Origin of the sequence: Cryobacterium sp. N19 (assembly GCF_002929595.1) — a bacterium.
Taxonomy (GTDB): domain Bacteria; phylum Actinomycetota; class Actinomycetes; order Actinomycetales; family Microbacteriaceae; genus Cryobacterium; species Cryobacterium flavum.
Genome location: NZ_PJJR01000047.1, coordinates 1 through 56,929, shown reverse-complemented (window position 1 = coordinate 56,929; position 56,929 = coordinate 1). Strand labels below are relative to the sequence as shown.

Genomic DNA, 56,929 nt, shown 5'->3' with positions numbered 1-56,929 from the left:
TGCTTGTCAATCCGCTAATGAAGGTTCATCGCCCGAGGCTCGTTGTTATGGATGTCCTTATGGACAAGTACATTGACAGGCGATACAAGAATTCCATATCGGGCAAAGCCTATATTCCCGTGGGGATCGATCCAGCGGTCTTACGAGGCGGAGAAGCAGCGGTAGCTAGGGATAGGCACGACCTAGGAACACGACATATTCTACTTTCCTTGGGTCATGTTATCCCTCAGCGAAGCCGGCTGGCGCTCGTCGAGGCTCTACCCGCGGTCCTGCGACAGTATCCCGATCTGGCCGTGGTGGTAATCGGAGGCGTCTATCATGACGCGTTCATTCATCGAGCGGAAGCGCTGGGCGTCGACCATGCACTAATAATTTTGGGGGCGCGACCCCAGTCAGAGATACCGGATTACCTGGCTGCTGCGGATCTCGAGGTTCATGAATTAGAAGGACAGGGATTCGGCACGGCGAGTTTGGAAGCACTGGCCGTTGGTATCCCTGTTGTAGCTGCGATTCGCACGGACAACTTCGTTGAGTTCAGTGTTACGGATCGACAGGAGCTCTTCATTGCCCCGTTCATCAGCGAGAAGGATGAGCGTGCGGATCCTGTTGCACTCGCAAAGATAATTCTCGAGGTGCTTGCCGACCCAGGTGCCGCGCGGAGTCAAGTATCGCTCCATGCACAATTGCTCATTGAAGATCATTTCACCATCGAAAAAGTGGCCGAAAAGCACCTCAGCGTGTTGGCTGAACTTACAGCGCGATCGACTTAGATTACGGGCCGGTGTCACGGCTGTGACACCGGCCCAATCTGAATCCGCCCTAGCGCAGCGCCTTCAACTGCGCTACGACCTGGTGGCTCGGAACAATGGATCGTCGTTCTGCATCAGCATCTGTCGACCCGTCAATCAGACCCAAGAAATGCTGCAATTGTGCGGCGAGAGGCTCTTGCGACGTGATGAGTTCAGGGATCTCAATGATCGTCTGTTGCTTGTAGCCGCGCCCTTCTTCATCTGCTGCCTGCCCAGACACGTGGTGATACACGGTCACGTCACGACGTAGCAGATCAACTTCAACGAGCCGGTCTAGTTCGTGGATGTTGAGACTTCGAACTTTCCTCTGCCCAATCCGGCTCGCTGAAATCTGCGCCATTCCGCCAGCCTCAAAACCGAGTACAACCTCCGCCACGTCTTCGGCGCCGGGTACCGAATCCGGATGGAACTGCGCCAGCGAGCCGGTCACGAGCGTTGGCGTCGTGCCGAGAATACCGATGGCCAGGTCAACGTCGTGAACCAGAAGATCCCAACTGACACCGGTTCGGATGCGGGGAACGTAAGGTGAATGACGGGTGGCGGTAACATACACGGGGGAGTCGATCAGAGCCTTGGCAGTCAGAACGGCTGGATTGAAGCGCTCGAGGAGGCCACACATTATTGGAATGCCCAGAGACTTCGATTTTTCCAATATTTCGATGGTCTTCTCAAGCCCGTCAGCTACCGGCTTCTCAACTAGGAGTGGGATGCCGGCGTCAAGCACCGTCATTGCGAGCTCGTGATGAGCTTCTGTGGCTGCGGCGATAATAACCCCATCTATCCCAGCGAGGCTGTTTAGTTGAGGCGCCCAGTTTGCTCCGAAGCGGCTGGCGATGACGCCTCCTACACTCTCACGCGGATCCACAATCGTTGTAAGTTGGGCCGTCGAGGACTGCGATATAACACGCGCATGAAGAGCGCCCATTGAACCAGCACCGATGAGGAGAATACGGGGTTGAACCATGTGGTTTCCTTTAGTTCTTCGTTGCCGCATTAGCGACACTTTCAATGATCTTGTCTAGCTGTGACTTTGAAAGACTCTGGTGTACAGGGATCGAGACCACCTCCCGGACGACTCGTTCCGCGACGGGGTATCGTCCGATTTGTACGTCAGTACGGTGTTTGTACGTCTCGTAGTCAAATACGAGTTTGGGATAATACATGCCAGCGCCGACGCCCTGTTCGAGCAACTTGGCCACGAACTCCTCGCGTTCAACACCGGAGTCCGGAGTGACTCTTAGCGTGTACTGGTGCCAGACATGCCGTCGACCGGGAAGCTGTCGGGGAGTGATGATGCCGTCTACCAGCGCCAGACCGCGACTAAGATAGTCCGCATTTCGCTGACGAGCCTCAACGACCTCGTTGTAGCGAGCGATCTGCGGAATTCCCACAGCAGCCTGTAGGTCTGTCAACCGATAGTTGTGGCCCGCAACTTCATACTCGTAGCGCGCACGCATTCCTTGATTACGGAGGACTCGGAGACGGTCAGCGACGGCATCGTCATTAGTAGTGATCATGCCGCCCTCGCCCGTCGTTAAGTTCTTCGTGGCGTAGAACGAGAAGGCCCCAATTCCGTATGTTCCGGAGCTTCGGCCGTGCTGTGCCGAGCCATGGGACTGCGCAGAATCCTCAACGATCGTCAGCCCTCGATGGGCGGCAATCTGCGAAATGGCATCCATGTCCGCAATCTGGCCATAGAGGTGAACCGGCATGATTACTCTCGTCCGGTCGGTAATCGCAGCTTCAACGGCTGCGGGGGTGACATTGAAATCGTCTTCAGAAATATCGGCGAAAGTTGCTGTGGCACCGGCCTCAAGGATCGCGTTAAGAGTCGCCACGAACGTGAAGGGACTCGTCAGGACTTCATCGCCTGGCTCCAAGCCGAGGGTTTGTAGCGATGCAACGAGCGCGGTTGTGCCATTGTTCACGGCGACAGCGTGCTTCACGCCAATGAGGGCGGCGAACGAATCCTCGAGCATCTTTACTTTGGGGCCTTGAGCGATGTTGCCTGAACGAAGCACCTCGAGGACCAGGTTCTCCGCGTCCTCCCCAAACTCGACGACCGTAATCGGTATCATTGGAATCCAATCTTCCTTGTGGCTGTCGCGTGATTGCACATTGCACTTACTATCAGCGCGCACACACACGTTCTCCCATACTAGGGCGTGCGAAAATCAATGATTGAGTCCTTGGGAGCCACCTGACGTTCCGCCTCCCATTCGTCGTCAAGAATCAGGAAAGTGTTTCGCTTTATGAATCAAGTGCATGCGACCGCGATCGTCGGGCCGTACGTGTCGATGGGAACGGGCAACATCATCGGTCCATATGCCGTTCTCGGTGGGTCAGTCAGTCTCGGGAACGACAACTGGATCGGGGGTGGATCCAAGATCGGCTGTCCGCCCGAAGTTCGGTCCTTCCGGCACGAACCGGATTGGATCACCTCTGAAGAGGGGGAGGGCGTTGCCATCGGAAATGAGAACGTGATCCGTGAGGACGTGCAAATCCACGGCGGTTGGAAGTCTCGCACTCACATCGGCGACAGGGGGTTCGTAATGAACCAGACTTACGTTGCCCACGACTGCAAGATTTCCGATGATGTCACTTTGGCCTCCGGGGTGGCTTTGGGGGGTCACTCGAGAATTGGCAATGGGGCCAATTTGGGGCTCGGATCAACTGTCCACCAGGGTCGAGTCATCGGCGCGTTCGCCATGATCGGCATGGCTTCTGTCGTGACGCGACACATCCGCCCGTTTGTAAAGGCGTTTGGAAGCCCCTGCACCGTGCGAGGGCTGAACCTTGTTGGACTGGAGCGTGCTGGAATAAGCTCGCAAACAATCCGGCGCCTTGTGGAAATAGAGGGCGGGGATTCTCCGCTTGAAGCGCAACGGGGCCTAGAAGAAGTCGAGGGCTACTTAAACTGGTTTTCCGGGTCAATAGCATGATCGGGCGGATGAAGGTGTTCGCTCCACTCGTCCTTACAGTCCTGAGGTACGTCCTTCTCGTCGCGATCTTGGGTTTCGCTGGCTACTATCTGGTCAGCCAATGGACCGGCGTTGCTGCCGCCCTCGCGGAGATCTCTTGGCCGTCCATAGTGCTGTCATTTCTGCTAGTTCTCGCTGGATTGGGCGCAGGGACGATGAGCTGGGTCTCCGTGCTCAACGGGCTAGGTCCGAGAATACCGATCGCGCGTGCCGCTCAGGTGATGCTGGTTGGGCAGTTGGGGAAATACGTACCCGGATCCGTTTGGTCTTATGTGATGCAGATGGAATTGGGGCGCCAGTACGGCATCCTGCGACCACGCGTTCTAGTGGCGGGCCTCTACGCAGCGGGCATCGGAGTCGTGGCGTCGCTCATCCTTGGATCGATGGCCCTACCGGTCGTACTGCGAGGGCACACGCAACTTCTTTGGCTTTTTCTCCTTCTGCCGGTTGGGTTGTTTTGCCTTCATCCGCGCATTATGACGGCCCTCGCTTCTCTCGTCTTGAGGGCTTTTCGCCGTCCACCCCTCGAGCACAAAGTAACGATAAGGGTCGTTGGCAAAGCGGTCGGCTGGGCGCTCCTGTCCTACGCAATGTATGGATTGCACCTATGGATTCTCGTCAACTCGCTCGTTGATCCCGACTTTGGAACCCTTGTCCTACTGACCGGTGCGATGTCATTAGGGTTCACCGTCGGTCTCTTTGCCTTTGTATTCCCCTCGGGCGTTGGCGTGAGAGAAGCAATTTTGGTTGGCGCAATGACTCTTCTCCTGACTGTTCCTCAAGCTTCCGCGATGAGTCTCGTATCGAGGCTCATGTTCACGGCCGCCGACCTGGTCGCTGCTGGCCTGGCCGTGCTCTTCGTGATCGTGCTGCGAAAACGCATTCTCGCCGAATCGGACCGCAATAATGCGTCCCATGCGTACGAGCCGGATACCGATGTTTCTCTGGTAGCTCGCGACTAGATCTCCACCATCACATTCGTGGCGGTCGATAGACTTTGTGCGCAAGCCGTCCCATACGAAAGGCCCGAATGACCAAGCTCCGACCGGGTGTCGTTTCCGTTGTGCTCGTGAACTACCGAGGCACCGACGACACGATCGAGGCGCTTGAGCACCTCAAGAACCTCAACTGGCCCCATGACAAACTCGAAATCATCATCGTCGAGAATGCGTCGGGCGACGACAGCGAAGCCCGATTACGTGCTGCTGCCCCGCACGTGAATCTTGTCATCTCGAGGGAGAACCTCGGCTTCGCGGGCGGGTGCAATCTGGGCGTCGCCGCAAGCTCTGGTGAGTACCTCGCCTTTCTTAACAACGACGCCAAGCCCGACTCGGAGTGGATTGCTGCAGCCGTCACGGCCTTCGAGAAATCCCCCCGAATTGGGGCCGTCGCCAGCAAGGTTGTCGACTGGGACGGCGTGCTGGTCGACTACATCGGCTCGGCAATGACCTGGTTCGGCATGGGCTATAAGCCGCTGACCGGGCAAGAACTGCCGACGACTCCAGATGTTGAACACGATGTTTTGTTCGGTACGGGGTCGGCCATGTTCGTGCGCCGAGACGTCTACGACGAGCTGGGCGGGTTTGACGAGCGATACTTCATGTTCTTCGAAGACGTCGACTTGGGCTGGCGGCTCAATCTTAAGGGCTACCGCTTCGCGTACGCGCCGGAGTCGATAGCGTTCCACAAACACCATGCCTCGATGGGATCCTACGGTTCGTTCAAGGAGACGTACCTGCTCGAGCGCAACGCTCTTTACACCCAGTACAAGAACCTCGGCGATGAGGCCCTTGCCAAGACCTTCGCGGCCACGCTGGCGTTGGCAGCCCGCCGTGCGGTAGCCCGAGGCGGTCTGGACTCCACCGAATTCGATCTGCGTAGGGGGGCGGATAATGGGCCCGACACCACGGTGGCCAAGGAGACCGTCGTCGGCCTGTATGCGATCGACCAGTTCGTTGAGAACCTTCCCTCACTGCAGAAATCTCGCGACGATATCCAGTCGAGTCGTGTTGTGGCCGACAACCGCATCTGGCCGCTCTTCGGCGAAACGGATGCGCCCTCCTATGACACCGACCATTACCTCGAGGGCTACGACAAGATTGTCACCGCCTTCGGCGTGACCGAAGTGCCTATGCTGACCCAGGTGCTCATTATCACGGGGGACCCCATCGGCGCGAAGATGGCCGGCCCTGCGATCCGGGCGTGGCACATGGCTGAGGCGCTCTCGAAGGACAATGCCGTCACCCTGGTCACCCTTGCCGGAGCCAAACCCATCTCCGCACCGTTCGACATCGTGCACGTGCACCCCGGCGATGATCGCGCCATGCGCAAACTGGAATCGGCCAGCGATGTCATCGTCTTTCAAGGCCTCGCCATGGCGCTCTTCGAGTCCCTACGCACGAGCGACAAGATCATCGTGGCCGACATTTACGACCCCATGCACTTGGAACAGCTCGAGCAGGGGCGCGAGCAAGGCACGGAGCAGTGGAAGAAGCAGGTCTCTGACGCCACCGACGTGCTCAATGAGCAGCTCGCTCGCGGTGATTTCTTCCTGTGCGCGTCCGAGCGCCAACGTCACTTCTACCTCGGTCAACTGGCTGCACTCGGGCGTGTCAACCCGGCCAACTATGCTGACGACCCCGACCTGACCAGCTTGATCAACGTGGTGCCATTCGGGCTCAACCCGGTGTTTCCTCCCGCCACGCGACCCGTACTCAAGAACGTGCTTCCCGGCATTGCTGCCGACGACAAGCTCCTGCTGTGGAGTGGCGGACTCTACAACTGGTTCGACCCGAAGACCCTTATCTCGGCAATTGCCGACGTATCAACTCGCCACGACAACGTGCGACTGTTCTTCCAGGGAACCAAACACCCGCACCCGGGCGTACCCGAGATGGGGATCGTAGCCGAATCGCGCGCTTTGGCTCGGGATCTCGGTGTGCTCGATCGGGCAGTCTTCTTCAATGGGTCTTGGGTTGATTACGCCGAACGCCATAACTACCTCGGCGAAGCGGATGCCGGCGTGAGTACGCATTTCGCCCACGTTGAGACGACTTTCTCGTTCCGTACCCGCATTCTTGACTACCTGTGGGCGGGCCTGCCCATGGTGGTGACCGAGGGGGACCACTTCGCAGAGCTCGTGGCCGCCGAGAAACTGGGCATCGTTGTACCGTCAGGAGACGTGAAGGCTCTGGCTGACGCGCTCGAGAAGGTTCTGTTTGACGAGGCCTTTATTCGTGCCGCACGACGCAATATCAAGCGAGTTCGCGCCGCCTACGAATGGGAGACCGTGCTCGAGCCCCTGGTGAGCTTTGTTGCTGCCCCACAGCACGCCCCCGACCTTATTGAAAGCGGCGTTGTCAGCGCGGGAAGCGGCATCAAGCGTCGACCTCTCGTGCGACGCCGGAAGCACGGATTGCGCCACGATGCGGGACTCCTTGTGCACTACCTAAAGACCGGCGGCCCTCGGGTTGTGGTGAAGAAGGTACAGAGTCGGTTGCGCCGCCGGAAGTGAGCAGCACCGGAGTTTCGGTCGCCCTGTGCACGTATAACGGCGGCCGATTCATCGAGGAGCAACTGTTGAGTATCCTGCGTCAGGATCCGTGCGCGTCAGAAATAGTTGTTTCCGATGACGGTTCCACGGACCAGACACTTGAAATTGTTCGACGCGTCGCAGCAGCGAATGCCGGCAGCGACACAGAGATTCGCATTCTAGAGTCTCACGGTGGACACGGCGTCACGAAGAACTTCGAGCGGGCGATAGCCGCTTGCCGGTACGACCTCATTGCCCTTGCCGACCAGGACGATATCTGGCGCGCAGACAAATTGGAGGTCATGCTCGAGCAGTTCGACGCTCGACCGGATCTTCTCTTTCTGCACTCAGATGCGCGTCTCGTCGACGGACGTGGGAAGCCACTCGGTCGAGAACTGTTCGAAGCTCTGGAGGTTTCGTCGGAGGATCGCACCGCTATTCACTCCGGACAGGCGTTCACCGTGTTTCTCCGGAGAAACCTCGCAACGGGCGCAACCAGCATGATTCGACGAGCCTTGCTCGAATTCGCGGTACCCTTTCCCGACGACTGGGTGCACGATGAATGGCTGGCGATCGTCGCATCGGCCGTCTCGACATTGGACTTCGTTCCCGAAACGCTCATCGACTATCGGCAGCACGGGCAGAACCAAATCGGTGTGCAGGTGCCGTCGGTCGCCATCAAGGTGCGTCGCGTGCTCGAACCGCGTGGCAGCCGAAACGAGCTCTTGCAAGCCAAATTTCGAACCCTGTTCGCGAGGCTGAGTGCTATTGCGTCGACCGCCGTCATTCCGCCGAATAAGATCGCCGCAGCCGATGAAAAGGCAACCTTTGAAGGTTTTCGTGCCCAGTTGCCCGCCCAACGCGTCAGACGCATTCTTTCGGTGTTTCGGGAGGGCCGCCGTGGAAGTTATGCGCGGTACGCGAGTCAAGGCCGCATGGACATGATTCGGGACATCTTTCAAGCGTCCTGAGCGGATGCGCGCGCATCGGCCGACAGACGCGCCCGCGTATCATTGGGGGCGTGTCTGCTGCTGGAAACGTTGAATCGTCGGGTACTCCGGTTGCTCCGATCAGCGACCCCGCACAGGACGATGTCACGGTGCGCTCCACGGCGAAACGCGGGCTGGGATTCATCCTTCTCGCCACTGTCATCGGTGGACTAGCCGGATATGCCGTACAGGGCGTTGTGCTGTCCCAGCTCGACCCTTCCTCATACCTGAAGTTCAGCGTGTTCTGGTCCGCCCTGTATCTGGTGATCAGCGGGCTGGCCGGAATTCAGCAAGAGGTGACGCGCGCCACACGGTTCAGTGCCCGCCGCCAGGAGAACAGCGCGAACACGGCCCGAAATTTCGGTGCCCTCACGTCGTTGGCCGTCTTCGGAACAACAGTAGGCCTCGGTGCAGTGTGGGGCCCGCTGGTATTCGGCGCTGCATGGTCGTGGTCACTGGTCATAGCGCTCGCCTTGGGCGCTGCCTCCTATGTTGTCGTTGCGGTCTTCTGCGGAACAATGTACGGCCTGCAGCAGTGGCGAACGCTCGCCGTGATGATCTCCTGCGACGCATTGCTGCGGTTGGCCTGCGTCGGGCTCCTCCTGTCCTTCTCTGGAGACAGAGAGCTTCTGCCGTGGGCAGTGGTGCTGCCTTTCCCGATCACGGTGCTGGTCGTCTGGGCCATCGTGCGCAAGCACACCCGTGGCCGCTCCCTGCTCGACGTCACTCTCCGGGGGCTCACCTGGAACTCGGCCCGCACCGTGAGCGGGTCGGTGGCTACGGGAATTCTTATTAGCGGGTTCCCGCTCTTCTTGAGTCTGGCCTCGCGGAATGATTCTGCAGCTGCGGTAGGCACGTTGATCGCCGTAGTGACGCTGACCCGGGCGCCCTTGGTCATTCCCTTTCTCGCATTGCAGAGCTATCTGCTCGTGTTCTTTCGAGACCACACCGCCAACTTCTGGCGCGCATTCGGCTCGATACTCGGAGCAATCGCTGCGGCCACTGCACTAGCGTCAGTCTTGGCTTGGTGGCTGGGGCCGGCAATCCTGCGCCTGTTCGGGCCGGAGTACGTTGTGGACGCAGCGACTGCCGGTCTGCTGGTAGCCTCCGCGGGTTTCACGGCCGCACTGTGTGCGAGCGGTCCGGCGGTTCTAGCCCGCGACGGCCACACGGCCTATTCCGCCGGCTGGATAGCCGCTGCTATTGGTGTGATCGCGTTGCTGTTTCTACCGCTCGATTTGAACACTCGAAGCATCCTGGCCCTGGCTGTCGGCCCGGCGATCGGACTGGCCGTGCACGTGATTTATCTGCTCCGAAGTGCTCGCGTCTGATTCTCGCGACGCCCACCAGAGCGCCACTATGGCTCCGGACGCAAGGGTGATTGCGTAGAACGCCAGCAAGGTAAGCACGCCTCCCGGCGGCTGCCACGCCGGGGCGAGGTAGAAATCGCGCAGACTGCCAGCAGTTCCCACCGCATAGCGCTGCAGCACAACAGCAAACGCTATGAACTGCGCGAAGACGGCCGCGACCAGAACAGCACCCGTCAGGCGCAGTCGGATGGACCTGTCGCCCAGGGTGACATTCTGGCCGATCAACGCCGCAGCGCCCACGACCAGGCAGACGAACAGCGGCAGGGCATACCGCCCCTGCCAGATGATTCCGCCAGCCGTGATGTAGAGACCCTGGATCACCGCAGGAATGATCACCAGGGCTGCGGCGAGCAGGACGAAAGTCACGAGGCGTCGACCGCGCAGCACGACGACTGCGGCAATCATGAGCGCCCCGGTCAGGGCGGCCCACATGAAGAGCGTTGCGGCTGGCGCCGTTGTATCCAACCACCCGAACTGCCCGATCAGACCATTGGCAAAACCAAAGGTTTCGGTGAAGACGAAAATGAACCCCACCAGAAAACTCGAGCCCACACCGGGATAGTCGGTGACGACCTCGTCGGTCGAAATGCCTGCCGCCAAGGAATTGCTCGAGAGCATCCACATAATCGCGATGACAGCGGATGCGATGACGCCCGAGATAGCCCAGATCACCGGTTTTCGGCTGATCAGGCTCCACAAAGATTTACCCGAGAGGAGTACGAGCGGGATGACCAGGACCACGGCGAGCCACAGTGGCGAGAGGCCGCGGGTATTGACCGCGAACGCTGATGAGACTGTCAGGATGATCAACCGTTGAGGGAGGAGGCGTTCGTTGGGCTGGAGGACGATAGAAAGCAGCGCGACAAAAGCGGCCAGAGTGGCGGCCGTTTCGAGGGAATTCGGATTGACCACGCCGTTCAGGAACAAAACCATGGGAGTGCACGCGATAACCAGACCGAGCATCGGCAGCACCCGACGGGACCAGGATGCGATCAGAACGAAGCTGAGGGCAAGAAATGCAGAAGCTACAATGCCGCTGACGATGCGCATGAGATAGATGCCGCTGACATCGCTGGCCAACAAGCTCGGCCAGCCCACGAGCTCGTAGTAGAGCGGGTTGTACAGGCCGGCAGACGTTTCTGCCGGGATGATGGTGTCGTCGCCGAGCGGAATGGCGTCGGCGCAGCTCGCGGACGCCGCCGGTTGGAAGGCAAAGCAGGTCACGGCCTGTGTGGAGGCGATGTACCGTGGCACGTTAACTGTGTGGCCGTTCTCGGAAGGTGTGCCCACGAGCTGGCCGCGCACTACGGATGCGGCCTTGATGATGTGTGCGGGTTCGTCGGGAGCACCCGAAACCGGCGTTGCCATTGCCCAAGCACCCGCGAGGAGCGAGAGGATCAGCCACGCACCGGCGAAGACCGCCAAGCTGCGCTTCACTGGTCGTCCACCTCGATCGACGACTTGCTGTTCTGTTCCAGCGCACGGATTCGCAACTCCAGCAGAGCTGACTGCTCTGCCAGAGTTCGGGTTTGATCGTCGAGCTTGGTCAGCTCCGAACTGTGCTGGATGCACACCAGAAAAAGGATGACGACGCTGACAAAGAAGACGAGGTTGATCGGTATCGCGACGCCCGCAATGTTGGATGCCCACTCGAGCGTCTTGGGAAAGACGCCCACGATGAGGGCGAGGGTTCCCGCGATGATCCACCAGGTGGCATGGCGCTCGCGCAGCCGACGACGTCGGAGCATTTCAACGACGACAGCGAGGGTCAGGAGCGCCGCGGCGATGCCGAGAATATAACTGGTGACGGTCATGAGGTGCTTTCCTGGGTGCGAAGGGTTTCCCTCGGGCGGGCCAACGCAAAAGTGAGTGCCATGCAGGCTCGACCCAGATAGGCCGCGGCCTTCAACGGATGGTGAGACGGAACGCCGCCGGCCCGAGGTCGCATGGCGACGGGAATCTGAGTGACCGCGCAGCCCGCTCTCGCCGCTATGACCAGAGATTCAATGGTGTCGCCGAGGTACTCGGCCGGGTACGTTTCTGCGAAAAGTCGCACAGCGCGTGGGCCGCTCGCGCGAAAGCCAGATGTCGTGTCTGTGAGCTTGGTTTTCGCCAAACGGCTGATGATCACAGCGAGGACGGTCATCGCCCACCGGCGCGGCCCTCGCGCGTCGTAGTCGCCCTCTCCCGCAAAACGAGCGCCCAGGACGACGTCCGCACGATCGAGGGCGATGACCAGTGCGCGCACCTCCGCGGGATCGTGCTGGCCGTCGGCGTCGACCTGAACCACATTGGAGTAGCCGTGCTCAAGCGCGTATTTGAAGCCGAGCCGCATCGCTCCGCCGACGCCCAGGTTGAAAGGCAGGCGGGCGACAAGCGCACCAGCCTCACGAGCCAGCTGGGCAGTTCGGTCGGATGACCCGTCGTCAACGACGAGCACGTGCATGTCGGGAAGGGCCGCAAACACCTCGGCGATAACTGCCGCGACAGACTCCTCTTCGTTGAAAGCTGGCAGAACGATGAGAGTCTGTGCCTGACGGGGGTGCATGATACGTAATCCTACTAAGACGGTGCTTTCGATTCGGGCTGCTACCGTGCGAGCCCGCACCTCGCGCTACGTCGGAACGTCGTTTTTTGAATCCATGGGATCATGAGGGAGATCTTCAGACTCCACATCGAAAGGTGCGCGGTTCCCGCCACACTATGACTAGCTCCGAAATTCTCGTCGTTCTGCCCACCCTTGGTGACCGACTGGTGTCGCTTCGCGAGACCCTCGATGCGGTTGAGTCCCAACGAGCAGACGTCGCTCTGACGCTCGTGGTTGTTGCGCCCGTCGGTGCCGTCGAGGCGCGAGAAATGGCGGCCGGATACGGCGCTGTGATCGTCGATGATCCCAAGACGGGGATCTCCGCGGCGATCAACTGCGGCCTGGCGGCGCGAACGGTGGAACGCTACTACGCCTGGATCGGTGACGACGATCTTTTTCGGCCGGGGGGCTTACTGCGATTGCAGCGCATGCTCGATCACGACGCGTCCGCAGTGCTCGCCTTCGGGGGATGCGAGTACATCGACCCCACCGGAAAGAAATTGGCGACCAGCAACGCCGGCGGATTGGCCAACTTTCTGCTCGCCTGGGGCCCCGACCTGATTCCGCACCCGGGCACCATGATTCGCCTCGACGCTCTCGAAGCCATTGGCGGTTTCGATGTCACGCTCAAGTACGCCATGGACCTGGATGCGTTTCTCAAACTGCGCTCGCACGGCAAGTTCATCTCGACCCGAGTGCCCGTGTCTGCCTTTCGCTGGCACCCGGACTCGCTGACCGTCGCTAACCGGTTGAACTCCAGCTTGGAATCCGAAGCCGTCAAGCGCCGGCACCTTCCAGCGGGGCTTCGCCCACTGAGCCCGCTGTGGAACTACCCGATCCGGTGGGCATCCGCATTCGCCGCACGCCGGGTGAGCGCCCAGGCCTGATTATCAGGGCTGCACTAAGCGCGCAATTGCTCGTGCAAACAGGCCTTCCGCAGGCCAGACGAAACGTGGAGTGAAGTAGATGAACGGGTCTTTGCGCGTAGCGCTCTCAATGCTCACCCTCGTGCGCGGTGGCATGGGCGGCAGTGAAACCTACGCGAGGGCACTCACCGAGCAACTGGCGCGGCCGAGCTCCGTGCACGCTACCGCCTTTCTGCCGGCATCCGCTCGAGGCTTCAGTGCCGGAATATCGGAGCAGGTCATCGAGCGGCTCACCGTCGGATCCTCGACCCGAGAGCGGCTTACGGCTCTCGCACGGATCACCGCGCTGACGGGACCGATCCGGCGCAGCATGGCCGACGCCGACGTCGTGCACTTTCCTTTCACTGTTGCTGTTCCCACCCCTAGTCGCCGGCAGGCAACCGTTCAGACACTTCATGACGTGCAGCACCTTGAACTGCCGCATTTGTTCAGCCGATCAGAGATGCTCTACCGTCGCCGGTTCTACGAAGGCTTTGCCGCGAAAGCGGATGCCGTCATCACGATCAGCCATTTCGCCAAGGCCCGCATGGTGGAGAGTCTCGGGCTGGATCCGGCGCGCATCCATGTCGCGCACCTTGGTGTCGACACGGCGAAGTTCACTCCGAATCTCGGCCCACGGGAGAATTTTGTTCTCTACCCGGCACGTGGCTGGCCACACAAGAATCACACTCGGCTGATCACCGCAATGGAACTTGCTCGGGAGCAGCTGCCGGACCTGTGTTTGGTGCTGACCGGCGGTGGACTCGACGAACTCGGGGATCTCCCCGAGTGGGTGGATCGCAGGGGGCTGGTTTCCGAGGAAGAACTCTTGCGGTTGTACCAGTCTGCCGCAGCACTCGTGTTCCCGAGCCTTTACGAGGGCTTTGGACTGCCCCCTCTCGAAGCGATGGCCTCCGGATGCCCCGTTGCGGCCTCGAACGCGGCCTCATTGCCCGAGGTCGTTGGAGATGCTGCCGTGATATTCGATCCCCACGAGCCCGAGTCGATCGCGGCCGGAATTGTCGAGGCCGTGAACCGGGGGAGCGAGCTCACTGAGCTTGGGCTGTCGCAGGTGTCGAAGTTCACTTGGGAGAATTGTGGTGATCGGCACGTGCAGGCCTATCGAGATGCTTACCAAGCGAAAATTTCGTAGGGCTGACTCAGTCGGAGTCCGGCGGGTGGATCGTGCGATGCAGTTGCGCGGCGGCCTAGCTGGGCTGCCGAGCCGTGATTGCTCGGTAAGCTCGATAGCTTAGGGGCTCAGCAGCAACGGATCACCGCGTGCGCTGTTGTGCCCTTCGAGTCAGACAAGTAGGGATCTCTCATGGCCAAGCGTGCCTTCATCACCGGTATCACGGGCCAGGACGGCTCGTATCTTGCTGAGCTGTTGCTCAGCAAGGGGTATGAGGTGCACGGGCTGATTCGGCGGGCATCCACTTTCAACACGTCGCGGATCGACCACTTGTATGTGGACCCGCACGACGAGGGTGCGAAGCTGTTCCTGCACTACGGCGACCTCAGTGACGGCTCCCGCTTGGTGACATTGCTGGCGGAGATCAAGCCGGATGAGGTCTACAACCTGGCCGCGCAGTCGCACGTGCGGGTGTCGTTCGACGAGCCCGAGCACACCGCAGACACCACCGGCATGGGCACCATTCGTCTGCTCGAGGCCGTGCGCATGGCCGGTATTCAGTGCCGGTTCTACCAGGCGTCGTCGTCGGAGATGTTCGGCGCCACCCCGCCGCCGCAGAACGAGAGCACCCCGTTCTACCCGCGCTCGCCCTACGGCGCGGCAAAGGTATACAGCTATTGGATCACTAAGAACTACCGCGAGGCCTACGGCATGTTCGCAGTGAACGGCATTTTGTTCAACCACGAATCGCCCCGCCGTGGTGAGACCTTTGTGACTCGCAAAATCACCCGCGCGGTCGCCGCGATCAAGGCCGGCACGCAGGACCACGTGTACCTGGGCAACCTGGACTCGATTCGGGACTGGGGCTACGCGGCCGAGTATGTGGAGGGTATGTGGCGCATGCTGCAGGCCGATGAGCCCGACGACTTTGTGCTGGCCACGGGCGGCAACTTCTCGGTGCGCGACTTCGTGGCCACCGCCTTCGAGCACGCGGGGCTGGAGTGGGAGAAGTACGTGCGGTTCGACGAACGCTACCTGCGCCCCACCGAGGTGGATGCCCTGGTGGGCGATGCCTCGCACGCTGAAGACAAGCTGGGCTGGAAGGCGACCGTCGACACCGCTGAGCTGGCCCGCATCATGGTCGATGCCGACATCGCCTCTTTGGAGTACGCCGGCGGCAAGTGGATCGACCAGGTCAAACTCGCCAGCTGGGGCACGAAGTAGCAATGAATGACACTTCGGCCCGCGACACGGTCAACTTCACCCCGGGCGCGCTTGAGCGTTCGAGCACGTTCTACGTGGCCGGACACCGCGGGCTCGTGGGGTCGGCTATTTGGCGGCGCCTGCAGGTCGAGGGATTCACCGATCTGGTGGGGCGGGCATCCGCTGAACTGGATCTAAAGGATCGCGACGCTGTGTTCGCATTCTTCGCCGAAACGAAGCCACGCTACGTCGTTCTCGCGGCGGCCAAGGTCGGCGGCATCCTCGCTAACAACACCTACCCGGTGGATTTTTTAAGCGACAACCTGCGCATTCAGGTGAACGTGCTCGATGCGGCTGTCAAGCATGGTGTGGAGCGGTTGCTGTTTCTCGGTTCCAGTTGCATTTACCCGCGACTCGCACCACAGCCGATCAGGGAAGATTCACTTCTGACGGGGCACCTGGAGCCCACCAACGACGCCTATGCAATCGCGAAGATTGCAGGCATTCTGCAGATTCAAGCGGTGCGGCGCCAATACGGTCTGCCCTGGATCTCGGCGATGCCGACCAACTTGTACGGCCGGGGCGACAACTTTTCACTGGTCGGATCGCACGTGCTCCCAGCGCTGATTCGTCGCTACGACGATGCTGCCACGTCGGGAGCGACGTCGGTGACGAACTGGGGCACAGGAACTCCGCGGCGTGAGTTCTTGCACGTGGACGACATGGCCGAAGCCTGCTTACACTTGATGGAACACTACGACGGAGCCGAGCAGGTGAACGTCGGCACGGGCCGCGACGTGACGATTCGCGAGATTGCCGAGACCATCGCCCGCGTCGTCGGGTTTGACGGCGTGACCGAGTGGGACAGGACAAAGCCCGATGGCACACCGCAGAAGCTGCTCGATGTGTCCAAACTCGCCGAAGCCGGCTGGAGAGCGTCGATAGAACTTGAAGCGGGGTTGCGTTCCACAGTGCAGTGGTATCGGGACAACCTGGACACTCTGCGCCAGTAGATCGCACCAGCCGCACCTGCGCTCGAGTCGGCCGTGGCTACCATGGAGGTATGGGGACACCGGGGAAAGCGTCTAAATCAGTTCGAATCGCAACAATTGTGGTGGCAGTGATGTTGCTGACAAGTTGTTCACCGACGGCGGCCGAGGTGGTCGCGAGCAACCCGCCGGTAGCTTCGACAGCGACGTCTTCGACACCCAGTGCCACCGTCGAGCCGACCGAGCCCGTGGCCGAGGCACCGACCTGCGTGACTGCGTTGACGGAAGATGCCTACACGGACTTCGAGACCTCCGGGCTGGCCTTGCGGGATTACCAAGGTTGGCGCACGGATATCCAATTCATGGCCGATGACGGTGGTATCGCCTGCGCATGGCAGGGCCAAGGCGATGTTGTCGTCATCTTTGGGCAGCTCCCACTGACCAGCACCGAGTGGGAGACGAAAAGAACCGAACTGGTCGCTACGGGATATGTCGAGGAGACCGATCCCGTTGCGGGCTACTTCAACGAACCGGACACCGACCCCAACTACATCGATGGCGGTTTTGTCTATCGCGATGGCAATCTGTTCTATGTGAGCTACCCGGCAGTGACACAGTGGATACCAGCGCTCGTCAGCGCATAGAGCGCTAGTCACGCAGTGGTGCAGCCTCTCTGACCTGGCTGTCGTCAGCACGCACCTCGCTCGCTGAGGAGAAGCTACGCCCGTCCGGGGGTGGATACGAGGAGGCCGACGGCTTCGGCTGCAGCCTGCTGGCGAGCATCGTACGTGATGAACTCGTTCGCTCCCGCGTGGAGGGCAGCGGCGATGTGGAGGGCGTCCAGACTTCGCAGGTTGGTGCCGATAAGCAGTCCGGCATCGCGGAAAACGCTCCGGTCCATGTCCAACAGACCCAACCGTGACAGCACGTCAGTGACCGCGGTCTGCGGTATTCCTGTTCGCGTGGCCATGCGTCGCAATTCGGTTTCCAGGAGAAACGCCGACACCAGATCGGCGTTCCCGCTCGCGACCCTGTCGTCGAGGTGCGCCCGGAGCGCGCCGGTCTCGGCTTCGTCGGCGATGAGCTTGGCGACGGCAGAGGTATCCAGGTAGGTGATCAACGTTCGGCGCGCAACTCGTCCAGGGCGGAGTCGGTACTCACGGCGACAGTGAAGAGCGGCATGTTGGAAAAGCCGCCGCGGATCAGGGGCGCCCGGTGTCGTATGCCGCCGAGTGCTGCGACGGGCGGTGGGGACAGCACGGCGACGACCTCGCCGTGATTGGTGATCTGGAGAGTTTCACCATCCCGCACGGCGCGGAGCACCTCGGCACTGTTGTTGCGTAGGTCACGATGAGCGATTGTTCTCATGCCGCGAGTGTAGCAAACGTAGCAGTCCGGAACTAGGGGGCGAGGCTGCCTGCGCTCACGAGGCTTCGGGGTCGGGCGAGTGGGGCAGGCTACTGCGCCCGGTGAGGCCCTGCGCGGCCTTGACCGAGCGGTCGGGAGCTCGTCGCGGGCCGCTTTCGCGAGGCGCGCGAGTTGCGCCAGTGCGCGGGAGGCGGAACTCGGGCGCACTGGCGCAAGTCCAGCGTGGCGGGTTGCGCTGGAGTTGTGGCCAGGCCGGAACTCCCGCGAATTGGCGCAGCCCCCGCGCTGGGCGATTGGCTGGCAGAGCTTTGGGAGCGCAGCTCCCGCGTTCTGGCGCAGTTCCCGCGCAGCGTGGCCCGGCTTCGGGACACCGGGCCACGGCAATCCCCGCGAAGTCGCGCAAGTCCCGCGCAGCGGCGCAGTCCCCGCGTAGGTGGGCCCGATGACAGACGGCCTGCGCGCCACGCGGCCAACCCAGGGTCCGGAAACCGTCAGGTCAACCGCTACGGGGCGTCGGGGTGGGGCTTGTGAGGCAGTGCGCTGCGCCAGCTGAGCCCCTGCGCGGCCTTGACCGCACAGATTACGAGCAGCAGCCAGCCGAACTCGAACAGAATGGTGCTCTCCGCGGCGCTGGTCACGAGCAGGGTCACCAGAATGAGCGGCGCCCAGACGTAGACCAGGGAGCGCTTGTTCGAGGCGAGTAGCCACGAGCGCACGAAGGCCAGCAGCACGAGGGCGAGAAAGGCGAGAAAGCCGATCAGCCCCACCTGAAAATACACGTCGAGGTAGGCGTTGAGGCCGGTCTGGTGCACGCGGCCCGTAGTGAATTCGAGCCAGCCGTAGGGAGTGACCTCTTGCGGCCAGAAGCCCGCCCAGCCCCACCCCTCGAGCGGATGCAGCTCCACCAGTCGCCACATCTCGCTCCAGAGCGAGTAGCGCACTTCGAATTCGCTGCCGGCGTTGAGCGTGCCGATGATGCTCGTGCGGCCGAGCCAGGCCGCGCCGGCGGCCACGAGAGCCGCGCTCAGGAGGCCGAGCTGCAGCATCCGTCTGCTGGTGATGGGGGTGCGGCGCAACCGGTAGAGGGCGAGCGCGGCGACGGTCACGCAGACGGCGACGACCACGATGACGGGAGAACGGGTGAGCACGACGCAGACACCGGCGAGCCACATGGAGCCGATGCCGAGGCCGCGCGGAACGGAGCGGGCGCGCAGTTCCACGTAGAAGGTGACCGCGGCGATGAGGGCGATGAGGCCGAAGACGTTGCGGCTTCCGAAGATGCCCTGGATGGGGCCGAGCCGATCGATGTCGCCGACGACGCCGAGAAAGGCGATCGGCAGGTCGAGCAGCAGTCCCGAGAGCACCTCGAGCACAATGGAGAGCCCGAGCAGCACCCGAAGCACATCGCCGGTGGCGCGCACGACTTGGAAGGTGTCGCGCACGAGGGCCACGTAGATCGCGAGGAACCCCACGGTGACCTGGTAGCTGACGCCGATGATGGTGTCGGAGACGTAGCCGCTCCACAGACCGGAGAGCGCGCACCAAGCCACGAACACGATGATCGAGATGGGGAGCAGGCCGTGCCACTCCACGATGGGGCGGCGGGCAACGAGCGAGAAGATGGCCAGCACGACGAGGCCGCCGAGAATGCCGATGAGGCCGGCCCAGCCCATGACGCTGCGCAGCAGGTGGGTGCTGAAGGCGATGGCCAGAATGATGAGCGTGAGCGAAGCCGCGAATTTCGGCGACGCGAGTACGCGACGCAGGGCTTCGGGCAGGGTGGGCATCCTCTAATTTACCGCGCCGAAGTCAGGGCATTGGTCGTGGCGCGTGCTGCTGTCGTTTGGTGACGACGGCGAGCACGATGAGTATCACCCAGCCGCTCTCGATCAGCATCCGGCTTTCGGCGATGCTCTGCGCGATCAGCGCGGCGAGCAGCAGCAGCGGAAGCAGGGCGCTGGCGGCGAACGGTTCGGTGTCTTTCACGCCGAGCCGCGGCCGGTCGACGGCCAGAAACCAGGCCCGCCACAGGGTGGAGAAGACCAGGGCGGCGAACAGAATCACGCCGATGATGCCGAGCTGCAGCCATACGTCGAGCCAGGCGTTGTGCGCCTGCAGGTAGGTGACGCCCTTGCGCACGGCGAGGTCGTTGAACGGTTCCACCCACGGCACCCAGTAGCTCACCCAGCCCCAGCCGAACACCGGACGTTCCAGGGCGAGGTGAGTGACGCTGGCCCAGATGTCGAAGCGGCCGGTGAGGTCGTCGCTGCGGCCGAGCAGCCCGAACAGCTGCCCGGAGAACAGCGCGAGTGCCGCTGTCACCGCCAGAACGGATGCCGCCGCCACGGCATACAGCGGCCGGCGGTGCTGGTCGTGCACTCTGCGCGCCCAGAGGGCGAAGAGCAGGGCGGCGACGACCGCGACGAGCGACACGGTGACCGTGGCGGAGCGGGTGAGCAGGAGCATCCCGATGGCCAGCGCCAGCCAGACCAGGCCGGCGTTGCGCTTGACGGTGTGGGCTCGTAGCTGAACAGCGAAGACGATGATGGCGGTGAGTGCGATGAATCCGAGCAGGTTGCGGTTGGCGACGATGCCCTCGATGGGGCCGCCGGCTAGCAGCAGGCCCCGGCTCCAGTAGAAGGCGTTCGGTACGTCATTCGTGCCGTAGTCGACGAAGAACGGCAGCACTCCATGTTGTACGACGACGGCCACGAACAGCTCGAACACGAGGCTGAGTGCGAGCACCCAGCGCAGGGCGCTCCCCAGGGTGCGCAGCAGCTCCGGCCAGGTGAGGGTGACGGCCAGGAACAGCGCGGCGAGGGTGGTGATGAGCTGCAGGGCCACACCCAGAGCGGATGCCCCCGGGTAATACGACCACGCGATGGACAGGGTCGCCAGTAGCAGGAACGCGGTGATGGTCTTGGGAAANGTAGCAGGAACGCGGTGATGGTCTTGGGAAACTTGCGCCAGTTCAGGGCGGGGGCGAGGGCGGCCGAGTAGGTGTTTCCGCGGGCGATGTCGCGGTCGGTGGGGGTGTCGTTTGCGGCGTTGCCTGCGTTGACGAGTTTTCGGGCGGCGGCGCGGTTGCGGGCGTTGGTGCGCTGGGTGCTGATGCCGATCACGCTGCCGACCACCACGATGAGGGCGATGGCGCCGAAGCCCCACCAGCCGCCGAGGTTGCGCCAGAACTGGCCGGCCAGAACGGTGAACCAGACGAAGGTCGCGAAGAGTCGAATGACGAGGCGACTCTGCACGGCGGACATGGCTTCAGATTACCGGTGTTGTTGTATCGGCAGGCGCGACACCGATGCGCCAGGTCACGCGAGAGCGCAAAAAGTGCCCGATTGGAGGGGTCAATCGGGCACTTTTTGCGCTCTCGTGGAACGGAGTTGCGGGGTTTTGCGGCTACTCGGCGTGGCCCTCGGACAGGTAAGCGAGGCGGCGCAGGGTCTCGGTGTTGCGGTAAGCGATGGCCAGATCGCTCAGCGGGGTGGGAACCAGGCGGGCCGGGCCAGCGACGACGTCTTTGGTGATGCGCACGCGGCATCCGCTGTCGTGATTTTGGATGTCGATCGACACGTGCGCCTCACCCATCGGCCAGCCGCGGGCCTTGAGCATGACATGGCGGGGCGCGTTCCACTCGAGCACGGAGGTGGTGTCGTCGATGAGGGCGGGCCAGACTCCGACCGAGTGGTGGATGCGGCTGCCGACCGCGGGCCAGCTGGCGTCGACGTCGCGCATGCGGCTCGCGCCGACGACCCAGGTGGGGTAGAGCCATCCGTTTTCGAGCACCGCGAAGACCTGCTCGGGGGTGCAGCTGAATTTTCGGTAGTTCACGGACATCGGGGCTCCTTCGGGTGGTTGCGGCGAGCGGATGCTGCCAAGCGATTCGCGAGAGCGGGTGAAGTGTTGCTTCGGAGCGGCCGAAACAACACTTCACCCGCTCTCGCGGACCTATTGGGCGGTGGGAGAGAGGTCGGGCGGTTTCACGATGTTGTATTCGTGGGCCAGGGCGCTCAGAGCAGCTCGGTAGCCGCACATTCCGTGCACGCCGGGGCCGGGCGCGGTCGACGATGAGCACAGGTAGACGCCGTCGAGCGGGGTGCGCCACGGGTCGGGCGAGAGCACGGGACGGCGCACGAGTTGGGCCAGGCTGATGGCTCCGGCCGCGATGTCGCCGCCGATGTGATTGGGATTGTGGTTCTGCATCTGCGCGGCGGTTTGGCTGGCCGTCGCGAGAATGGTGTCGCGAAAGCCCGGGGCGAAGCGTTCGATCTGGCGGGTGATCTGCTTGGTCTGGTCGCGGGTGGAGCCCGCCGGCACGTGCGTGTAGGCCCAGAGCACGTGCTTGCCCTCCGGGGCGCGGCTGGGGTCGATGATGCTCGGCTGGCTCGCGAGCACGTAGGGGGAGTCGGAGTGCTGCCCGCGGGCGACCAAGTTCTCGGCGCGGGCCTGGTCGGCGCGGGTTCCGCCCACATGCAGTGTCGGCGCTCGCCGCAGGTCGTCGGCGCTCCACGGCACCGGTTCATTCAGGGCGAAATCCACCTTGGCAACGGCGTTGCCATAACGAAACCGGCTGAGGGTCGTGGTGTACCGGTCGGGCAGGGCCCCGGCGGCGAGCTCGACGAGCGCCCGAGGCGTCACGTCGAGCAGCACGATTCGGGCCGGTGGCAGGTCTGTGAGCTTGTCGATGTCAGCATCCGTTATTATTTCGCCGCCGTGCGCGAGCAGGTCGTCGGCCAGGGCCGCCGCGATGGCGCCGCTTCCGCCGCTGGGGATGGGCCAGCCCCCGGCGTGCGCGTGTGCGGCGAGAACGAGGCCGGCGCCGGCGGTTGACGGGCTCGGCAGCCGCCCGATCGAGTGGGCGAACGTTCCGGTGAGCAGCGCCGGGGCGGTGTCGCCGGTGAAGCGCCAGTTCCAGGCAGGGCCGCCCTGCTCAAGGGTGCGCAGCCCGAACCGGGCCAGCGTGAGCGGATGCCGCGGCACCCGCAGCAGCGAGTCCCCGGTGAGTTCGGCGACTTCTGAGATGTTGTCGACGAGGGGATTCAGCAGCTGAAGCCAGGCCGGGCCGTCGCGGCCGAGGCCGGCCGCGGTGCGCTCGATGTCATGCCAGGCCACGCCGGCGCGGCCGCCGGGCAGCGGATGCCCGTAGGAGATCTCGGGCACAGTGAGTTCGATGCGGTCTTTGAGACCGAACTTCTGAAAGAACTCGGAGGCCAGCGCGAGTGGGTGCACGGCGCTGCCCACGTCGTGGTGGAACCCGGGCAGGGTGAGCTCGGCGGTTGCCGCCCCGCCGCCGATCTGCGCGTTGCGCTCGTAGACGCGCACCCTGAGGCCGGCGCGGGCGAGGGTGACGGCGGCGGCGAGTCCGTTCGGGCCGGATCCGACGACTATCGCGTCAAGCCCCTGGTCGGTCGTCACGCGCGGCCGTGCTCGTCAAGTCTCATTCCGACACCGTAGCCCGGGGGTGTGGTTGTCGCACAGTACACGGCCGGTTTTGGGGGCGGGTGCCTAAGAATCTGCAGCCCTACTCGAGGCGGTGTTCACAACTGCGGAGATGTTCCCGCGAATGCGTGAAATCCGGCTATGACGACCCGGTTCGTGCGAAATCTCCGCAGTTATGAACGGCACTCCGGGTAGAGATCGCGGGAGCGGGGTCGCAGGCCATCCGTTTGGGTACGTAACGCCGGGAATCTGCGACACGCCGCGCCAAACGGATCGCGGCAGAGCGTGCGGCCGGGGTCGTTCTTTCTGGGGGCACCCCGTCTGGGGCTGCCATTACAGCACATGCCGCCGGTACGTTTACACATCGACGTGTGGCCCGCCCCCGGGCCACACGTCACCCGCGCCGAAAGCTCAGACGAAGGCGCCCTGGCCGGTGATGGTGCGGCCCACGATGAGGGTGTTCATCTCTTGGGTGCCCTCGTAGGAGTAGATGGCCTCGGCGTCGGCGAAGTGCCGGGCCACGTTGTACTCGAGGGTGACGCCGTTGCCGCCGAACAGCTCGCGGCACCAGGCCACACTTTCGCGCATGCGGCTGGTCGTGTAGGCCTTGGTGAGTGCGGAGTGCTCGTCGCGCTGCACGCCCTCGTCTTGCAGCTGCGACACCCGCACGACCATGCCGAGGCTCGCGGTGATGTTGCCGAGGCTTTTGACCAGCAGGTCCTGCACGAGCTGGTGCCCGCCGATCGGCTTGCCGAACTGTTCGCGCTCGTGCGCGTAGGCGACGGCGGCGTCGTAAGCCCCGATGGCGTTGCCGACGGCCGCCCAGGAGACCTCGGCGCGCGTGGCCCGCAACACCTTGGCGGTGTCCTTGAACGAGTTGGCATTCTGCAGGCGCAGGCGCTCGGGAACCACCACGTCGGTCAGGGTGATGTCCGCGTTCTGCACCGCGCGCAGGCTGATCTTGCCCTCGATCTTGGTGGCCGCATAGCCGGCGGTATCGGTGGGAACGATGAACCCCAACACCTGGTTGTCGGCGGTGTTCTTGGCCCAGATGATTGTTATGTCGCTGAACGTGGCGTTGCCGATCCAGCGCTTGGCGCCGTTCAGGGTCCAGTTGTCGCCGCTGCGAGTGGCCGTGGTGCGCAGGCCCCGTGCGCTGTCCGAACCGCTGAGCGGCTCGGTCAGCCCGAACGCTCCAATGATGTCGCCCGAGGCCAGCTGCGGAATCCACTCGGCCCGCTGCTCGTCCGACCCGCAGGCTTCGAGCGACCCGGCCGCCAGGCCGTTCTGCACGCCGACAAAGGTGGCAACGGATGCATCCACTCGCGCCAGTTCCAGCGCCACGAAGCCCCGAAACACCGCCGAATTCGCAAACGGCTTCGTTGACTCCCAGCCGAAGGAGTACATGCCGAGCTCAGCGAGCGGCTTGATGATCTGGGTGGGGAATTCGGCGCGGTCCCAGCATCCGTTTGCGATCGGCCGTACCTCTTTTTCGAGGTAGGCGCGCAGTTTGACGATGGCCGTCTGTTCGGGCTCGGTGAGAAGGTTTTCGTAGCCGAAGAAGTCGCTGCCGAGTAGCTCAAAGGTCATGGATGCTCCGTTGCAAGATGGGCGGTCGACGCGCGACCGGTGCGGTTTGGTCAGCCTAGGGTCGTTGGCTGAATGCTCGAAGTCGGTTGGTAGTTTGGTCTAAACACTTTGAGAAGGAGCCGAACATGTTTGTGGGCATCACCAACGCGCCGCGCAATTACGCCTGGGGGTCCACGCACGCGATCGCCGACCTGCTGGGTCGCACGCCGTCGGGGGGTCCGGAGGCGGAGTTGTGGCTGGGGGCCCATGCCGGTTCGCCGTCGGTAATCGAGGATCCGTCGCAAATCGGTGGGTCTTCGAACCTCGCCGAATGGATCGCTGCGGCGCCCGAGGTGGCGCTCGGCGCTGGCTGGGCGACGCGGCAAGCGGATGCCCCGCGCCTCCCCTTTCTGCTGAAAATTCTGGCCGCCGGACGCCCTCTATCGCTGCAGGCGCACCCCACGACAGAGCAGGCCCGCGCCGGATTCGAGCTCGAAAACGAGGCCGGAATCGCCGTCGACGCCGGCAACCGCAACTACCGTGACCCGTTCCACAAGCCCGAACTCATTTTTGCCCTGAGCGACACGTTCGAAGCGCTCTGCGGATTCCGCCCGCTGCCCGAGGTGCGCGGCATCATCGCCGAGCTGCGCCTGCTCGACCTCGCGACCGAGAACCCGCAAGCCGCGGCCATCGACTCGCTCGAGAATCACCTGGCCGGGGGGCTGCGCGACACCGTCGACTGGCTGCTGCGCGACGGTCGCGGCGGCGACTCCGGCGAGGTGGAATGGCTGGTCGAGCGGGTGGTCGCGCTCGCCGCGCACGCCGAGTTCCTGGCCGCGGGCGGAGCGGCCATCGGCTATGCCCGCGAGCTCGCGACGGTGCGCGCGCTCGCCGCCGAGTACCCGGGCGACCCCGGAATCGTGCTGGCCCTGCTCCTCAACCGGGTGTCTTTGAAACGCGGCGAGGTGTTGTATCTGCCGGCCGGCAACATCCACGCGTATCTGTCGGGACTCGGAGTGGAGCTGATGGCCGCCTCCGACAACGTGCTGCGCGGCGGGCTCACCCCGAAGCACATCGATATCGAGGAGCTGCTCGCGGTGCTCGACTTCGAGGCGGTGACGGCGCCGTACCTCGCGCCGGTCGCGCTCGCGGAGGGCGTCTCGGTGTATCGCCCCGGGGTGCCTGATTTTGAGCTCGTGCACATTGAAGCGGATGCTGCCGCCGCATCGGCGACACCCGTCACCATGCGACAGATCACCCTCACCGGCCCGGCCATTGCGATCTGCACGGCCGGCGGGTTTCTGGTCGCGGGTTCCGGGTCGTCGCGGGCTCTGAAGCGCGGCCAGGCCGTGTACGTCACACCCGACGAGGGCACGCTGACCTTCGCGGGCACCGGCGAGGTCTTTCTGGCGATGTCCGGCGCCTAGCCCGGGGACTGCCGCCCCCCGCAGTTCGCCGCCGCGGCCGCAGGTTTTCGCCGCGCTCGAGTTGCGCCACTGCGTGGGAGGCACAACGCGAGCGCACTGGCGCAAGTCCCACGCGGCGCGTTGCGCTGGAGTTCTGGCCAGACTGGCACTCCCGCGCACTGGCGCAAGTCCCACGCAGGGCGCAGCGCGGCTAGCCGACCTTGCGGGGGCCGAAGGCCCGGCGGTAGGCGGTCGGGGTGGTCTGCAGAACCTGCAAAAAATGGTGGCGCATCACGGCGGCCGCGCCGAAGCCGGTGTCGGCGGCGATCTCTTCGAGGCTGCGGGAGCTGTCTTCGAGCAGTTCCTGTGCGCGCAACAGTCGCTGCCGGTTGAGCCAGCGAGTCGGCGTGGTGCCGAGCTCAGCGCGAAACCGGCGGGCGAAGGTGCGCGGTGACATGAGCGACTTGCGGGCGAGCAGGTCGACCGGTAGTTCCTGGTCGAGGTGGCGCAGCATCCACTCGGTGACGGCGGCGAAGGATTCGTCCTGGCAGTCCACGACCGGGGCTTCGATGTACTGCGACTGGCCGCCGTCGCGTTGCGGCGGCACGACCATGCGGCGGGCGATGATATTGGCGGCCGTGGCGCCGAGCTCGGTGCGCACGATGTGCAGTGCGGCGTCGATGCCGGCGGCGGTGCCGGCGCCGGTGACGACGTGGTTGTCGTCAACGAAGAGCACGTCGGGGTCGACGGTGGTCTGGGGGAACGATCGGGCGAGGGCGTCGGTGTACATCCAGTGGGTGGTGCTGCGGCGTCCGTCGAGGATGCCGGCGTGGGCGAGCACGAAGGCGCCGCTGCAGACGCTGAGTACCCAGGCGCCGCGGGCTTCGGCGTCGCGCACGACCTGGAGCACGCGGGGGTCGATGGGTGCGCCGGACTCGTAGCCGGGAATGGCGATCAGGTCGGCATCGGCGGCGGCTGACAGGTCGTCATGCACGACGATGTCGAAGCCGATCTTGGTGCGGATCGGCCCGGGTTCGGCGGCCACAACGTGGAAGTCGAAGGCTGGCCCGCCCTGGGCGCTGCGGTCGATGCCGAACACCTCGCAGATCACGCCGAATTCGAACGGCGCCAGACCCGGGAGGGTGACGCAGACGATTTTCTGGAGCATGGGCATCCTCTCGTCAAGGTTGGCAGAAATGTGTCGAACGGTGTCAATGCTGCCACTCGCGGCAGAAAAGCACAATACATAGAGTTTCTGCCATGTTCATCTTTATGCTCCTCCTCATCGTCCTTGCGGTCGCGGGTATTGCTGCCACGATCCGCTCCCTGTACCTCGACGGCTACGGCCAGAAAACTCCCCACGTGACCGACGAATATGACGCTCTGATTCGCTGGCGCTAGCCTGTAGCGGTGGCGCATCGAGTGCCACGCGAACGAGCGGAGCCTCATGGCGTGGTTGGTAACCGGCGGGGCGGGCTATATCGGCTCGCATGTGGTGCGTGCTTTCCAGGCTGAAGGCCTTGACGTGGTCGTGCTCGATGATCTCTCGAGTGGACACGAGTCGTTCGTGCCGGCCGACGTGCCGTTCATTCGGGCCAACGTGCTCGATGGCGAAACCGTGTTGCATGCCTTCCACGAGCATCACGTGCACGGAGTCGTTCATGTGGCCGGCTTCAAGTACGCCGGTGTCTCGGTGCAGCGCCCGTTGCACACCTACGAGCAGAACGTGACGGCAACCGCCACGCTGCTCGCCGCCATGAGCTCGGCCGAGATCGATCGCATTGTGTTCTCCTCGAGCGCCGCTGTCTATGGCACGCCGCACACCGACCTGGTCACCGAGGAGACGCCGAACAGCCCGGAGTCGCCGTACGGCGAATCCAAGCTGATCGGCGAGTGGCTGCTGCGCGACCAGGCCGTGGCGACCGGTCTGCGCCACACCTCGCTGCGTTATTTCAACGTGGTCGGCTCCGGTGACGTGTCACTGCGTGACACCAGTCCGCACAACCTCTTTCCCCTGGTCTTTGCGGCCCTGCTCGACGGCCGCACGCCGCGCATCAACGGCGATGACTATGCCACGCCCGACGGCACCTGCGTGCGCGACTACATTCACGTGGCCGACCTCGCGCTCTCCCATGTGGCTGCGGCTCGCCGCCTCGATGCCGGCGACGCAATCGAACCTGTCTACAACCTGGGCAGCGGCGATGGCGTCTCCGTCGGCGAGATCATGGCGACGGTGCGCCGGGTCACCGGCATCGACTTCGAGCCCGAGATCGGTCCGCGCCGCGCCGGCGACCCGGATCGCATCGTGGCCTCCGGCGCGCTCGCCGCCCGCGACCTGCGCTGGAGCATGCGTCACACCCTGGAGCAGATGGTGCAGAGCGCCTGGGATTCCTCGCGCGCCGCCGCGCACTGAGCTCAGCGACACGCCGGTCGGGCCAACGATCGTGCTACGTTCGCGACGTTGTTTTGAGCCCGCGTACCCCCCGAATGCCGATTTTGCCGTCATCGGCGCGTCGCAACCCTCCAGCCCGTATTGAGGGTTTACGATCTGCGACTTGACGTTAGCGAATTACACCGGTGTAATTAGGTGCAGCACCAAACGGTGCGTAGCGAGCGCTGGGAGACGATATGGCTATACCTGACTATCGTTCCGGAGTACCAGAGGACTGGTTCGTTGACCCCGTCACCCTCGGTGTCCCGGGCGTACGACAAGATCTCGGCGACGAGAACCTTCTGGCCTGGCAGGCCGACTCGCTCTGCGCCCAGACCGACCCCGAGGCGTTCTTCCCCGAAAAAGGCGGCTCCACCCGCGACGCCAAGAAGATCTGCTCCGGCTGCGAGGTGCGCAACCAGTGCCTCGAATACGCGCTCAGCAACGACGAGCGGTTCGGCATCTGGGGCGGACTTTCCGAGCGCGAACGCCGCAAACTGCGAAAGCGCGCTTAACTCCTTCGGCGCTCGCAAGCAAATGCCGGCAGGCGAGCCGCTCCACGGACCGACGAGACCCGGTCTCTGAGCGGATGGCGCCGCATCCGCTTCGCTATTGCGTCGTCAATATTTGAGGCGCGCCCTCTCGGTTCAGGGCCGCGGGCCGATCCCGACCTAGGCTGGTTCTGTTATGCAACCCAGAGTCACCGCCATCCTTGTCGCCCGAAACGGCGCGAAACACCTTGAGCGAACTCTCAAGGCGCTGTCGCTGCAGACCCGTAAACCCGACATTGTCATCACCGTGGACTGCGGTTCGAGCGATGCGACCGCAAAGATGCTCGCCGAATTCGGGCCGACGCAGTTCATTGCCGCCGACACCGATCTGAACTTTGGTCAGGCGATCGCCGCCGCAGTGCGCGTGAGCGCGCCGCCCACGCACGACCGCGAGCTGCTCTGGCTGCTCGCCCAGGACAGCGCGCCCGACCCGACCGCCCTCGAGGTGCTCGTCGACGCGCTCGAGATCGCCCCTTCGGTAGCAGTCGCCGGGCCGAAGGTCATGGAATGGATCGCCGGCGAATATATCCACAATTTCGGCGAGTCGATGACGCCGACCGGCGCCACCGTCACCCTGGTCGAGAGTGAACTCGACCAGGGCCAGCACGACGGCCTGAGCGACGTGCTCGCCGTCAGCGCTGGCGGCCTGCTCGTGCGCCACACGGTGTGGGAGCAGCTCGGCGGGTTCGACCCGGCCCTGCCGACAGTGGATGATTCCCTCGACTTCTGCGTGCGGGTGCGGCTCGCCGGGTACCGCGTGTCGGTCGTTCCGGCGGCCCGCGTCGCCTCGGCCGGTGACGGCGTCGCCGGGCCCAACCAGTCCTCGCGGGGGCGCCTCCGCCGTCGCCGCGTGCGCGCGGAACGTTCAGCGCAGCTGCACCGCCGGCTGGTCTACGCGCCCGCCGGAGCCCTGGTTTTTCACTGGCTGTCGCTGCTGCCGCTGGCTTTTGTGCGCTCGCTCGGGCAACTGCTGCGCAAGGAACCCGGCGCGATCGTGGGCGAATTCGCGGCCGCGTTCGGCGCCGCGTTCAATGGAATGCGCGTCGGCAACGCCCGCCGCTCCTTTGCGAAAACGCGCACGCTCGGTTGGGATGCCATCTCCACGCTGCGGGTTCCCTCGAATGAGGTGCGCCGGCGACACTCGCTCAAGCGCGAGGCGAGCCTGTTCGGCCTGCACGGCGAACGCCCCGAGATTCGATTCTTCTCCGGCGGCGGCGCCTGGACCATGCTCGCCGCTGCGGTCGTGGGCATCATCATGATGGTGCCGCTGCTCGGCGCCGACACCCTCACCGGCGGCGGGCTGCTGCCGCTGTCTCCGACCCTGCCCGAACTGTGGGCGAGTGTCGGCTTCGGCTGGCGCGACCTGGGGCTCGGCTTCGTCGGCGCCGCCGATCCGTTCGCCGCGGTTGTGGCCGTGCTCGGCTCGATTGCGTTCTGGTCGCCGTCGTTTGCTTTCGTATTGGTCTACGCGCTCGCCTTTCCCCTCGCCGCCGTTGGCGCCTGGATGGCCGCGACCCGGCTGACCGACCGCGGCAGCCTGCGCGCCCTGGCCGCCGCGCTCTGGGTGCTGGCCCCGACCTTTCTGATCGCCCTCGCCGACGCACGTCCGGCCGCGATTCTGGTGCACCTGCTGCTGCCGTGGCTGTTCTTCGCCTGGTTCGCCGCCGCGCGCACCTGGTCGGCATCGGCATCCGCTGCCCTGCTGTTCGCGGCCGTCGTCGCCTGCGCGCCCTCGCTCGCCCCGGCCCTGCTCGTGGTTTGGGCGCTCAGCGTGGCCCTGGCCGGCCGCCGAGTGATGCGCTTCATCGGTATTCCGCTGCCAGCGCTCGCGCTGGCCCTGCCCCTGCTGGTCAACCAGGGACTGCGCGGTGACTGGCTGAACCTCGTCGCCGACCCGGGCCTGCCCGTGCCGAGCGGCCAGGCTCCTACCCTGCAACTTCTGCTCGGACTGCCCGGAACCGACGGCTGGGCCGGCGTGCTCGACCGCTTCGGCGTCGAGGGCCTGGACCCGCAGCTGTTCGTACCGATTCTGCTCGCGCCCCTCGCCGTGCTCGCCCTCCTCGCGCTGCTGCTGCCCGGCGCGCGCCTCGCCGGCGGCGCCTGGCTCGTTGCGCTGCTCGGCTTCGGCACCGCCCTCGCCGTCAACCAGCTCGTTCTCGCCGCGATCGGCGCCGAACCGGTGCGCGTCTGGACCGGCAGCGGCCTCAGTCTGTACTGGCTCGGACTAGTCGGCGCCCTGGTGATCGGCCTGCGCTCCCTGCACCGCTTCGCATCGACGCCCGGTGTGGTCGCCGCGCTCGCCCTGGCCGTGGTCGTGCTGCCGCTGGTCGCCTCGCTGCACCTCGGCACCGCCGCCGTGCGCGAGGGAACCGGGCAGACCCAGCCGGCCTTCGTCGCCGCCGAGGCGCAGATCGACAACCGGGTCGGCACGCTCAAGCTCACCCCGCAGGCTGACGGCGGGCTGCTCGCCACGATCGAGCGCGGTATCGGCGCCACACTGAACCAGCAATCCACCCTGGACAGCACCGATGCGACTCTCAATACCCGCGAGAAAGCGCTCGCGGAGCTCGCCGGCAACCTGGCCTCGCACAGCGGACTCGACACCAACGCTGACCTGGCCGAGTTCGGCATCCGCTTTATTGTGCTGCAGCCCGGCGATACCGGCGTCGACGCGGCCGACACCGCGCTGCGCACCGAAACCGCCCTCGACGGCAACTCGAGCCTGGCCCCGGTCGGCGATACCGAGTTCGGCCGCCTTTGGCAGTTCGGCGAAACGGATGCTGCCGCCTCGACCCCGATACCGGCTCGCGCCGGCGGCGTTTTCGGCCTGGTGACCCTGCTCATTGCCTTCGCCGTGGTGGGCAGCGCCGTTCTGCTGTCGCTGCCGATCGGCGCCGGGCGCGAAGCCGTGCGCCAGGCCAACCGCGACGCGATTCGTCGGGCCGCCCGTGCCGACGCCAAACAGAAGCCCAAGCGCGTGCGGCGGTCGAAGGGTGCTGTGTCATCCGATCGTGACGAGGAGTTGGAGGTGCCGCTCGGCACCGATCTCGAAGCCGACCTCGCGATCGACCGGGAGACCGGCGTCGGAACCGGGTTGGAATCGGACGACGGGTTCGCCGACGACGATGCTGCGGCCGAACCAGCTGTTGCCGACCCGGCCGTTGCCTCAGGGGCTGGCACGCCTGGCGTCTCTGGCGCCTCTGCCGCCTCTGGTGCCTCTGGCGTCGGCCCGGCTGCCAACGACCGACCGAAGGACGACAATGCCAGATAAAAGCCAACTCGCCCGCATCGGCGGCCGGGCCGGACGCGGTGTGCTCGGCCTCGTCGGCATCGCTGTCGTCGTCGCGACGCTCGGCGCGGCCACCCTCGTGACGCTGCCGACCGTTGAACGCAACCCGCAGTCCAGCGAGATCGCGCCGCTGCCCAGTGAGCAGCAGCGGGTCTGCCCCGGACCACTGCTGACCCTGGCCGAGGACTCGACGAAGGCGCAGTCCGCGTCGAGTGTGGGAGCGGCATCCGCTGTGTATGGAGCGGTTGAGGCTTCATCGCAGGAACAGATTCGGCCGCAGGTGACCGAGATAAGCGCGGTCGATGATTCGAACAGCCGGCAGCCGCCGTTGCTGCTGACCGTTCCCGTGCAGGATGGCGCGACCGTTCCGCCTCTCGTGGCCGGAAGTCAGTCGCAGGTCGCCGCCACCGACACCATTGGCGGGCTCGCCGTCGCCGCCTGCGCCGAAGCGGTCAGCGACAGCTGGATCGTGGGCGGCTCGACCGATATCGGGCGTACCAGCCTGCTGCTGCTCGGCAACCCGACCTCCGTACTTGCGACCGTCAACGTGACGGTCTACGGCGAGACCGGACTCGTGGACGCACCCGGCGCGAGCGGCATCCTGGTGCAGCCGGGCGAGCAGCGGGTCATCTCGCTAGCCGGACTCGCGCCGAACGTGAAATCGCCGGTTCTGCACGTCTCCTCGCGCGGCGGGCAGGTTGCCGCGTCGCTGGAGCAGAGCAGTATTCGCGGCATCGAACCGGGCGGAGTCGAGATCATCGGCACCACCGCGACCCCCGCCACCAACCAGATCATTGCCGGCGTACGCGTCATGGCGGCCGTCAGCGGGGAGACGGTGACGACGGGCGAGGGATTCAACGCCGACACCGCGTCGATTCGGGTGTTCGTGCCGGGTGATGCGGCGGCGACCGTGCAGATCGGCGTGACGAGCGCCGACGGGTCAGGTTCCGGCACGTCGACCCAGGTGGATGTCGAGCCCGGCATCGCCACCGAAATTCCGCTCGCGCCGCTGGCCGTTGGCAGCTTCTCGGTGCAGTTGCGCTCCGACGAGCCGATCGTCGCGGCCGCCCGCACCGCCACTGACAGCACCGGCGGTAAGGACTTCGGCTGGTTCTCGGCGTCGGCGCCGCTCAAGGGCCCCTTCGTGGTGGCCGTGGCCGACGGCCCGTCGCCGACGCTGCACCTCGTCAACAGTGGGGCAGCGGATGCCTCGCTCACCCTCACCCCCGCCGCTGGCACCCCGGTAGACCTCACGGTGGGCGCCGGGGCCAGCGCCACGGTGCCGCTTCAAAGCGGAGAGCGCTACGTGGTGAGTGGCGGGTCTGAACTCTGGGCGCTCGTGGATTACTCCGGCGACGGGGTGCTGTCGTCGTTCGCGCTGAACCCGCCCGGGCCGCTCGCGTCGTCGATTCGCGTCTACACGCACTAGCTGTCTGTGCAACCGGGACCGGTCCCGGAAACCGGGCCCATGTTCTAGCGTGGTCCCAGCGACCGGTCCCGGTCCCGGAAACAGGCTCGGACCTTGGGCCGAGTTCGAAGTCCGTGTCGGGCGCCCATTTTCTGGTCGGGGCCCGGGCCCCGTCCCTGGGCCCAGCTTATAAACTGGGCCCGTGGACGGGGCCTGGGCCCCGACCGCGTAGGCGGTCTGCGCGGGCACGCAGGTTTCGATGGCACACTGAACACTCGACTTTTAAACGCTGGGAGCCGCTTGTGACGTTTGACCCGACTGCCGACCAATTGGCTGCGCCCTCGGCCGAATCGCTGCCCGAACCTCTGGTCGACCCGACGGCGCGTGCCGAGTTTGCCGTCATCGGCGGATCCGGACTCTACGAACTCATCGACCCGGCCGGCGCCGTAACGCACCAGGTACAGACGCCCTACGGAACCACGCCCGTCACGATCGGCCTGCGAGCCGGTCGCCGGGTCGCGTTTCTGCCCCGGCACGGCAGCGGTCACAGCGTCGCCCCGCACCTGATCAACTACCGCGCGAATATCTGGGCGCTGGCCTCGATCGGCGTGCGGGCGATCATTTCGTCTTCGGCGGTCGGGGGAGTCACGCCGGAGTATGCGCCCGGGCTGCTCGTGGTCACCGACCAGTTCATCGACCGCACGACTGGACGTCCCGACACGTTCTACGACCGGGAATCGGTGCAGCATCTCTCCGCCGCCGACCCGTTCGATCCGCTGCTGCGCGGGTACGCCGTGAACGCCCTCGAAGAGCTGGGCGAGAACTTCGCCCCCACCGGAACGGTCGTCGTCATTCAGGGCCCGCGGTTTTCGACCCGGGCGGAGTCAGTCTGGTTCCGCTCGATCGGCGCCCACATCGTCAATATGACCGCCTACCCCGAAATCGTGCTGGCCGGGGAGCTCAACCTGGGCACTGTGAACCTTTCCTTCGTGACGGATGCCGACGCCGGGCTCGCGCCGGTGCTCGCAGCGGATGCCGGGGACGCCGAGACCGCCGCCCGTGGTGTAACCTCCCTCGAAACGGATGCCGTGACCGCCTCGGTCGTGTTCCGGCGCCTGCGCGACGCCCAGCCGCGTATTCTGGCCGCGATCGACGGCATCCTGCGAGCTCTGCCGACTGACTTCGCTCCGCGTGAGCTCATCGACCCGGCCCAGGTCGCCGCCGTACTCGCTCGTGCCGTGGTGTCTGACCCGGATGCGCTGGCGTGAACATGGATCGCTCGGCGCGCGGTGCGTTTCAGCGGGTCGCCGGCGGATCGACGGGAAACGCGGAGCGCCACCCTGGTGCCGGCTGCGTCAGCACCGTCAAGCGGGACCAGCCATGACCGGCGAACACCTGCTGATCACTGGCGGAGCGGGCTTCATCGGATCCGCGATCGTCGACGCCGCCCTCGCCCGCGGCTATCAGGTGCGCGTACTGGACTCACTGCGCGCCGACGTGCACGGGCCTGCGCCGGCACTCGTGTCCGAGCCCGAGCGAGCGTCCGCGGCCGACCGCGAGCCAAGGTCCGAGGTTGAGTCCACGCCTGAATCCGCGTCCCCTATCTTTCCGGGCCCGGGCCCGGAAAGCGGGCCCATGAGAGAACCTGGGCCCAGCTTCCGGGCCGGGAACGCACGCCCGGCGGGCCTGGACCCACGGGTGGAGTTCCTGCTCGGCGACGTGACCAACCCGGACACCGTCGCCCGCGCCCTCGAAGACATCGACGTGGTCTGCCATCAGGCGGCCAAAGTGGGACTCGGCGTCGACTTTGCCGACGCCCCCGACTACGTGCACAGCAACGAGGTGGGAACGGCGGTATTGCTGGCCGCGATGGCCGAGCGGGGCATCCGCCGTCTGGTTCTGGCGTCATCCATGGTGGTCTACGGGGAGGGCAGCTATCGCGGCCCGAACGGTTTCACCCGGCCAGGCCCGCGCCTCGCGAGCGACCTCGACGCCGGGCGCTTCGACCCGCGCGACCCGGAGACGGGCCAGGCGCTCGAGCCCGTTCTGGTGAGCGAAACCGACCCGCTCGACCCGCGCAACGTCTACGCGAGCAGCAAACTCGGTCAGGAATATCTCGCCACGGCCTGGGCTCGCTCGACCGGCGGGCAGGTTGCCGCCCTGCGCTACCACAACGTCTACGGACCGGGCATGCCGCAGAACACGCCCTACGCGGGGGTCGCCTCCCTGTTTCGTTCGGCGATCGAGCGCGGTGAGGCTCCGCGGGTGTACGAAGACGGCCGGCAGCGCCGCGACTTCGTGCACGTGCGTGATGTGGCCGCCGCCAACATTTCCGCGCTGGAATTCACGGCCCATTCCGATTCCGGAATATTCCGCCCGTTCAACGTTGGCAGCGGAATCGTGCACACCATTGGCGATATGGCGACCGCCCTTGCCGCGGCGGCCGGTGGCCTCACCCCGATCGTGACCGGGCAGTACCGGCTCGGCGACGTGCGACACATTACGGCGTCCTCCGAGCGATTGCGCACGGAACTCGGTTGGTCCGCCCAGGTCTCCTTCGAAGACGGCATGCGCGAGTTCGCCACGGCCCCTCTGCGTGCTGCCGTGTGTCCCTGACCCAGCCCACGGGGCTATTCCGGTCGCCACAGACACCTGTGGGAGTGGCGAAAACGGCGTAACTCCTGCAAATTCTCGGCGGCCCCGCGCGGAAGCGCGGAATTCCAGCCAACTTTCCGGGCACCTTCTGCAAATTGCAGGAGTCATGCCCTGGGAAGTGATTGAACCCTGAAGAGAGACCGGGAGATGCTTTGGCCTGCCGACCGATCAGGCCAGCGGATGCTGCGGCAACAGCATCTCAAACCGGCATCCGTTCCCCACATTGGTCACCGTCACCTGCCCAGCATGAGCCCGCACGATGCCCTCGACGATCGCGAGCCCCAACCCGGCGCCGCCGCTCTGACCGGCGCCGGTTCCCCAGGCGGACACGGTCCGCGGTTCACTCGCTCGCCAGCCAGCCTCGAACACCCGACCGAGATCCTGCTCCGGAATCCCGCCGGCCGCATCCACAACCGAAATCACAGCCCTGCCGTCGACGTGCCGGGTGACCGAGACGACGATGGCGCTGTCGGCCGGAGAATACTGAATGGCGTTCATGACCAGGTTGCCGACCGCGCGGGCGAGCTCCCGGGCATCCGCTTTGAGGGTGACACCGCGTTCACCCTCGAAGCGCAGGTCGAGCGATTTGCCGAGGGCGACCGGCGCGAGATCTGCGACGGTGTCGCTGATCAGGTCATACAGGGCCACCCGTTCAAAGTTGAGTTGCAGCGCCCCGGCGTGGATCTTGGACAGCTCGAACAGGTCGTCGACCATGCCGCTGAGCCGGTCGACCTGCCCGCGAATCTGCGCGTAATACCGCTGTGGGTCGGGAGCCATGCCGTCTTCGAGGGCCTCGGCCATGGCGCGGATGCCAGCGAGGGGCGTGCGCAGGTCGTGCGAGATCCACGCCACGATTTCGCGACGCGACGACTCGATGCGCTCCTCCCGCTGGCGGGATTCGGTCAGCCGATCGGCCGTCGCGGCCAACTCCCCGGCGAGCGAGGCGAACTCCGTCGATGTATGCCGATCCGGAGATATAACAGATTCGCCCCGACCGATGCTTGCCGCAGCAGCCCGAAAGTACTGGTTGTCGCGAACCAGCGACCGCCCCAAAACAGAGGCCATGACGAGCGACACGATTCCGGCGACGGCGGCTACCGAGTAGAACACGTTCAGGTCGTGCTCCGACAGGTACATGAGCGACGCCACCGCGGAGGTTCCGCTGACCACCGACACGACGGTCGCGAACGCGACGACGACCACCTGCATCACGAGCGACCCCCGCGACAGCAGCCGCAGGGTGAGCAGGGCGAGTGCTCCCACAACCAGCGCGCAACCGAGCGCGATGCCGGCCACGGTCGCAAAGACGCCAGCGGTCACGGTGTGCCACCCGCTAAACGGATGCCGCGGGCCGGCCAAGCCCCGGTGCCTCCCGCGAGCCTCGAATACCAGACCACCGTGGTGACGACCTCGCCCGGCGCGCTCATCCCGCGCTCCTCGATGCGTCGTTAGCGGGCATCGAACCGGCCCCAAGCGGCACCGGATCGAACCGGTATCCGACCCCCCACACGGTATTCACGAGCAGCGGATGCGCCGGGTCGGCTTCGACCTTCTCCCGCAACCGCCGCACGTGCACGGTCACGGTGGACAGGTCCCCGAATTCCCAGCCCCAGACCGAACGCAGCAACTCCTCGCGGGTCAGCACCCGCGACGGCCGCCAGATCAGATAGGCGAGCAGGTCGAATTCCCGGCTCGTGAGCACGAGCGGCTTGTCGCGCAACCGAATCTCGTGTGCGGCGAGGTTGAGCGAGAATTCGCCGGCGTCGAGGATCCCCTCCGGAATGGATTCGGTGCCGCTCCGCCGCAATACTGACTGCACCCGCAGCACCAGCTCGCGCGGAGAGAACGGCTTCACCAGGTAGTCGTCCGCGCCCGCTTCGAGCCCTTCGATGCGGTGTTCCTCCTCGCCGAGCGCCGTCAGCATGATCACCGGAAGCGCGCCCCAGTTCACGCGGATGCGGCGACACACTTCGATGCCATCGAGCAGCGGAAGCATGCGGTCGAGCACAATAAGGTCGGGCTGCGCGAGTTCGGCCTGGCGCAGGCCGGCAAGCCCGTCCACGGTTTCATCCACGACGAATCCGGCGGCGCGCAGGTATCGCCCGACCACCTCGGATACCGTCGGGTCGTCCTCGATCAGGAGCACGCGACGGCCGGCGAGGGCATCCGCTCGGGGCGGCGCAAAATATTGGGAGGGAGACACCCCCTCAGACTAGGCGTGCACACCCCATACCGCGCGGGGCGCGCGCACCCACCTGTCGGTCGGTCCAGCGGATGCCCCGCCTAACGCCGTCCGCCCAACCGGACGGGGCCCGGGCCCCGTCCACGGGCCCAGCTTCTAAACTGGGCCCAGGGCCACAACATGGGCCCGGACAACCAACCCGCCACCGGCATCCGCCAATCGTGCGTTGAGCCACTTCACACCAAACGCCCAGAAACATTCAGCGGTTCGTAACCTGTTTCGCCCCGAAGCCCCAGACCTCCCCTTTAGGGTCGAAGAATGATGAATATTCGGGTCGATGTGGTGTTGCCCTGCCTCAACGAGGCGCAGGCACTGCCGTGGATCCTCGAACGCCTGCCCGCCGGCTACCGCGCGATCGTCGTCGACAACGGGTCGACCGACGGGTCCGCCGACCTCGCCCGCATCCTCGGCGCGTACGTCGTGCACGAACGCCGCCGTGGATTCGGCGCCGCCGCCCACGCCGGGCTCCTCGCCGCGACCGCCCCGATCGTGGCCTTCTGCGACGCCGACGCCTCGATGGACCCCCGCGACCTGCCTCTCGTGGTCGATCCGATCAGCGCCGACGAGGCTGATCTCGTGCTTGGTCGCCGTCGCCCCACGACCCGAAACGCCTGGCCTCCGCATGCCCGTCTAGCAAATACCTATCTTTCCTGGCGACTGCGCCGAATAACAGGTGTGAACATTCATGACCTGGGCCCCATGCGAGCGGCCCGCCGCGACCACCTCCTCGCCCTCGACCTGCACGACCGCCGCAGCGGATATCCGCTCGAGATGTTTCTCGGCGCGGCCGCAGCGAATTGGCGCATCCGCGAGGTGGACACGGGCTACGCGCCGCGCGTCGGCCGCAGCAAGGTAACCGGAACCGTGCGCGGAACCCTGACTGCCATTCAGGACATGTCCGCGCTGCTCAGCGCCAACAACGCCCAAAGTGCCAACAACGCCCGAAGCGCCAACAGCGCGAGCAGCACCAGGAACCCAAACACCAACGAGGCCCGCTCATGACCGCTATCGTCGTCATCGCCAAGGAATGCCTTCCCGGCAAGGTCAAGACCCGCCTGCACCCGCCGCTCTCCCTCGAGCAGGCCGCCCAGCTTGCCGCCGCCAGCCTCGCCGACACCCTCGCCGTCGCCGGCGCGCTGCCCGCCACCCGCCACATCCTCGCGTTCGACGGTGTGACCCCGCCGCCGGAGGCATCCGATTGGGAGATTCTGCCGCAGACCTCCGGCGGTCTCGATGAGCGACTCGCCGCCATCTTCGACCACCTCGATGAGCCGACGCTCCTGCTCGGCATGGACACCCCCCAGATCAACGCCGCCGCGCTCGCCCCCGTCTTCACCGGCTGGGGCGACGAAACGGATGCCTGGTTCGGCCCCGCAGACGATGGCGGTTTCTGGGCGCTCGCGCTCAAAAACCCGACCGGCGCGCTGCTTCGCGGCATCCCGATGAGCCGCGCCGACACCGGAGCCCACCAGCTGCAACGCCTCGACGAGGCCGGCCTCACCGTCGGCCTGCTGCCCTCACTCACCGACATCGACACCATAACGGATGCCCATACCGTCGCCTCCAGCGCCCCCCACACCCGGTTCGCGCGTGCTTTCGCGGGGGTGACGGCATCCGCTCTGTTGCGGAATGCCGAATTGCCCACCGTGAACGGGGCACGCTCATGACCCTCGTGTCGCCGCGCCTGTGGGAGCAGTCGGCCGACTGGGAACTCGACGACGCTGCCAGAGACCGCGCCACGGCCGAGCGTTTTCGCCGCCCGACCACGTTCGGGTCCGGCGGATCCGAACCGTATGCCCAGGCGCTGCAATCCGATGACAACGTGCTGTACCTGCACGGCAATCGAGCCGATGCTGATCCGGGAACGCCGACGCGCGTGTCGACCATGCACGCCGGGCGCTGGAGCGCCGGAGCCGATGCAATCGACCGTTCCCTGCTCTGCGGCGTCGCGGGACCGGTGCTGGACATCGGCTGTGGACCGGGCCGCATGATCCAGGCCGCGATCGACGAGGGACTCGATGCCCTCGGCGTCGACGTCTCGCCGACCGCCGTGCGCATCGCCCTCGCAGCCGGTCTCGCCGTGCTGCAGCGCTCCGTCTTCGACTACATTCCGCTCGCGGGAACCTGGGCGACCCTGCTCCTCGTTGACGGCAATATCGGTATCGGCGGCGACCCCGACGCTCTGCTCGACCGCTGTGTGTCGCTGCTCTGCGCCGACGGCGTGCTCGTCGTCGAGGTGCACCGCGACCCCGAGCACGACCTCGCCTACGAGGGCACCTTGCACGACGCCGCCGGACACACGAGCGATGCGTTCCCCTGGGCCGAGATCGGCGTCAGCGCCCTGCGCCGCCGCGCGGCCCGCGTTGGACTCGTGCAGGTCGCCGAATGGACCCGCGGAGGCCGTTCCTTCGCCCGCCTAGCCCGCGCCTGACCGTACCTTCTTTCCGGGCCCGGGCCCGGTAACTGGGCCCATGCTAGATCATGGTCCCAGTTCTCAAAGCTGGGCTCGGCCGCTCCTCAATAGCGGGCCGCCGACAACAGCCACCCACCTCAGCGCCCGGAGTCGTCCGGAAAAGCCACGTCCGGTCGTCGCCCGCGCAGAAACGCCCACACCGACAGCCCCACGGTTACCACCGCGAGCACGAGCCAGAAAATCCCTAGGTTGAGCCCGTAATTCAGCGGCAGCACCGTTGGGTTGGCCGGGGCGAAGTTTTTTGCCACGATCAGTGGCACCGCCACGAGCGAGACCAGAGACCCGACGACAATGCCGCCCTGCACGATCGCAATGATCGTCCCGGTCGCCCGTCGTCCGACCCGCCGCAGCGCAATCCCGAACGCAAACACGATCGGCGCCAGAATCGCATCGTGCAGCACGATCGCCGCCGCAATCCACAGCGCCACCCCGGGAATGCGGGTCAGCCGCACCGAGTCGAACATCACGAACGCGCCCCAGGCCAGCATCAGCACGCCGACACCCAGCAGCACCAAGCGGATGCTGCGCATCCGTTGACCGGTCGACGCCTCGATTCCGGCCGGCGGTGGTGTCAGACCGCCTTGAAGAGAAGTCATCAGATCGCCTCGATTCGGCTCAGCCACTTGGTCTGCAACACACCGGGCCGGCCGGGCGCGATCATGCGGGCCGGATACCCGTGCTCAAGGTCGAGCGTCTCTCCGTTGAGCTCGAGCGCAACGAGCGTGAGCGGGTCGCGCACATACTCGCGCCCCATCTGCGTTTTGCTGAAACTGCCGCGTTCTTCGAGGCTGATCAGGCGAAACGACGTGTCAGGGTCGGCGTTCATCAGATCGGCGAGGTCGCGCAGTCGCACACCCCGCCACGATGCCATCTGGCTCCAGCCCTCGACACAGGCGATCGGCAGTTGCACGGACGTCTGCGGCAGTGCGAGCAGCTCGTCCCGAGTGAACGAGCGTTCGGTGCCGGAGACAGCGAGGGTGAGGCTCCACGCGGGGGCCATGGCGGCATCCGCTACCTTGGCCTGTTCGCTCGTGCGGTTCACCGGAACTCCCTGCTGGCCGACGCCCTTCTTGCGCGGCGCGAACAGGTTGACCGCGTTCAGCGGTGTGAAGGTCTGCCCGGCGGTGAGACCGACGACGGCGGTCGTAGCCACACCGACCGTGGTGAGAAACCCGCGCCGACTGACCCGCGACGCAGTGCGCGGCGTCGCGTCAATGTAGTCGAGCACCCGCCCGGTCACGCCATTGGGGCGGGTCGTGCCCCAGAGGCGCACGGCCTCGGCATCGGAACCGCGGTCCCCCGACACCGCATCGGAGAGATGCTCGTCGTCGGAGGACGGAGATTTGTTCCAGTACCGCGTGATCACCGGAAGCTTGACCGCGATGTGGATGACCAGCAGCCCGATCAGCACCCAGCCGAGCGCAAAGTGCACCTGCCGAAACGGAAACGGCCACGGGTACCACTGGTAGGTGTTGAGCAGCCCGATCGTGATCTGAACGAGCGAGGCACCGACAAACAGGGCGATCGACGCGCGCTCCAGAAAATGCACGATGCCGCGAACCGGGGGATACGCAAACAGGTTTGGAAAGACGATGTACAGCTTGGCCAACAGCAGCGGAAAACAGGCGATGCCCGTGATGATGTGCGTGCCCTGGGTCACCTGGTAGAGAAACTCGGGCCGGGTCGCGAAGCGCATCCAGTCGAGCGGTTCCTGCAGAAAGTGGCTGTACAGGCCGGTGCCGAAGCAGATCAGAAAAGCGGCGCCGAGCAGCCGCCCGATCACGGTGGCCATGCGCGGATTGCGCACCGGCGACGCCAGCGCTCGCTGGGCCTCGTACATCAATCGCCGCATACCTTCATTGCACCACCGCGCCGCGCTCAAAAAGGGTAAGAATTCCTTACGATGTGCGGGTGAATGGGTGAACGGTCCCGGAAAAGTCACGACCCATGAGACAGACTGAACCGTGCGCATAACGATCATCGCTGCCCTGCTGGTGGCCAGCGCTGCCCTCACCGCGTTCGGCGTGCTCACGTTCGACCTGTTCAACCCCGACCGCGACGAGGTGCAGCTCGTGCTGGTCACGAGCGCGCTCTGGCTGCTCTTCGGCCTGGCCTGGTGGCTGTTGCGCCGTGTCCGGGGCAAAACGGTCGTTGCGCTGATCCTCGCCGGTTCCGCTCTGATCGGCGGCGCCGCCATGGTCGGCCCACCCAACACGAGTACCGACTCGGCCCGTTACGCCTGGGACGGCATCGTACAAACCAACGGCATCAGCCCCTTCGCTTTCACGCCAGCGGATGCCCGCCTCGATTCCCTGAGACCAGATTGGCTCTTCCCCGCACCCCAGACCAACGCCGTCGGCAAGGAAATCTGCGACGGTGAACGCATCGTGCGCGCCCGCACGACCGATGGCGACCTGCTCTGCTCGGCCCTGAACCGTACGGCCGTACCCACGATCTATCCGCCGGCCAGCGAGATTTTTTTCGCCGGTGTGCGCTTTCTCACCGGACCAGGGCCGGAATATTGGCCGCTGCAGCTCGCCGGGTTGCTGCTGAGCCTCGGAACGACCGTCCTGCTCCTGAACGGCATGCGCCGCCGCGGCCTGAACGAGAGAAACGCGGCCCTTTGGGCCTGGTGTCCGCTCGTGGCGACCGAAGCCATCACCAACTCGCACGTGGACATGCTCGGCGTCATTTTCGTGGTCGCGGCCGTGTTCCTGGTCTCGAGCAAAAAAGTCTGGCGCGGCGGCATCATGCTCGGAATCGCAATCGGCACCAAACTCATTCCTGTGCTGGCGGCACCGGCGCTGCTGAAAAGGGGCGGGTGGCGCATGGTGGCGGCATCTGTTCTGAGTTTCGCTCTGCTGTACGTGCCCTATGTGCTCGCCACCGGAATCGGGGTGCTCGGCTACCTGCCCGGCTACCTCACCGAAGAGGGCTACCAGGACGGCTCGCGGTTCGCGCTGGTGTCTCTGGTCGCGCCGGGGGCATCCGCTGTGATCGTGGCGGGCATTATTCTGGCGATCGTGGCCGTTTTCGTCATCATCAAAACCGACCAGACCCAGCCCTGGGTCGGTCAGCTCGTTATGATCGGCGCGACCCTGCTCGTGCTCAGCCCCCGCTACCCCTGGTATGCGCTGCTGCTGCTGCCGTTCGTGGCGCTCAGCGGCCGCTGGGAATGGCTGCTCGTGCCGATGGCGCTCACCCTGCGGTTGCTCCTGCCGAACCCGCAGCTCACCCAGGTGTCGATCGCGGTCGCGGTGATGGTGATCGTGGCCGTCTCGCTGCGCCGCGCCGGCCCCGGTGCGCTCAAGCAGATGCTGCCGCCCCGCCTGACCGCCCGTCGCGCGTAACGCAGTCAACGTGTTAACACAGAGTTCATGCGCCTGACCGCTGCGAAGCGGATGCCGGCCACCTCGCCTCCTTAACGTGGGCAGATGCACGCCTCTCGGCGTGCTTCGATCCACGAAAGAGTGCCGCATGCGCAAGATTGTGATCATCGCGGCGGCTGCCGCCCTCAGCACGGTCCTGGTCGGCGGTGCCGTGGTGGCCGCGCAGGGGGAGCCGGCGCCCGCCGCGCAGACACCCCGCGCGACACAACTCGCCGAGTTCGACCTGCAATCCCACCGCGGCGGCCGCGGCGAACATTCCGAAGAGAGCCTCGCCGCCTTTGCCGCCTCGCTGGAGCTGGGCGTCAGCACCCTCGAACTCGACACCCATCTCACCCGCGACGACGCCGTCGTGGTCTGGCACGACGATGTGCTCACCGCGACCAAGTGCCGCGACACGGATGCCGCCTTCCGCGGCGACCCGCAATTTCCCTACGCCGGCAGCCGGGTGCGCGAGCTGACCCTGGAACAGATCCAGACGCTCGATTGCGGCTACCAGCAGCTTCCGGGCTATCCGGAGCAGCAGAATGTGCCGGGAAACACCATTGCCGAACTCGCCGACGTGTTCGCGCTCGTCGACGTTCACCAGGCCGACACCGTGCAACTCAACATCGAGACCAAGATCGAGACCCCCGGCCCGGCGGGCGCAGACGAAATGAAGGCGCTCACCCGCGCCGTCGTCGCATCGATCGAAGCGTCGGGCCGCGCCGATCGTGTGACGGTGCAGAGTTTCGACTGGGCGTCCCTCAACCTCGTGCGCGACATCGCCCCTAAGCTGCGACTCGTCGCCCTCGCCCAGGACGACGACTGGCTCGGAGTCGGCCGGCCCGGCACGAGCGTGCACCTGGGCGGCATCGACATCGACGACTACGACGGATCCGTCGCCCGCGCCGCTGCCGCGCAGGGGTATGACGCGCTCTCGCCGATCTTCGAGACGGTCACGCCCGAGCTCGTTGCCGCGGCGCACGCCGCCGGACTGCCTGTGATCCCGTGGACGGTCAGCGAGACCGCGCTCATGCACACCCTCATCGACCTGGGCGTCGACGGCATCATCACCGACTATCCGACCCGGCTGCGCGCCGTGCTCACCGAGCGCGGCCTTGCCCTCCCGACCGCCTACCCAAAGCTGTGAGCATGATCGCTCGGCTGCTCGCCACCGTGTTCACGGAGCCGCGTCGCCGCCTCGCGCAGGCGGCCGGTCGCATCCGTCGTGCTCTGCGCTATGAGGCCCATGCCTACTGGCGCTCCCGCCCGATCAACCCGCACGCGGTGCTGTATGAGGCGTTCAATGGGTCCGGCCTGCTCTGCAAACCCGAAGCCCTGTTCCGACAGCTCCGTATTACCCCCGATCAGGCTCATTTGCGGCACAATTAGGCGCGGAAGAACCCGCACGCGGCGCGCAAAGAGTTTCGCCGCGATCGAACGGTGCGCTTCGTGAAAAGCGGCTCGCCCGCCTATTATCGGGCGCTCGCCACGAGTCGCTACCTGGCAAGCCGATGCCGCCCCGGCAGACGCAAAAGCGGGCCCGCCAACCGGCGAGCCCGCTCTCCTGCACCCGGAGTTACAGGTACGCGCTCACGTTCTCGTCGAACGAGGTCGCGATCGCCGTGCTCGCAACGGCGAAGGCCTCGGCCGGGGCGGCCTGCTGCAGCATGATCTTCTCGAGCGCGGTGGTGAGCTCCTTGTCGCCGTTCGGCACGAAGACGCGGCCCCAGTCCTGCGAGCGAGTCGTCTCGAGCTGGTCGACGGCGGTACGAAACTGCGGGAACTCGGCGTAGACCTTGGTCATGGTCTCGCCATCGCGGGCCGAGGTGCGCACCGGCATGTAGCCCGTGTTCGAGGAGAAGTACGCCGTGTTCTCGGAGTTCGTCAGAAACTTCAGGAACATGCCGGCGGCCAGCTGCTGTTCCGGCGTGCGGTCGGAGGCGATCGCGACGCCGGTTCCGCCGGTCGGGCAGGCCTGCCCTTTCGGGCCTTCCGGCAGAAAACCGGTGCCGACGTCAAACGTTGCGGCCTTCAGAATGCCGGTCAGCGAGCCGGTCGAGCCCATGATGCAGCCGGTCAGGCCAGCACCGAAGTCGGCGACCTGGTCGACCGCGGCCACGGTAGCGATCTTGCGGTCGTAGATCAGGGACTGCAGGTAGTCCGCCGCTGCGATCGCTTCGGGAGTGTCGAGAGTCATCGTCCACTCGTCGGAGTAGGCGCCGCCCTGGCCCCACAGCATGTTGCAGAACCACCAGGCCGCCCAGGATGCGCCCTTGCCGAGTCCGAGCGGCATCACGCCGCCGTCGGCCGCAATCTTCGGTGCCCACTCATCAAATTCGGCCCAGGTCTTCGGTGCCCGGTCGGGCAGCCCGGCCTTCGCCCAGACTGCCTTGTTGTAGTAGAACAGCGGGGTGGAGCGGGCGTAGGGGATAGCCCAGTGGTTGCCGGTGAAGGTGTAGTCGTCGTACAGCGTCGTGTTGAAGTCGGCGGTGTCGAACTCGAGGTGCTTGGCGAGGTCGTCCAGCGGCAGAATCTGGCCGTTGATCATGTACCGGAACCACCACACGTCGCTCGCCAGCACGAGGTCGGGCACGCTGTTGGTGCCCGATGCTGCCTGGAACTTCTGCGCGATCTCGTCATAGTTGGCGCCGGCCGTGACCAGGTTCACCGTGATCTCGGGGTTCTCGGCCTGGAAGCGCTTGATGAATTCTTCCTCGATCAGCTTCGAGGTTCCCGGGTGGTTGCTCCACCAGGTGATCTCCTTGGCCGGAATGACTCCCGTCCAGTCCGTGACCGGTGCGTCAGCGGCGCCGGCACCCGCTCCGAGCGAGGGCCCGCTGCACGCGGCGAGAGTGGCGGTGGCTCCGAATACCGCGGCGAGCTTCAGAATCTGCCGGCGGTTGATGGTGAACGTGGGTGTCGCGGTCATAGAACTCTCCTTGTAGGGGTAGGCACAAGCGGAAAAGAAGGGGGTGGCATCCGCTTCAATAAAACGGATGCCCGCAGATCAGCCGGTCACGCCACCGGCGGTCAGTCCGGCGATGATGCGTTTCTGCAGCGCAAAGAACGCGATGAGCACGGGCACGGTGACCAGCACGGTGCCGGCCATCAGCACGCCCCAGTTGGTGACGCCGTCGTTGTTCTGCAGCAGGGTCAGGCCCACCGGCAGCGTCATCATGTCGGAGCGGTCGACGACGAGCAGCGGCCAGAGGTATTCGTTCCACTCGGAGACGATCGAGACCAGGGCGACCGCGGCGATGGTCGGCGCGCTGATCGGCACGATGAACCGCCAGAGGCGCATCCAGTGGCTCGCACCGTCGAGGGCTGCGGCTTCGAGAATACTGATCGGCAGGGTCAGAAAATGCTGACGAAACAGAAAGGTGCCAAACGCGCTGGCCAACCCCGGAACGATGATGCCCTGGTAGGTGTTGATCCAGCCGAGCGAGGCTACGAGGGTGAAGTTCGGGATCATAACGATCTGCTGCGGAACCAGCAGGGCAAAGATGACCAGCCCGAAGACGAATTTCTTGAACGGAAACTCCAGAAAGACGACCGCGTAGGCGGTGGTCAGGCCGAGCAGCATCTTGAGGCCGGCGCCGATGACGGTGGTGATGGTGCTGTTGAGAAAGAAATTTCCAAACGGCACGGCGGCCAGGGCGGCCGCATAGTTGGACAGGTCATAGGCTTCAGGCAGCCACTGGATCGGCACGGTGTAGATCTCGTCGCGTTCCTTGAACCCGGCCAGGAACATCCAGGCCAGCGGCAGAATCATGATCGCGATGGCCAGCACGAGGCCGAGGTAGCCGCCGAGCTGCAGCGGCTTGCGGCGACGCGGTGCGGCCGCGGTCGTTGAAAGGCTGGGCGTGGCCATTAGTAGTGCACTCGTTTCTCGACGTACTTCATTTGAATCAGCGTCACCACGAGCAGCACGGCGAACAGAATCGTCGCGACGGCGGAGGAATACCCCGCCCGACCGGCCTGAAAGCCCTCCTGGTAAATCTGGTACATCATCGTGGTGGTGCCCTCGAGCGGTCCGCCCTTGGTCATCGCCTGAATGATGTCGAACGACTGCAGCGAGCTCAGCAGGGTGGTGATCGACAGAAAGAAGGTCGTCGGGCCGAGCAGCGGCAGCACGATGTTGCGAAACGCGCGCACCGGCGAGGCACCGTCGAGCGAGGCAGCCTCGAGCAGGTCGCGCGGCACCGACTGCAACGCCGCCAGGTAGATGAGGGCTACGTAGCCGACGTTCTTCCAGAGGTAGACGATGATGACCATGACCAGCGCCCAGTGCGGATCGTTGTACCAGGGCGGTGAGGCCACGCCGATCGCGTCGAGCAGCGCCGCGGTGATACCGAAGTTCGGGTCGAACACGAACAGCCAGAGCAGGCCCACCGCCACCCCGGAGAGCACATACGGTGCGACCACAATGGTGCGGGCCGCGCCGCGACCGTGCAGCTTGCGATTCAGAAGCACAGCGAACAACAGCCCGATCACCATGCCTCCGCCGACGGTCGCGATCGTGAAGATCAGGGTGACCGTGACGACGCGAACGGTGCCGGGATCGTTGAGCCAGGTTACATAGTTACCGAGGCCCACCGGAATCGCCGATACCGAGCCGAGGTTCCACTGCAGTGTGGAGTAGTAGAGCGACTGCAGCAGCGGCTTGTAGGTGAAGACGATGAGCAGCGCCACGTTCGGCCCAGCGAACAGCAGAAACAACAGCCACGACTTCCACGGCTTCTTCTTTTTTCGCGGGGTGAATATACGAGGCGGCACGGGCGACACAACGCCGGTCGAAACCGATACCGCCACCGCTGAATCGGTGCTGCGGTGCAGGTCCTCGATGGTGGGCATACGCTGAAATCTCCCTGAAAAATACCGTCGGCCAAGCAGCGGACTCTGTCAGGTTAGGGAGCGCCCGTGGCGCTGATCGGCCAATTTGATTGTTTGCGCGCACTCTTCGCGAGTCGTTCGCCTGCACCGCGTCGAAACTTCAGCGGGTGTTCACCTGAGCGGCTATCGACGTCACCCGGCACCGTTACGGTGTGCAGATGCCCCCTCTTGTCATCGGTCACCGCGGAGCCAGCGGCTACCGCCCCGAACACACTCGTTCCGCCTATGACCTCGCGTTCGAGCTCGGCGCCGACGCCGTCGAGCCCGACATTGTCGCCACCCGCGACGGCATATTGGTGCTGCGCCACGAGAACGACATCTCCGCCACAACGGATGTCGCCTCCCGCACCGAATTCGCCGGCCGCCGCACGACCAAGGAATTCGCCGACCACACCCTCACCGGCTGGTTCACCGAGGACTTCACCTGGGCCGAACTCGCCACGCTGCGCGCCCGGGAACGCCTCGCCCACCTGCGGCCGACGAGCGCCGTGCACGACGACCAGTATCCGATCCTTCGGCTGAGCGACCTGTTTCACCTCATCGACGAGGCCTCGAACACCTATCGGCGCACCCTCGGCATGGTCGCGGAAATCAAGAACGCCGCCTATTTCGAATCGATCGGCCTGCCGCTCGACGAATTGTTCGCCGCCGAGGTGCGCGCGGCCGGCTGGAGCAACGACGACGAGCGCCTCATCATCGAGAGCTTCGAACCGACCGTGCTCGAGCAGCTCGCTGCCCGGGGCATCAGCGCTCAAAGCGTGTTTCTCATCGCCCCGACCGGACAGCCGCTCGACAAAATCATCGAGCTCGGCGCCGCAGCCCCGTACTACTCGGACTATCTCACCGACAGCGGCCTCGCCGCTCTCAGCGTTGACGGTATTAGCGTTGACAAATCCCTGATCATCCAGGCGGATGCCGCCGGCGAGTTGGTCGTCTCGTCTCTCGTCGCGGACGCCCACGCGGCCGGGTTGGACATCCTCTGCTGGACGCTGCGCCCCGAGAACGCCTTCCTCACTGAGCCGCATCGCCGCGGTGAACAGGCCGCCGATTTCGGCCACTGGCGCGGCGAGTTCGCAGCGGTCATGGGCAGCGGCATCGACGGGGTCTTCGTCGACCACCCCGACCTCGCCGTGACCGTGCGCGACGACCTGCGCAGCCGGGCTGCGGCATCCGTTTGACGCGCCGCGCGGATGCCGCCGCGCAGTCCCGCCGCCTAATCCTGCCGTGGCACGCGTTTGAGAAGTTGGCACTGGTTTGAACACGTGCCAACTTCTCCAAGACGTGCCACGAGCCCGCCGCGCGCGCACGTCACGTGCGACACACCGCCCGGGCACGCAAAAATCGAGGCCCGCCGTGTGGCGAGCCCCGATTCGTGCTGTGACGCTGACTCTCTTGTGAAGAGCTACTTGGTGGCGGCGGTGATCGTCGCGATACCAACGAGCAGCTGGTCAGCGACGGCGTCGGTCTTGAACGTGTCGTTCAGCAGGCCGGCGGCGACGGAGGAGATGTGCACCGTGGTGCCGGTGAGGATGGCGTTGTCGCCGTCCATCTTGAGGGGCTCCAGGGTTCCGCCGTAGAGGTTGAAGAGGAGAACCTGGGTCGCGGCGGATGCGCCGTTGACCGAGACGTCACCGAAGAGCTCCGAGGTGCCCGGGTCGATGGTGAAGTTGGTCAACTCGACGACGGTGTCGCCGGCGGCCAGCGAGAAGCCGGAACCCTCGTGCTGAATGGAGCCCTGAACGAACGGGCGGTAGCTTTCGGCCGGGTCGTAGTAGTCCACGTTGCCGCCGGTGATCGGGAAGTGCAGGCTGCCGTCTTCGAGGGTGGCCGTTCCGACGGTTCCGGCGGTGAGGCCGAGGCTCGTCAGGGCAGCGGCGAAGTTGGCGTCGAGTAGCACCGCGGTGTCAACACCGGAGAGGCTGGGGATCGAGGCGAGCGGCGTCGGGGTGGCTTCGGCCGAGCTGGACGAGCTGGCGGCAGGCGCCGGGGTGGTCGTGGTGCCGGTCGCCGAGCAGCCGGCGAGGCCGGCGATGAGAATTCCAGCAGATGCGAAACCGATGGTGGCCTTGGTGAATGTACGCATGGGATAAATCCTTTTCTGTAGTTCGAGCAGGTGGTGTTGGGGTCTGCATGGTGTTCGGTTCCACCCCCGAAATGGTTTGGAATTACCCCAATCCGTTACCGTTCTGTTACTCAATTCAGCAAACGTTCAGACAAGCGCGCGCGCTAATAGCGCCGCGATCCCAGTCGCAGAAAGGGATCGCGGGGTCGCCGCCCTGCGAATGCCCGCCCCGCCCGCATTCTGCGCGTGGCACATATTGGGGAAGTTGGCACTGGTTTGAACACGTGCCAACTTCTCAGACACATGCCGCGACGCCCAGTGGCCGACGCTTCTCTGTGGCGGTGCTCGCCGGAAGCGCGCCCGGCGGTCTAGAAGTGGCGGAAGCGATCCGGCGCGAGATCCCAGGGGTCTTTGCCGAGGAGTTCGGCGACGCCGCGAAACACGCAGGTCTCGATCATCATGCGCTGGTGCATCTCGTCGTTCTCGTGCAGGCGCGACAGCCGCTGAATCGGCAGGCGGTAGAACACCACGCGATTCGTCTCCGGCGTGACCATCCAGCGCTCGACCCCGACACCGGGGATGACCGAGGGCGGTCCGGCGGCCACCTCAAAAACCGACTTGCCCAATTCTTCGGGCCAGACGCCGCGCAAATACTCGATCGTCGAGGCGATCGTCATGTCGAACAGGTCGATGCGGGTGCGCAGCGGCGGCAGAAACGGGCCGGTCGCCGAACTACGGATGCCGCGGCCGTGCCGGTCACGCCCGCGGCCGCGCACGGTCGGTTCGGGCGAAGCGGATCGACGGGATCGGGACATGCTGCCATCCTACGGCGGGCTGGGAGCGGCTACCCTTATAGGCAATGACATTCCGCCCGTGTTCTCGCGTTGCCTGCCTCGAACCCTCGGTGGCCACGCTCACCTTTGACTATGGGGAGTCCCTGGCTGTGCTCGGCCCGCTGTCCGGCCGCAAAGAACCGCACAGTTTTGACCTGTGCTCGCGTCACGCCGAGCGCACGCGCGCTCCCCAGGGCTGGCAGCTCATGAAACACCGCTTCGTGGCCGACGACCCCGACTCTCCCCGCTAGCATCGGTGGCAGGGCCCGGCCTCCGACCAACGCGCTGACGCGGCCCGGGGGAACGCTGCTGAACCGTTCGGACCGGGCTAGCCGGCGATAGCTTTGACGAGACCGGCCAGTGCCGGTGCCAGCCGAGCGGATGGCAGTGCTCGCTTGAGCGCGGCATAGTGCGACGTGCCGAGCCGTTCGGACCGGGCTAGCCGGCGATCGCGTCGACGAGACCGGCCAGTTCCGGCGCCAGCCGAGCGGATGCCAGCGCCCGCTCGAGTGCCGCATCGTGCACCGGGCGGGCCCGATCGTGCAGGGCGTGCCCGGCCGCGGTGAGTTCGGTGTAGATGCCGCGCCGGTCGTCGGCGCAGAGAACGCGGGTGAGCAGCATCCGCTCTTCGAGGCGGTTGACCAGGCGGGTGGTCGCGCTGCTCGACAGGGCGGTCGCGCCGGCGAGTTGCTGCATGCGCATGTGCCAGCCGTGTTGGCGGCCGAGCGCGTCGAGCACGGTGTACTCCACGACCGACAGTTCGACCGCGCCCTGGAGTGCTCGCTCGAGTTCGGTGTCAATGGCCGCGTGCAGGGATGCCAGGGTACGCCAGCCCTGGGCGCGCACCTCGACGGCGTCGTCTGCAATACCCATGGATCCTCCGGTGTTCACGATGGTTGCTTGCGCGGATAGCTAGCGTGTGCAAGTATTTGTAGCGCGCCTGCAACAAGTGTTGGCTGCAACTACCAGCGCGTGCAATTACCAGCGTAGGTGGTCAATCTGTGTCCCGCCAGAGTTGGCGCTCATCCGTCTCGTTCAAGGAGTTTCGCCATGCCCATCAGCCTGATCGCCCTCGCCCTCGGTGGCTTCGGAATCGGCCTCACCGAATTCGTCATCATGGGCCTGCTGCCCGAAGTTGCCGCCGACTTCGCGGTGACCCCGGCCGTGGTGGGCTGGCTCATCTCCGGCTACGCGCTCAGCGTGGTCGTCGGCGCGCTCGGTCTCACCGCCGCCGTCAATCGGTTCTCCCGCAAACGCGTACTCGTGGCGCTCATGGTGCTCTTCATCGTCGGCAACCTGCTCTCGGCCATCGCCCCCACCTACGGAATCATGCTCAGCGGCCGCATCATCGCCGCCCTCTGCCACGGTGCCTTCTTCGGAATCGGCGCCGTCGTCGCGGCCAGCCTCGTTCCCGAGAACAAGAAGGCCGGCGCGATCGCGATCATGTTCACCGGGCTCACCGCCGCCAATGTGCTCGGTGTGCCGTTCGGTACCCTGTTCGGCCAGGCCTTCGGCTGGCGCTCCACCTTCTGGGCGATCACCGCGATCGGCGTCGTCGCCCTGCTTGGTCTGGTCTTTCTGCTGCCGGCCATGGCGCCGCCGCGCGCCGGCACCGCGAGCCTGCGCCAGGAGCTGCGCGCCTTCCGGTCGCCGCAGGTGTGGCTGTCGATCGCGGTCACCGTGCTCGGCTTCGGCGGTATGTTCGGAGCCTTCACCTATATCGCGTTCACCCTCACCGAGGTGGCCGGCTTCGCGGCGAGCATGGTGCCGTGGCTGCTCGTGGTGTTCGGCGTCGGACTCTTCGCTGGCAACGTGCTCGGCGGCAAACTCGCCGACCGCAACCTCGACGCGAGCCTGCTCGCCTTCCTCGGCGCCCTGACCCTCGTGCTCGTTTTCTTTGCGCTCACCGCTGCCAACCCGATCGCGACCGTGGTCTCGCTCATTTTGATGGGCGGATTCGGCTTCGGCGTCGTTCCCGGCCTACAAATGCGGGTGATGCGCTACGCAAACGGCGCCACCACGCTGGCTTCCGGCGCCAACATCGCGGCGTTCAACCTCGGTAACGCGCTCGGTGCCGGAGCGGGCGGCAGCCTCATCGCCTCCGGCCTCGGCTACACGGCGCCGATCTGGGCCGGAGCGGCCGCCGCGCTCGTGGCGTTCCTCGTGATGGCGCTGGCCGCAGCGGGCGCGCGGCGCCGGGCCGCGGCATCCGCTCTGCCAACGGACCGCGGCCAGCACGAGGAAAGCCGCAGCGAAGTGGCAGCGCGAGCGTAGCGGCGAGCGTAGCGGCCAGCGCGAGCGATTACGCGCACAACGAGCGTAAGAATGTCGAGTTCATTCAGGCTGAAATGGCAAGATAGTGCCATGACTGTCGCCGCACCCACCGTGCCCTCCACCTTCACCTACAAAATCGCCGATCTGTCGCTCGCGGAGGCTGGGCGCCACCAGCTGCGCCTGGCCGAGAACGAGATGCCCGGCCTCATGGCCCTCCGCACCGAATTCGGTGAGACCAAGCCGCTTCTTGGCGCCCGCATCGCCGGATCCCTGCACATGACCGTGCAAACCGCCGTGCTGATCGAGACCCTCGTGGCCCTCGGCGCCCAGGTGCGCTGGGCCAGCTGCAACATCTTCTCCACGCAAGACGATGCCGCCGCCGCGATCGCGGTTGGCCCCACCGGCACAACGGATGCCCCGGCCGGCGTTCCCGTGTTCGCCTGGAAGGGCGAAACCCTCGAGGACTACTGGTGGTGCACCGCGCAGACCTTCGACTGGAGCGCCGAGGCGGCTAGCGCCGGAGCCAGCTGGACCGGCCCGAACATGATCCTCGACGACGGTGGCGATGCCACCATGCTCGTGCACAAGGGCCGCGAATTCGAGTTGGCAGGTGCCGTACCAGCGGATGCTGCCGGTGACAGCCACGAATACGGCGTCATTCTCGCCGCCCTCCGTCAGTCCCTGGCGGAGTCGAGCGACCGCTGGACCCTGGTCGCCGCCGACCTCATGGGCGTCACTGAAGAAACGACCACCGGTGTGCACCGCCTCTACGAGCTCGCCGCGAGCAAGGAACTGCTCTTTCCGGCCATCAATGTGAACGACTCGGTCACCAAGAGCAAGTTCGACAACAAATACGGCATTCGTCACTCACTGCCCGACGGCCTCAACCGCGCCACCGACGTGCTGATCGGCGGCAAGGTCGTCTTCGTCGCCGGATATGGTGATGTCGGCAAGGGCGCCGCCGAAGCTCTGCGCGGCCAGGGCGCCCGCGTAATCGTGAGCGAGATCGATCCGATCAATGCGCTGCAGGCCGCGATGGACGGTTTTCAGGTGGCCCGCCTCGAGTCCGTTGTCGAGCAGGTCGACATCTTCGTCAGTGGCACCGGAAACTTCAACGTCATCGGCGTCGACCACATGCTGCGCATGAAGCACCTCGCCATCGTCGCCAACGTTGGACACTTCGACAACGAGATCGACATGGCCACGCTCGAGTCGCTGCCGGGTGCCGTCAAGGTGCAGATCAAGCCGCAGGTCGACGAATGGCGCCTCCCGAGCGGACGCAGTGTGCTCATTCTGTCGGAGGGGCGCCTGATGAACCTCGGCAACGCCACCGGCCACCCCTCGTTTGTGATGAGTAACTCCTTCACCAACCAGGTGCTCGCGCAGATCGAGCTCTACGTCTCGCCGGAGAAGTACCCGGTGGGCGTGTACGTGCTGCCCAAGCTGCTGGACGAGAAGGTGGCACGCCTGCACCTCGACGCCCTCGGCGTGGAGCTGACCGTGCTGACTCCCGAGCAGTCCGCCTATATCGGCGTTCCCGCCGAGGGCCCCTACAAGGTGGACCACTACCGCTACTAGCCCCTGCCCGTATTGCGGACGGGGCCCAGGCCCCGTCCGTGGGCCCAGTTTATAAACTGGGCCCGTGTTCATAGGGTGGGCCCGGTAGGTGCGACACGCCCGGGTGGGGTGCGTTTTGACGGGTGGGTGTGGTGGCCGTAATGTATCTATACGTACCCCAAAGGTGCGAAAAGCCGCAGTGCTTTTCGGCCTCATGCGGGACCAGATCGTAGCCAGATCAGCTGAGAGTGCTTGTTTCAAGTGCGTTAAAGTTGGGCTAGGATAGTAAGCCTCCCATCAAGTGTGTGTTGCTGGTTGAGTCGGGTTTTCTGAGCGTTTTGGTGTGCTTTGCATGCCGAAAACTGCCCGGTTTGGCCGATTTGACAGCGACTGGCTGGGTGGGTAACTTAGACAAGTTGCCCCGGAGCGACAGCCCAGAACAGGGCCTGAAGTCGGGTGTGTCCGATCCTTGAGAACTCAACAGCGTGCACAATGTCAAATGCCAAAAACCTCGTGGTTGCCCACCCGTTTCTAGCGGGTTGCAGCCGGGAGATTCCTTTGGAAATAATATTGAACAAGTCCTGACTTCGGTTGGGCAACTAAAC

52 protein-coding genes (1 of these 52 cut by a window edge) are annotated in these 56,929 nt (G+C 65.1%); 29 read left to right on the top strand and 23 right to left on the bottom strand.

Annotation, left to right across the window (positions count from 1 at the left end; translation table 11 throughout):
- Positions 1–770 carry the 3' portion of a glycosyltransferase family 4 protein gene (locus CXY78_RS05695; protein WP_104088508.1) on the top strand. 442 nt of this gene lie to the left of the window's left edge, so 770 of the gene's 1,212 nt are visible here — the last part of the coding sequence; its start codon lies off the left edge, out of view; it ends in the stop codon at positions 768–770.
- A gap of 49 nt (positions 771–819) precedes the next feature.
- Here the strand turns inward: CXY78_RS05695 and CXY78_RS05690 are convergent, their stop codons facing one another.
- Together CXY78_RS05690 and CXY78_RS05685 are read right to left on the bottom strand one after the other, a co-directional pair.
- Positions 820–1,773, bottom strand: coding sequence for a Gfo/Idh/MocA family protein (locus CXY78_RS05690; protein ID WP_104088506.1), 954 nt, complete (start codon positions 1,771–1,773; stop codon positions 820–822).
- A gap of 10 nt (positions 1,774–1,783) precedes the next feature.
- A complete protein-coding gene (locus CXY78_RS05685; protein WP_233206095.1) occupies positions 1,784–2,926 on the bottom strand; it encodes a DegT/DnrJ/EryC1/StrS aminotransferase family protein in 1,143 nt (380 codons plus the stop codon).
- A 123-nt stretch (positions 2,927–3,049) separates the two neighbouring features.
- Here CXY78_RS05685 and CXY78_RS05680 point away from each other — a divergent pair, with 123 nt between their 5' ends.
- The 5 genes from CXY78_RS05680 to CXY78_RS20685 all read left to right on the top strand — a co-directional run bounded on the left by CXY78_RS05680 (position 3,050) and on the right by CXY78_RS20685 (position 9,642).
- On the top strand, positions 3,050–3,751 hold the full coding sequence (locus tag CXY78_RS05680) for an acyl-ACP--UDP-N- acetylglucosamine O-acyltransferase (protein ID WP_233206094.1): 702 nt from the start codon (positions 3,050–3,052) through the stop codon (positions 3,749–3,751).
- An 8-nt stretch (positions 3,752–3,759) separates the two neighbouring features.
- Entirely contained in the window at positions 3,760–4,752 is a 993-nt protein-coding gene (locus CXY78_RS05675; protein ID WP_158253274.1) for a lysylphosphatidylglycerol synthase domain-containing protein, read from the top strand.
- 68 nt (positions 4,753–4,820) lie between these two features.
- Positions 4,821–7,304, top strand: coding sequence for a glycosyltransferase (locus CXY78_RS05670; protein ID WP_104088500.1), 2,484 nt, complete (start codon positions 4,821–4,823; stop codon positions 7,302–7,304).
- Positions 7,301–8,293, top strand: coding sequence for a glycosyltransferase family 2 protein (locus tag CXY78_RS05665; protein ID WP_104088498.1), 993 nt, complete (start codon positions 7,301–7,303; stop codon positions 8,291–8,293). The genes CXY78_RS05670 and CXY78_RS05665 overlap by 4 nt, the downstream gene beginning before the upstream one ends.
- A 50-nt stretch (positions 8,294–8,343) precedes the next feature.
- Complete coding sequence (locus CXY78_RS20685; RefSeq protein ID WP_140425664.1) at positions 8,344–9,642, top strand: hypothetical protein; 1,299 nt, start codon at positions 8,344–8,346, stop codon at positions 9,640–9,642.
- Here CXY78_RS20685 and CXY78_RS05655 read toward each other — a convergent pair.
- From CXY78_RS05655 to CXY78_RS05645, 3 genes are read right to left on the bottom strand one after another with little or no spacing between them, the layout of a single operon-like run.
- Positions 9,538–11,118, bottom strand: a complete 1,581-nt coding sequence (locus CXY78_RS05655; protein ID WP_104088495.1) for a DUF2142 domain-containing protein — start codon at positions 11,116–11,118, stop codon at positions 9,538–9,540. The genes CXY78_RS20685 and CXY78_RS05655 overlap by 105 nt on opposite strands.
- Positions 11,115–11,495: a DUF2304 domain-containing protein gene (locus tag CXY78_RS05650; RefSeq protein ID WP_104088493.1), complete on the bottom strand. Its 381-nt coding sequence runs from the start codon at positions 11,493–11,495 to the stop codon at positions 11,115–11,117. The genes CXY78_RS05655 and CXY78_RS05650 overlap by 4 nt, the downstream gene beginning before the upstream one ends.
- Positions 11,492–12,229, bottom strand: a complete 738-nt coding sequence (locus CXY78_RS05645; RefSeq protein ID WP_104088491.1) for a glycosyltransferase family 2 protein — start codon at positions 12,227–12,229, stop codon at positions 11,492–11,494. Before CXY78_RS05645 ends, CXY78_RS05650 begins: the two co-directional genes overlap by 4 nt.
- 155 nt (positions 12,230–12,384) lie before the next feature.
- Here CXY78_RS05645 and CXY78_RS05640 point away from each other — a divergent pair, with 155 nt between their 5' ends.
- The 5 genes from CXY78_RS05640 to CXY78_RS05620 all read left to right on the top strand — a co-directional run bounded on the left by CXY78_RS05640 (position 12,385) and on the right by CXY78_RS05620 (position 17,141).
- Positions 12,385–13,155: a glycosyltransferase gene (locus CXY78_RS05640; RefSeq protein ID WP_104088490.1), complete on the top strand. Its 771-nt coding sequence runs from the start codon at positions 12,385–12,387 to the stop codon at positions 13,153–13,155.
- 79 nt (positions 13,156–13,234) lie between these two features.
- Positions 13,235–14,326: a glycosyltransferase family 1 protein gene (locus CXY78_RS05635; protein WP_104088488.1), complete on the top strand. Its 1,092-nt coding sequence runs from the start codon at positions 13,235–13,237 to the stop codon at positions 14,324–14,326.
- Positions 14,327–14,497: 171 nt separating this feature from the next.
- Positions 14,498–15,529: a GDP-mannose 4,6-dehydratase gene (gmd, locus tag CXY78_RS05630; protein WP_104088486.1), complete on the top strand. Its 1,032-nt coding sequence runs from the start codon at positions 14,498–14,500 to the stop codon at positions 15,527–15,529.
- A gap of 2 nt (positions 15,530–15,531) precedes the next feature.
- Positions 15,532–16,521 (top strand): GDP-L-fucose synthase, encoded by a 990-nt coding sequence (locus CXY78_RS05625; protein ID WP_104088485.1) that lies wholly within the window; start codon positions 15,532–15,534, stop codon positions 16,519–16,521.
- 107 nt (positions 16,522–16,628) lie between these two features.
- Complete coding sequence (locus CXY78_RS05620; RefSeq protein WP_140425663.1) at positions 16,629–17,141, top strand: hypothetical protein; 513 nt, start codon at positions 16,629–16,631, stop codon at positions 17,139–17,141.
- Between the two features lie 74 nt (positions 17,142–17,215).
- Here the strand turns inward: CXY78_RS05620 and CXY78_RS05615 are convergent, their stop codons facing one another.
- The 7 genes from CXY78_RS05615 to CXY78_RS05585 all read right to left on the bottom strand — a co-directional run bounded on the left by CXY78_RS05615 (position 17,216) and on the right by CXY78_RS05585 (position 24,900).
- Positions 17,216–17,617, bottom strand: a complete 402-nt coding sequence (locus tag CXY78_RS05615; RefSeq protein ID WP_104088482.1) for a PIN domain-containing protein — start codon at positions 17,615–17,617, stop codon at positions 17,216–17,218.
- The gene (locus CXY78_RS05610) at positions 17,614–17,865 is read right to left on the bottom strand and encodes a type II toxin-antitoxin system Phd/YefM family antitoxin (protein ID WP_104088480.1); all 252 of its coding nucleotides are present in this window, start codon (positions 17,863–17,865) and stop codon (positions 17,614–17,616) included. The genes CXY78_RS05615 and CXY78_RS05610 overlap by 4 nt, the downstream gene beginning before the upstream one ends.
- A 503-nt stretch (positions 17,866–18,368) precedes the next feature.
- On the bottom strand, positions 18,369–19,652 hold the full coding sequence (locus CXY78_RS05605) for an O-antigen ligase family protein (RefSeq protein ID WP_104088479.1): 1,284 nt from the start codon (positions 19,650–19,652) through the stop codon (positions 18,369–18,371).
- 22 nt (positions 19,653–19,674) lie between these two features.
- The gene (locus CXY78_RS05600) at positions 19,675–20,709 is read right to left on the bottom strand and encodes an O-antigen ligase (RefSeq protein ID WP_104088477.1); all 1,035 of its coding nucleotides are present in this window, start codon (positions 20,707–20,709) and stop codon (positions 19,675–19,677) included.
- A gap of 561 nt (positions 20,710–21,270) precedes the next feature.
- Positions 21,271–21,708 carry an SRPBCC family protein gene (locus tag CXY78_RS05595; protein ID WP_104088476.1) on the bottom strand — a complete coding sequence of 146 codons (438 nt, stop codon included), beginning with the start codon at positions 21,706–21,708 and terminating at the stop codon, positions 21,271–21,273.
- A gap of 111 nt (positions 21,709–21,819) precedes the next feature.
- A complete protein-coding gene (locus CXY78_RS05590) occupies positions 21,820–23,286 on the bottom strand; it encodes an NAD(P)/FAD-dependent oxidoreductase (RefSeq protein WP_104088475.1) in 1,467 nt (488 codons plus the stop codon).
- Positions 23,287–23,721: 435 nt separating this feature from the next.
- Positions 23,722–24,900, bottom strand: a complete 1,179-nt coding sequence (locus CXY78_RS05585; RefSeq protein WP_104088473.1) for an acyl-CoA dehydrogenase family protein — start codon at positions 24,898–24,900, stop codon at positions 23,722–23,724.
- A 125-nt stretch (positions 24,901–25,025) separates the two neighbouring features.
- Here CXY78_RS05585 and manA point away from each other — a divergent pair, with 125 nt between their 5' ends.
- Complete coding sequence (gene manA / locus CXY78_RS05580) at positions 25,026–26,306, top strand: mannose-6-phosphate isomerase, class I (protein ID WP_104088472.1); 1,281 nt, start codon at positions 25,026–25,028, stop codon at positions 26,304–26,306.
- A gap of 190 nt (positions 26,307–26,496) precedes the next feature.
- Here manA and CXY78_RS05575 read toward each other — a convergent pair whose 3' ends face one another.
- Positions 26,497–27,453, bottom strand: a complete 957-nt coding sequence (locus tag CXY78_RS05575) for a GlxA family transcriptional regulator (RefSeq protein ID WP_104088471.1) — start codon at positions 27,451–27,453, stop codon at positions 26,497–26,499.
- 92 nt (positions 27,454–27,545) lie between these two features.
- Here CXY78_RS05575 and CXY78_RS20965 point away from each other — a divergent pair, with 92 nt between their 5' ends.
- The 7 genes from CXY78_RS20965 to CXY78_RS05545 all read left to right on the top strand — a co-directional run bounded on the left by CXY78_RS20965 (position 27,546) and on the right by CXY78_RS05545 (position 36,580).
- Positions 27,546–27,686: a hypothetical protein gene (locus CXY78_RS20965; RefSeq protein WP_158252843.1), complete on the top strand. Its 141-nt coding sequence runs from the start codon at positions 27,546–27,548 to the stop codon at positions 27,684–27,686.
- A 46-nt stretch (positions 27,687–27,732) separates the two neighbouring features.
- Entirely contained in the window at positions 27,733–28,698 is a 966-nt protein-coding gene (gene galE, locus CXY78_RS05570) for a UDP-glucose 4-epimerase GalE (protein WP_104088469.1), read from the top strand.
- A gap of 215 nt (positions 28,699–28,913) precedes the next feature.
- Positions 28,914–29,231 (top strand): WhiB family transcriptional regulator, encoded by a 318-nt coding sequence (locus tag CXY78_RS05565; RefSeq protein WP_092342011.1) that lies wholly within the window; start codon positions 28,914–28,916, stop codon positions 29,229–29,231.
- 172 nt (positions 29,232–29,403) lie between these two features.
- Positions 29,404–32,538 carry a glycosyltransferase family 2 protein gene (locus CXY78_RS05560; protein ID WP_104088467.1) on the top strand — a complete coding sequence of 1,045 codons (3,135 nt, stop codon included), beginning with the start codon at positions 29,404–29,406 and terminating at the stop codon, positions 32,536–32,538.
- Positions 32,528–33,985, top strand: a complete 1,458-nt coding sequence (locus CXY78_RS05555) for a DUF5719 family protein (protein WP_104088465.1) — start codon at positions 32,528–32,530, stop codon at positions 33,983–33,985. The genes CXY78_RS05560 and CXY78_RS05555 overlap by 11 nt, the downstream gene beginning before the upstream one ends.
- A 281-nt stretch (positions 33,986–34,266) precedes the next feature.
- On the top strand, positions 34,267–35,232 hold the full coding sequence (locus CXY78_RS05550; protein ID WP_233206093.1) for an MTAP family purine nucleoside phosphorylase: 966 nt from the start codon (positions 34,267–34,269) through the stop codon (positions 35,230–35,232).
- Between the two features lie 112 nt (positions 35,233–35,344).
- Entirely contained in the window at positions 35,345–36,580 is a 1,236-nt protein-coding gene (locus CXY78_RS05545; protein ID WP_104088463.1) for an NAD(P)-dependent oxidoreductase, read from the top strand.
- A 207-nt stretch (positions 36,581–36,787) separates the two neighbouring features.
- On the opposite strand, the gene CXY78_RS05540 is transcribed toward CXY78_RS05545, so the two are convergent.
- Positions 36,788–37,939, bottom strand: coding sequence for a sensor histidine kinase KdpD (locus tag CXY78_RS05540; RefSeq protein ID WP_233206092.1), 1,152 nt, complete (start codon positions 37,937–37,939; stop codon positions 36,788–36,790).
- A gap of 103 nt (positions 37,940–38,042) precedes the next feature.
- The gene (locus tag CXY78_RS05535) at positions 38,043–38,822 is read right to left on the bottom strand and encodes a response regulator transcription factor (RefSeq protein WP_104088461.1); all 780 of its coding nucleotides are present in this window, start codon (positions 38,820–38,822) and stop codon (positions 38,043–38,045) included.
- Between the two features lie 297 nt (positions 38,823–39,119).
- On the opposite strand from CXY78_RS05535, the gene CXY78_RS05530 reads away from it, so the two are divergent.
- Genes CXY78_RS05530 through CXY78_RS05520 form a run of 3 tightly spaced genes read left to right on the top strand, consistent with a single transcriptional unit; the run spans position 39,120 to position 41,292 of the window.
- Positions 39,120–39,863 carry a glycosyltransferase family 2 protein gene (locus tag CXY78_RS05530; protein ID WP_104088459.1) on the top strand — a complete coding sequence of 248 codons (744 nt, stop codon included), beginning with the start codon at positions 39,120–39,122 and terminating at the stop codon, positions 39,861–39,863.
- Complete coding sequence (locus CXY78_RS05525) at positions 39,860–40,528, top strand: DUF2064 domain-containing protein (RefSeq protein WP_104088458.1); 669 nt, start codon at positions 39,860–39,862, stop codon at positions 40,526–40,528. The genes CXY78_RS05530 and CXY78_RS05525 overlap by 4 nt, the downstream gene beginning before the upstream one ends.
- Positions 40,525–41,292, top strand: a complete 768-nt coding sequence (locus CXY78_RS05520; protein ID WP_233197430.1) for a class I SAM-dependent methyltransferase — start codon at positions 40,525–40,527, stop codon at positions 41,290–41,292. The genes CXY78_RS05525 and CXY78_RS05520 overlap by 4 nt, the downstream gene beginning before the upstream one ends.
- A 119-nt stretch (positions 41,293–41,411) precedes the next feature.
- On the opposite strand, the gene CXY78_RS05515 is transcribed toward CXY78_RS05520, so the two are convergent.
- Positions 41,412–41,930 carry a hypothetical protein gene (locus tag CXY78_RS05515; RefSeq protein WP_134505159.1) on the bottom strand — a complete coding sequence of 173 codons (519 nt, stop codon included), beginning with the start codon at positions 41,928–41,930 and terminating at the stop codon, positions 41,412–41,414.
- Entirely contained in the window at positions 41,930–43,186 is a 1,257-nt protein-coding gene (locus CXY78_RS05510) for a molybdopterin-dependent oxidoreductase (protein WP_092342003.1), read from the bottom strand. Before CXY78_RS05510 ends, CXY78_RS05515 begins: the two co-directional genes overlap by 1 nt.
- Positions 43,187–43,298: 112 nt before the next feature.
- Here CXY78_RS05510 and CXY78_RS05505 point away from each other — a divergent pair, with 112 nt between their 5' ends.
- The 3 genes from CXY78_RS05505 (at position 43,299) to CXY78_RS05495 (ending at position 46,094) form a co-directional block, all read left to right on the top strand.
- Positions 43,299–44,684 (top strand): glycosyltransferase family 87 protein, encoded by a 1,386-nt coding sequence (locus tag CXY78_RS05505; RefSeq protein WP_233197429.1) that lies wholly within the window; start codon positions 43,299–43,301, stop codon positions 44,682–44,684.
- Between the two features lie 127 nt (positions 44,685–44,811).
- Complete coding sequence (locus CXY78_RS05500; RefSeq protein ID WP_104088456.1) at positions 44,812–45,852, top strand: glycerophosphodiester phosphodiesterase family protein; 1,041 nt, start codon at positions 44,812–44,814, stop codon at positions 45,850–45,852.
- A gap of 2 nt (positions 45,853–45,854) precedes the next feature.
- On the top strand, positions 45,855–46,094 hold the full coding sequence (locus tag CXY78_RS05495) for a hypothetical protein (RefSeq protein ID WP_092342001.1): 240 nt from the start codon (positions 45,855–45,857) through the stop codon (positions 46,092–46,094).
- A gap of 187 nt (positions 46,095–46,281) precedes the next feature.
- Here CXY78_RS05495 and CXY78_RS05490 read toward each other — a convergent pair whose 3' ends face one another.
- From CXY78_RS05490 to CXY78_RS05480, 3 genes are all read right to left on the bottom strand, one after another.
- On the bottom strand, positions 46,282–47,634 hold the full coding sequence (locus CXY78_RS05490) for an ABC transporter substrate-binding protein (RefSeq protein WP_104088455.1): 1,353 nt from the start codon (positions 47,632–47,634) through the stop codon (positions 46,282–46,284).
- 78 nt (positions 47,635–47,712) lie between these two features.
- On the bottom strand, positions 47,713–48,576 hold the full coding sequence (locus CXY78_RS05485; RefSeq protein ID WP_104088453.1) for a carbohydrate ABC transporter permease: 864 nt from the start codon (positions 48,574–48,576) through the stop codon (positions 47,713–47,715).
- Positions 48,576–49,559 carry a carbohydrate ABC transporter permease gene (locus tag CXY78_RS05480; RefSeq protein WP_104088452.1) on the bottom strand — a complete coding sequence of 328 codons (984 nt, stop codon included), beginning with the start codon at positions 49,557–49,559 and terminating at the stop codon, positions 48,576–48,578. The genes CXY78_RS05485 and CXY78_RS05480 overlap by 1 nt, the downstream gene beginning before the upstream one ends.
- 197 nt (positions 49,560–49,756) lie before the next feature.
- Here CXY78_RS05480 and CXY78_RS05475 point away from each other — a divergent pair, with 197 nt between their 5' ends.
- A complete protein-coding gene (locus tag CXY78_RS05475) occupies positions 49,757–50,776 on the top strand; it encodes a glycerophosphodiester phosphodiesterase family protein (RefSeq protein WP_104088451.1) in 1,020 nt (339 codons plus the stop codon).
- Positions 50,777–51,000: 224 nt separating this feature from the next.
- Here CXY78_RS05475 and CXY78_RS05470 read toward each other — a convergent pair whose 3' ends face one another.
- Both CXY78_RS05470 and CXY78_RS05465 read right to left on the bottom strand, forming a co-directional pair.
- Positions 51,001–51,681 carry a hypothetical protein gene (locus tag CXY78_RS05470; RefSeq protein WP_092341996.1) on the bottom strand — a complete coding sequence of 227 codons (681 nt, stop codon included), beginning with the start codon at positions 51,679–51,681 and terminating at the stop codon, positions 51,001–51,003.
- A gap of 347 nt (positions 51,682–52,028) precedes the next feature.
- Positions 52,029–52,475, bottom strand: coding sequence for a metallopeptidase family protein (locus tag CXY78_RS05465; protein ID WP_092341995.1), 447 nt, complete (start codon positions 52,473–52,475; stop codon positions 52,029–52,031).
- Positions 52,476–52,519: 44 nt separating this feature from the next.
- On the opposite strand from CXY78_RS05465, the gene CXY78_RS05460 reads away from it, so the two are divergent.
- On the top strand, positions 52,520–52,744 hold the full coding sequence (locus CXY78_RS05460) for a DUF3499 family protein (RefSeq protein WP_104088449.1): 225 nt from the start codon (positions 52,520–52,522) through the stop codon (positions 52,742–52,744).
- A gap of 187 nt (positions 52,745–52,931) precedes the next feature.
- Here CXY78_RS05460 and CXY78_RS05455 read toward each other — a convergent pair whose 3' ends face one another.
- Entirely contained in the window at positions 52,932–53,366 is a 435-nt protein-coding gene (locus CXY78_RS05455) for a MarR family winged helix-turn-helix transcriptional regulator (protein WP_092341993.1), read from the bottom strand.
- A gap of 177 nt (positions 53,367–53,543) precedes the next feature.
- Between CXY78_RS05455 and CXY78_RS05450 the strand changes: the two genes are divergently transcribed.
- Positions 53,544–54,767, top strand: coding sequence for an MFS transporter (locus tag CXY78_RS05450; protein WP_104088448.1), 1,224 nt, complete (start codon positions 53,544–53,546; stop codon positions 54,765–54,767).
- Between the two features lie 90 nt (positions 54,768–54,857).
- Positions 54,858–56,345, top strand: a complete 1,488-nt coding sequence (ahcY, locus tag CXY78_RS05445) for an adenosylhomocysteinase (protein ID WP_104088446.1) — start codon at positions 54,858–54,860, stop codon at positions 56,343–56,345.
- Positions 56,346–56,929 lie beyond the last annotated feature (584 nt).

Excerpts from the sequence above, each read along its gene's own strand:
- CXY78_RS05480 (WP_104088452.1), bottom strand. The coding sequence starts at position 49,559 with ATGCCCACCATCGAGGACCTGCACCGCAGCACCGATTCAGCGGTGGCG.
- CXY78_RS05575 (WP_104088471.1), bottom strand. The coding sequence starts at position 27,453 with ATGCTCCAGAAAATCGTCTGCGTCACCCTCCCGGGTCTGGCGCCGTTC.
- CXY78_RS05625 (WP_104088485.1), top strand. The coding sequence starts at position 15,532 with ATGAATGACACTTCGGCCCGCGACACGGTCAACTTCACCCCGGGCGCG.
- CXY78_RS05585 (WP_104088473.1), bottom strand. The coding sequence starts at position 24,900 with ATGACCTTTGAGCTACTCGGCAGCGACTTCTTCGGCTACGAAAACCTT.
- CXY78_RS05520 (WP_233197430.1), top strand. The coding sequence starts at position 40,525 with ATGACCCTCGTGTCGCCGCGCCTGTGGGAGCAGTCGGCCGACTGGGAA.
- CXY78_RS05645 (WP_104088491.1), bottom strand. The coding sequence starts at position 12,229 with ATGCACCCCCGTCAGGCACAGACTCTCATCGTTCTGCCAGCTTTCAAC.
- CXY78_RS05485 (WP_104088453.1), bottom strand. The coding sequence starts at position 48,576 with ATGGCCACGCCCAGCCTTTCAACGACCGCGGCCGCACCGCGTCGCCGC.
- CXY78_RS05565 (WP_092342011.1), top strand. The coding sequence starts at position 28,914 with ATGGCTATACCTGACTATCGTTCCGGAGTACCAGAGGACTGGTTCGTT.
- CXY78_RS05475 (WP_104088451.1), top strand. The coding sequence starts at position 49,757 with ATGCCCCCTCTTGTCATCGGTCACCGCGGAGCCAGCGGCTACCGCCCC.
- CXY78_RS05650 (WP_104088493.1), bottom strand. The coding sequence starts at position 11,495 with ATGACCGTCACCAGTTATATTCTCGGCATCGCCGCGGCGCTCCTGACC.
- CXY78_RS05605 (WP_104088479.1), bottom strand. The coding sequence starts at position 19,652 with ATGCCCACCCTGCCCGAAGCCCTGCGTCGCGTACTCGCGTCGCCGAAA.
- CXY78_RS05610 (WP_104088480.1), bottom strand. The coding sequence starts at position 17,865 with ATGAGAACAATCGCTCATCGTGACCTACGCAACAACAGTGCCGAGGTG.
- CXY78_RS05525 (WP_104088458.1), top strand. The coding sequence starts at position 39,860 with ATGACCGCTATCGTCGTCATCGCCAAGGAATGCCTTCCCGGCAAGGTC.
- CXY78_RS05640 (WP_104088490.1), top strand. The coding sequence starts at position 12,385 with ATGACTAGCTCCGAAATTCTCGTCGTTCTGCCCACCCTTGGTGACCGA.
- CXY78_RS05460 (WP_104088449.1), top strand. The coding sequence starts at position 52,520 with ATGACATTCCGCCCGTGTTCTCGCGTTGCCTGCCTCGAACCCTCGGTG.
- CXY78_RS05595 (WP_104088476.1), bottom strand. The coding sequence starts at position 21,708 with ATGTCCGTGAACTACCGAAAATTCAGCTGCACCCCCGAGCAGGTCTTC.
- CXY78_RS05560 (WP_104088467.1), top strand. The coding sequence starts at position 29,404 with ATGCAACCCAGAGTCACCGCCATCCTTGTCGCCCGAAACGGCGCGAAA.
- manA (WP_104088472.1), top strand. The coding sequence starts at position 25,026 with ATGTTTGTGGGCATCACCAACGCGCCGCGCAATTACGCCTGGGGGTCC.
- gmd (WP_104088486.1), top strand. The coding sequence starts at position 14,498 with ATGGCCAAGCGTGCCTTCATCACCGGTATCACGGGCCAGGACGGCTCG.
- CXY78_RS20965 (WP_158252843.1), top strand. The coding sequence starts at position 27,546 with ATGTTCATCTTTATGCTCCTCCTCATCGTCCTTGCGGTCGCGGGTATT.
- CXY78_RS05500 (WP_104088456.1), top strand. The coding sequence starts at position 44,812 with ATGCGCAAGATTGTGATCATCGCGGCGGCTGCCGCCCTCAGCACGGTC.
- CXY78_RS05495 (WP_092342001.1), top strand. The coding sequence starts at position 45,855 with ATGATCGCTCGGCTGCTCGCCACCGTGTTCACGGAGCCGCGTCGCCGC.
- CXY78_RS05510 (WP_092342003.1), bottom strand. The coding sequence starts at position 43,186 with ATGCGGCGATTGATGTACGAGGCCCAGCGAGCGCTGGCGTCGCCGGTG.
- CXY78_RS05455 (WP_092341993.1), bottom strand. The coding sequence starts at position 53,366 with ATGGGTATTGCAGACGACGCCGTCGAGGTGCGCGCCCAGGGCTGGCGT.
- CXY78_RS05545 (WP_104088463.1), top strand. The coding sequence starts at position 35,345 with ATGACCGGCGAACACCTGCTGATCACTGGCGGAGCGGGCTTCATCGGA.
- CXY78_RS05675 (WP_158253274.1), top strand. The coding sequence starts at position 3,760 with ATGAAGGTGTTCGCTCCACTCGTCCTTACAGTCCTGAGGTACGTCCTT.
- galE (WP_104088469.1), top strand. The coding sequence starts at position 27,733 with ATGGCGTGGTTGGTAACCGGCGGGGCGGGCTATATCGGCTCGCATGTG.
- CXY78_RS05635 (WP_104088488.1), top strand. The coding sequence starts at position 13,235 with ATGAACGGGTCTTTGCGCGTAGCGCTCTCAATGCTCACCCTCGTGCGC.
- CXY78_RS05450 (WP_104088448.1), top strand. The coding sequence starts at position 53,544 with ATGCCCATCAGCCTGATCGCCCTCGCCCTCGGTGGCTTCGGAATCGGC.
- CXY78_RS05555 (WP_104088465.1), top strand. The coding sequence starts at position 32,528 with ATGCCAGATAAAAGCCAACTCGCCCGCATCGGCGGCCGGGCCGGACGC.
- CXY78_RS05465 (WP_092341995.1), bottom strand. The coding sequence starts at position 52,475 with ATGTCCCGATCCCGTCGATCCGCTTCGCCCGAACCGACCGTGCGCGGC.
- CXY78_RS05490 (WP_104088455.1), bottom strand. The coding sequence starts at position 47,634 with ATGACCGCGACACCCACGTTCACCATCAACCGCCGGCAGATTCTGAAG.
- CXY78_RS05670 (WP_104088500.1), top strand. The coding sequence starts at position 4,821 with ATGACCAAGCTCCGACCGGGTGTCGTTTCCGTTGTGCTCGTGAACTAC.
- CXY78_RS05690 (WP_104088506.1), bottom strand. The coding sequence starts at position 1,773 with ATGGTTCAACCCCGTATTCTCCTCATCGGTGCTGGTTCAATGGGCGCT.
- CXY78_RS05515 (WP_134505159.1), bottom strand. The coding sequence starts at position 41,930 with ATGACTTCTCTTCAAGGCGGTCTGACACCACCGCCGGCCGGAATCGAG.
- CXY78_RS05470 (WP_092341996.1), bottom strand. The coding sequence starts at position 51,681 with ATGCGTACATTCACCAAGGCCACCATCGGTTTCGCATCTGCTGGAATT.
- CXY78_RS05530 (WP_104088459.1), top strand. The coding sequence starts at position 39,120 with ATGATGAATATTCGGGTCGATGTGGTGTTGCCCTGCCTCAACGAGGCG.
- ahcY (WP_104088446.1), top strand. The coding sequence starts at position 54,858 with ATGACTGTCGCCGCACCCACCGTGCCCTCCACCTTCACCTACAAAATC.